This is a genomic window from Dyella silvatica, from assembly GCF_026283955.1.
GTDB classification, from domain to species: domain Bacteria; phylum Pseudomonadota; class Gammaproteobacteria; order Xanthomonadales; family Rhodanobacteraceae; genus Dyella_C; species Dyella_C silvatica.
Genome location: NZ_JAPDPE010000007.1, coordinates 1 through 55,806, shown reverse-complemented (window position 1 = coordinate 55,806; position 55,806 = coordinate 1). Strand labels below are relative to the sequence as shown.

At 58.2% G+C, this 55,806-nt stretch carries 59 protein-coding genes, 6 tRNA genes and 1 pseudogene (1 of these 66 only partly in view); 30 read left to right on the top strand and 36 right to left on the bottom strand.

What is annotated here, in order from left to right:
- The 3 genes from OUZ52_RS02765 to OUZ52_RS02755 all read right to left on the bottom strand — a co-directional run.
- Positions 1-36: the beginning of a hypothetical protein gene (locus tag OUZ52_RS02765; RefSeq protein ID WP_266156771.1), read on the bottom strand. It extends 93 nt beyond the left edge of the window; only the first 36 of its 129 coding nucleotides appear in the window; the start codon lies at positions 34-36; its stop codon lies beyond the left edge, outside the window.
- Positions 17-1,594, bottom strand: a complete 1,578-nt coding sequence (locus tag OUZ52_RS02760; RefSeq protein ID WP_266156798.1) for a portal protein — start codon at positions 1,592-1,594, stop codon at positions 17-19. The genes OUZ52_RS02765 and OUZ52_RS02760 overlap by 20 nt, the downstream gene beginning before the upstream one ends.
- Positions 1,595-1,756: 162 nt before the next feature.
- Positions 1,757-1,948, bottom strand: a complete 192-nt coding sequence (locus OUZ52_RS02755; RefSeq protein ID WP_266156770.1) for a hypothetical protein — start codon at positions 1,946-1,948, stop codon at positions 1,757-1,759.
- A gap of 218 nt (positions 1,949-2,166) precedes the next feature.
- On the opposite strand from OUZ52_RS02755, the gene OUZ52_RS02750 reads away from it, so the two are divergent.
- Positions 2,167-2,466, top strand: a complete 300-nt coding sequence (locus OUZ52_RS02750; RefSeq protein WP_266156769.1) for a hypothetical protein — start codon at positions 2,167-2,169, stop codon at positions 2,464-2,466.
- A 4-nt stretch (positions 2,467-2,470) separates the two neighbouring features.
- Here the strand turns inward: OUZ52_RS02750 and OUZ52_RS02745 are convergent, their stop codons facing one another.
- The 22 genes from OUZ52_RS02745 to OUZ52_RS02640 form a co-directional block, all read right to left on the bottom strand.
- Positions 2,471-2,989: a dATP/dGTP diphosphohydrolase domain-containing protein gene (locus OUZ52_RS02745; RefSeq protein WP_266156768.1), complete on the bottom strand. Its 519-nt coding sequence runs from the start codon at positions 2,987-2,989 to the stop codon at positions 2,471-2,473.
- Complete coding sequence (locus tag OUZ52_RS02740; protein ID WP_266156767.1) at positions 2,974-3,774, bottom strand: phage exonuclease; 801 nt, start codon at positions 3,772-3,774, stop codon at positions 2,974-2,976. The genes OUZ52_RS02745 and OUZ52_RS02740 overlap by 16 nt, the downstream gene beginning before the upstream one ends.
- Positions 3,765-3,983, bottom strand: coding sequence for a hypothetical protein (locus OUZ52_RS02735; protein WP_266156766.1), 219 nt, complete (start codon positions 3,981-3,983; stop codon positions 3,765-3,767). The genes OUZ52_RS02740 and OUZ52_RS02735 overlap by 10 nt, the downstream gene beginning before the upstream one ends.
- Positions 3,968-4,216 carry a hypothetical protein gene (locus OUZ52_RS02730; RefSeq protein WP_266156765.1) on the bottom strand — a complete coding sequence of 83 codons (249 nt, stop codon included), beginning with the start codon at positions 4,214-4,216 and terminating at the stop codon, positions 3,968-3,970. Before OUZ52_RS02730 ends, OUZ52_RS02735 begins: the two co-directional genes overlap by 16 nt.
- Before the next feature lie 138 nt (positions 4,217-4,354).
- Positions 4,355-4,717: a hypothetical protein gene (locus OUZ52_RS02725; protein WP_266156764.1), complete on the bottom strand. Its 363-nt coding sequence runs from the start codon at positions 4,715-4,717 to the stop codon at positions 4,355-4,357.
- The gene (locus tag OUZ52_RS02720) at positions 4,714-4,944 is read right to left on the bottom strand and encodes a hypothetical protein (protein ID WP_266156763.1); all 231 of its coding nucleotides are present in this window, start codon (positions 4,942-4,944) and stop codon (positions 4,714-4,716) included. Before OUZ52_RS02720 ends, OUZ52_RS02725 begins: the two co-directional genes overlap by 4 nt.
- A complete protein-coding gene (locus OUZ52_RS02715) occupies positions 4,941-5,174 on the bottom strand; it encodes a hypothetical protein (RefSeq protein WP_266156762.1) in 234 nt (77 codons plus the stop codon). Before OUZ52_RS02715 ends, OUZ52_RS02720 begins: the two co-directional genes overlap by 4 nt.
- Positions 5,171-5,392: a hypothetical protein gene (locus tag OUZ52_RS02710; RefSeq protein ID WP_266156761.1), complete on the bottom strand. Its 222-nt coding sequence runs from the start codon at positions 5,390-5,392 to the stop codon at positions 5,171-5,173. The genes OUZ52_RS02715 and OUZ52_RS02710 overlap by 4 nt, the downstream gene beginning before the upstream one ends.
- A 95-nt stretch (positions 5,393-5,487) precedes the next feature.
- Positions 5,488-7,158: a DNA polymerase gene (locus OUZ52_RS02705; protein ID WP_266156760.1), complete on the bottom strand. Its 1,671-nt coding sequence runs from the start codon at positions 7,156-7,158 to the stop codon at positions 5,488-5,490.
- 147 nt (positions 7,159-7,305) lie between these two features.
- On the bottom strand, positions 7,306-7,869 hold the full coding sequence (locus tag OUZ52_RS02700) for a Gabija anti-defense Gad2 family protein (RefSeq protein WP_266156758.1): 564 nt from the start codon (positions 7,867-7,869) through the stop codon (positions 7,306-7,308).
- 4 nt (positions 7,870-7,873) lie between these two features.
- Positions 7,874-8,116 carry a hypothetical protein gene (locus OUZ52_RS02695; RefSeq protein ID WP_266156757.1) on the bottom strand — a complete coding sequence of 81 codons (243 nt, stop codon included), beginning with the start codon at positions 8,114-8,116 and terminating at the stop codon, positions 7,874-7,876.
- A 166-nt stretch (positions 8,117-8,282) separates the two neighbouring features.
- Positions 8,283-9,746 carry a toprim domain-containing protein gene (locus tag OUZ52_RS02690; RefSeq protein ID WP_266156756.1) on the bottom strand — a complete coding sequence of 488 codons (1,464 nt, stop codon included), beginning with the start codon at positions 9,744-9,746 and terminating at the stop codon, positions 8,283-8,285.
- A gap of 145 nt (positions 9,747-9,891) precedes the next feature.
- A complete protein-coding gene (locus OUZ52_RS02685) occupies positions 9,892-10,065 on the bottom strand; it encodes a hypothetical protein (protein ID WP_266156755.1) in 174 nt (57 codons plus the stop codon).
- The gene (locus OUZ52_RS02680; RefSeq protein ID WP_266156754.1) at positions 10,062-10,415 is read right to left on the bottom strand and encodes a helix-turn-helix domain-containing protein; all 354 of its coding nucleotides are present in this window, start codon (positions 10,413-10,415) and stop codon (positions 10,062-10,064) included. Before OUZ52_RS02680 ends, OUZ52_RS02685 begins: the two co-directional genes overlap by 4 nt.
- Positions 10,416-10,423: 8 nt before the next feature.
- Entirely contained in the window at positions 10,424-10,765 is a 342-nt protein-coding gene (locus OUZ52_RS02675; RefSeq protein WP_266156753.1) for an N-acetylmuramoyl-L-alanine amidase, read from the bottom strand.
- A 47-nt stretch (positions 10,766-10,812) separates the two neighbouring features.
- Entirely contained in the window at positions 10,813-11,280 is a 468-nt protein-coding gene (locus OUZ52_RS02670) for a RusA family crossover junction endodeoxyribonuclease (RefSeq protein ID WP_266156752.1), read from the bottom strand.
- Positions 11,240-11,929, bottom strand: coding sequence for a hypothetical protein (locus OUZ52_RS02665; protein WP_266156751.1), 690 nt, complete (start codon positions 11,927-11,929; stop codon positions 11,240-11,242). Before OUZ52_RS02665 ends, OUZ52_RS02670 begins: the two co-directional genes overlap by 41 nt.
- Positions 11,922-12,083, bottom strand: coding sequence for a hypothetical protein (locus OUZ52_RS02660; protein WP_266156750.1), 162 nt, complete (start codon positions 12,081-12,083; stop codon positions 11,922-11,924). Before OUZ52_RS02660 ends, OUZ52_RS02665 begins: the two co-directional genes overlap by 8 nt.
- Positions 12,080-12,358 carry a hypothetical protein gene (locus tag OUZ52_RS02655; protein WP_266156749.1) on the bottom strand — a complete coding sequence of 93 codons (279 nt, stop codon included), beginning with the start codon at positions 12,356-12,358 and terminating at the stop codon, positions 12,080-12,082. Before OUZ52_RS02655 ends, OUZ52_RS02660 begins: the two co-directional genes overlap by 4 nt.
- On the bottom strand, positions 12,351-12,497 hold the full coding sequence (locus tag OUZ52_RS02650) for a hypothetical protein (RefSeq protein ID WP_266156748.1): 147 nt from the start codon (positions 12,495-12,497) through the stop codon (positions 12,351-12,353). Before OUZ52_RS02650 ends, OUZ52_RS02655 begins: the two co-directional genes overlap by 8 nt.
- Positions 12,490-12,645 (bottom strand): hypothetical protein, encoded by a 156-nt coding sequence (locus OUZ52_RS02645; RefSeq protein ID WP_266156747.1) that lies wholly within the window; start codon positions 12,643-12,645, stop codon positions 12,490-12,492. The genes OUZ52_RS02650 and OUZ52_RS02645 overlap by 8 nt, the downstream gene beginning before the upstream one ends.
- 179 nt (positions 12,646-12,824) lie before the next feature.
- Positions 12,825-15,254, bottom strand: coding sequence for a DNA-directed RNA polymerase (locus OUZ52_RS02640; RefSeq protein ID WP_266156746.1), 2,430 nt, complete (start codon positions 15,252-15,254; stop codon positions 12,825-12,827).
- Positions 15,255-15,761: 507 nt separating this feature from the next.
- Here OUZ52_RS02640 and tig point away from each other — a divergent pair.
- From tig to OUZ52_RS02600, 8 genes are all read left to right on the top strand, one after another.
- Positions 15,762-17,054, top strand: a complete 1,293-nt coding sequence (gene tig, locus OUZ52_RS02635) for a trigger factor (RefSeq protein WP_266156745.1) — start codon at positions 15,762-15,764, stop codon at positions 17,052-17,054.
- Between the two features lie 67 nt (positions 17,055-17,121).
- Positions 17,122-17,751, top strand: coding sequence for an ATP-dependent Clp endopeptidase proteolytic subunit ClpP (clpP, locus tag OUZ52_RS02630; protein ID WP_266156744.1), 630 nt, complete (start codon positions 17,122-17,124; stop codon positions 17,749-17,751).
- Between the two features lie 106 nt (positions 17,752-17,857).
- Positions 17,858-19,153: an ATP-dependent Clp protease ATP-binding subunit ClpX gene (gene clpX / locus OUZ52_RS02625; RefSeq protein WP_266156743.1), complete on the top strand. Its 1,296-nt coding sequence runs from the start codon at positions 17,858-17,860 to the stop codon at positions 19,151-19,153.
- Positions 19,154-19,328: 175 nt separating this feature from the next.
- Entirely contained in the window at positions 19,329-21,839 is a 2,511-nt protein-coding gene (gene lon, locus OUZ52_RS02620) for an endopeptidase La (protein ID WP_266156742.1), read from the top strand.
- A 339-nt stretch (positions 21,840-22,178) separates the two neighbouring features.
- Positions 22,179-22,451 (top strand): HU family DNA-binding protein, encoded by a 273-nt coding sequence (locus tag OUZ52_RS02615; RefSeq protein ID WP_114843696.1) that lies wholly within the window; start codon positions 22,179-22,181, stop codon positions 22,449-22,451.
- A gap of 18 nt (positions 22,452-22,469) precedes the next feature.
- Positions 22,470-22,544, top strand: a tRNA-Val gene (locus tag OUZ52_RS02610).
- Between the two features lie 8 nt (positions 22,545-22,552).
- Positions 22,553-22,629: transfer RNA gene (locus tag OUZ52_RS02605), tRNA-Asp, on the top strand.
- A gap of 84 nt (positions 22,630-22,713) precedes the next feature.
- Positions 22,714-24,615, top strand: coding sequence for a SurA N-terminal domain-containing protein (locus tag OUZ52_RS02600; RefSeq protein ID WP_266156741.1), 1,902 nt, complete (start codon positions 22,714-22,716; stop codon positions 24,613-24,615).
- A gap of 63 nt (positions 24,616-24,678) precedes the next feature.
- On the opposite strand, the gene OUZ52_RS02595 is transcribed toward OUZ52_RS02600, so the two are convergent.
- The 3 genes from OUZ52_RS02595 to gloB form a co-directional block, all read right to left on the bottom strand.
- Positions 24,679-25,461, bottom strand: coding sequence for an enoyl-ACP reductase FabI (locus OUZ52_RS02595; protein WP_266156740.1), 783 nt, complete (start codon positions 25,459-25,461; stop codon positions 24,679-24,681).
- Positions 25,462-25,596: 135 nt separating this feature from the next.
- Positions 25,597-26,835 carry a LysM peptidoglycan-binding domain-containing protein gene (locus OUZ52_RS02590; RefSeq protein ID WP_323135308.1) on the bottom strand — a complete coding sequence of 413 codons (1,239 nt, stop codon included), beginning with the start codon at positions 26,833-26,835 and terminating at the stop codon, positions 25,597-25,599.
- Positions 26,832-27,596 carry a hydroxyacylglutathione hydrolase gene (gene gloB / locus OUZ52_RS02585; protein ID WP_266156739.1) on the bottom strand — a complete coding sequence of 255 codons (765 nt, stop codon included), beginning with the start codon at positions 27,594-27,596 and terminating at the stop codon, positions 26,832-26,834. Before gloB ends, OUZ52_RS02590 begins: the two co-directional genes overlap by 4 nt.
- 174 nt (positions 27,597-27,770) lie before the next feature.
- Between gloB and OUZ52_RS02580 the strand changes: the two genes are divergently transcribed.
- Genes OUZ52_RS02580 through dnaQ form a run of 3 tightly spaced genes read left to right on the top strand, consistent with a single transcriptional unit; the run spans position 27,771 to position 29,629 of the window.
- Positions 27,771-28,439: a class I SAM-dependent methyltransferase gene (locus OUZ52_RS02580; protein ID WP_266156738.1), complete on the top strand. Its 669-nt coding sequence runs from the start codon at positions 27,771-27,773 to the stop codon at positions 28,437-28,439.
- A gap of 27 nt (positions 28,440-28,466) precedes the next feature.
- Positions 28,467-28,925 (top strand): ribonuclease HI, encoded by a 459-nt coding sequence (gene rnhA, locus OUZ52_RS02575; RefSeq protein ID WP_266156737.1) that lies wholly within the window; start codon positions 28,467-28,469, stop codon positions 28,923-28,925.
- Complete coding sequence (gene dnaQ / locus OUZ52_RS02570) at positions 28,922-29,629, top strand: DNA polymerase III subunit epsilon (RefSeq protein ID WP_266156736.1); 708 nt, start codon at positions 28,922-28,924, stop codon at positions 29,627-29,629. The genes rnhA and dnaQ overlap by 4 nt, the downstream gene beginning before the upstream one ends.
- Before the next feature lie 29 nt (positions 29,630-29,658).
- Here dnaQ and OUZ52_RS02565 read toward each other — a convergent pair whose 3' ends face one another.
- The 4 genes from OUZ52_RS02565 to ppsA form a co-directional block, all read right to left on the bottom strand.
- Positions 29,659-30,375: a PP2C family protein-serine/threonine phosphatase gene (locus OUZ52_RS02565; protein WP_266156735.1), complete on the bottom strand. Its 717-nt coding sequence runs from the start codon at positions 30,373-30,375 to the stop codon at positions 29,659-29,661.
- Positions 30,376-30,449: 74 nt separating this feature from the next.
- Positions 30,450-30,539, bottom strand: a tRNA-Ser gene (locus OUZ52_RS02560).
- Positions 30,540-30,654: 115 nt separating this feature from the next.
- Positions 30,655-31,338 (bottom strand): signal peptidase I, encoded by a 684-nt coding sequence (lepB, locus tag OUZ52_RS02555; protein WP_266156734.1) that lies wholly within the window; start codon positions 31,336-31,338, stop codon positions 30,655-30,657.
- Between the two features lie 195 nt (positions 31,339-31,533).
- Positions 31,534-33,921 carry a phosphoenolpyruvate synthase gene (ppsA, locus tag OUZ52_RS02550; RefSeq protein ID WP_266156733.1) on the bottom strand — a complete coding sequence of 796 codons (2,388 nt, stop codon included), beginning with the start codon at positions 33,919-33,921 and terminating at the stop codon, positions 31,534-31,536.
- A gap of 226 nt (positions 33,922-34,147) precedes the next feature.
- Here ppsA and ppsR point away from each other — a divergent pair, with 226 nt between their 5' ends.
- A complete protein-coding gene (ppsR, locus tag OUZ52_RS02545) occupies positions 34,148-34,930 on the top strand; it encodes a posphoenolpyruvate synthetase regulatory kinase/phosphorylase PpsR (RefSeq protein WP_266156732.1) in 783 nt (260 codons plus the stop codon).
- 39 nt (positions 34,931-34,969) lie between these two features.
- Positions 34,970-35,443, top strand: coding sequence for a DUF1249 domain-containing protein (locus tag OUZ52_RS02540; RefSeq protein ID WP_266156731.1), 474 nt, complete (start codon positions 34,970-34,972; stop codon positions 35,441-35,443).
- A gap of 107 nt (positions 35,444-35,550) precedes the next feature.
- Here the strand turns inward: OUZ52_RS02540 and OUZ52_RS02535 are convergent.
- From OUZ52_RS02535 to OUZ52_RS02525, 3 genes are all read right to left on the bottom strand, one after another.
- A tRNA-Asp gene (locus OUZ52_RS02535) sits at positions 35,551-35,627 on the bottom strand.
- Positions 35,628-35,689: 62 nt separating this feature from the next.
- Positions 35,690-35,765, bottom strand: a tRNA-Glu gene (locus OUZ52_RS02530).
- 9 nt (positions 35,766-35,774) lie between these two features.
- Positions 35,775-35,850: transfer RNA gene (locus OUZ52_RS02525), tRNA-Ala, on the bottom strand.
- 178 nt (positions 35,851-36,028) lie between these two features.
- Here OUZ52_RS02525 and OUZ52_RS02520 point away from each other — a divergent pair.
- The 5 genes from OUZ52_RS02520 (at position 36,029) to OUZ52_RS02500 (ending at position 41,113) form a co-directional block, all read left to right on the top strand.
- Positions 36,029-37,795, top strand: a complete 1,767-nt coding sequence (locus tag OUZ52_RS02520; RefSeq protein ID WP_266156730.1) for a cation:proton antiporter — start codon at positions 36,029-36,031, stop codon at positions 37,793-37,795.
- A 181-nt stretch (positions 37,796-37,976) separates the two neighbouring features.
- The gene (locus OUZ52_RS02515; RefSeq protein WP_266156729.1) at positions 37,977-38,756 is read left to right on the top strand and encodes an FKBP-type peptidyl-prolyl cis-trans isomerase; all 780 of its coding nucleotides are present in this window, start codon (positions 37,977-37,979) and stop codon (positions 38,754-38,756) included.
- Between the two features lie 165 nt (positions 38,757-38,921).
- Positions 38,922-40,259, top strand: a complete 1,338-nt coding sequence (locus tag OUZ52_RS02510; RefSeq protein WP_266156796.1) for a UDP-glucose dehydrogenase family protein — start codon at positions 38,922-38,924, stop codon at positions 40,257-40,259.
- Positions 40,256-40,480 (top strand): SlyX family protein, encoded by a 225-nt coding sequence (locus tag OUZ52_RS02505; RefSeq protein ID WP_425493770.1) that lies wholly within the window; start codon positions 40,256-40,258, stop codon positions 40,478-40,480. Before OUZ52_RS02510 ends, OUZ52_RS02505 begins: the two co-directional genes overlap by 4 nt.
- 42 nt (positions 40,481-40,522) lie before the next feature.
- Complete coding sequence (locus OUZ52_RS02500; RefSeq protein ID WP_266156728.1) at positions 40,523-41,113, top strand: DUF2058 domain-containing protein; 591 nt, start codon at positions 40,523-40,525, stop codon at positions 41,111-41,113.
- A gap of 79 nt (positions 41,114-41,192) precedes the next feature.
- Here the strand turns inward: OUZ52_RS02500 and OUZ52_RS02495 are convergent, their stop codons facing one another.
- Entirely contained in the window at positions 41,193-43,289 is a 2,097-nt protein-coding gene (locus OUZ52_RS02495) for a 3-hydroxyacyl-CoA dehydrogenase NAD-binding domain-containing protein (RefSeq protein WP_266156794.1), read from the bottom strand.
- 265 nt (positions 43,290-43,554) lie between these two features.
- Between OUZ52_RS02495 and OUZ52_RS02490 the strand changes: the two genes are divergently transcribed.
- The 11 genes and pseudogenes from OUZ52_RS02490 (at position 43,555) to recO (ending at position 55,690) form a co-directional block, all read left to right on the top strand.
- Entirely contained in the window at positions 43,555-44,043 is a 489-nt protein-coding gene (locus tag OUZ52_RS02490) for a hypothetical protein (protein WP_266156727.1), read from the top strand.
- 8 nt (positions 44,044-44,051) lie between these two features.
- Positions 44,052-46,598 (top strand): putative bifunctional diguanylate cyclase/phosphodiesterase, encoded by a 2,547-nt coding sequence (locus tag OUZ52_RS02485; RefSeq protein WP_266156726.1) that lies wholly within the window; start codon positions 44,052-44,054, stop codon positions 46,596-46,598.
- 231 nt (positions 46,599-46,829) lie between these two features.
- Positions 46,830-47,426 (top strand): RNA polymerase sigma factor RpoE, encoded by a 597-nt coding sequence (gene rpoE, locus OUZ52_RS02480; RefSeq protein WP_266156725.1) that lies wholly within the window; start codon positions 46,830-46,832, stop codon positions 47,424-47,426.
- Positions 47,423-48,100: a sigma-E factor negative regulatory protein gene (locus OUZ52_RS02475; protein ID WP_266156724.1), complete on the top strand. Its 678-nt coding sequence runs from the start codon at positions 47,423-47,425 to the stop codon at positions 48,098-48,100. The genes rpoE and OUZ52_RS02475 overlap by 4 nt, the downstream gene beginning before the upstream one ends.
- Before the next feature lie 205 nt (positions 48,101-48,305).
- Positions 48,306-49,790: a Do family serine endopeptidase gene (locus OUZ52_RS02470; RefSeq protein WP_266156723.1), complete on the top strand. Its 1,485-nt coding sequence runs from the start codon at positions 48,306-48,308 to the stop codon at positions 49,788-49,790.
- Positions 49,791-49,967: 177 nt separating this feature from the next.
- Positions 49,968-51,758, top strand: a complete 1,791-nt coding sequence (gene lepA / locus OUZ52_RS02465; protein ID WP_266156722.1) for a translation elongation factor 4 — start codon at positions 49,968-49,970, stop codon at positions 51,756-51,758.
- 114 nt (positions 51,759-51,872) lie between these two features.
- A complete protein-coding gene (gene lepB, locus OUZ52_RS02460) occupies positions 51,873-52,760 on the top strand; it encodes a signal peptidase I (RefSeq protein ID WP_266156721.1) in 888 nt (295 codons plus the stop codon).
- A 187-nt stretch (positions 52,761-52,947) separates the two neighbouring features.
- A complete protein-coding gene (locus tag OUZ52_RS02455; RefSeq protein WP_266156720.1) occupies positions 52,948-53,325 on the top strand; it encodes a DUF4845 domain-containing protein in 378 nt (125 codons plus the stop codon).
- Between the two features lie 15 nt (positions 53,326-53,340).
- Positions 53,341-53,997 (top strand): ribonuclease III, encoded by a 657-nt coding sequence (rnc, locus tag OUZ52_RS02450; protein ID WP_266156719.1) that lies wholly within the window; start codon positions 53,341-53,343, stop codon positions 53,995-53,997.
- Positions 53,994-54,838 (top strand): annotated as a pseudogene (era, locus tag OUZ52_RS02445) (GTPase Era). Before rnc ends, era begins: the two are co-directional and overlap by 4 nt.
- 99 nt (positions 54,839-54,937) lie before the next feature.
- On the top strand, positions 54,938-55,690 hold the full coding sequence (gene recO / locus OUZ52_RS02440) for a DNA repair protein RecO (protein ID WP_266156718.1): 753 nt from the start codon (positions 54,938-54,940) through the stop codon (positions 55,688-55,690).
- Positions 55,691-55,806 lie beyond the last annotated feature (116 nt).

Here is a 55,806-nt window from a genome sequence, read left to right as displayed (position 1 = left end):
AGTGGTTGCGGGTTTTTCATCCGGCTTGGTTGCCACTCGGTTCTCCTTGGGGTGCCATGGCGGCTTGGGCGAGGTTGGGTGCAGCGCGGATGGCCGCTTGCTGCATGGTTTGGTCTTGCTGTTCTTGCTGGAGCGTCTCATCGGACTTGATGAGGCCCTTCATCGATAGGTCGGAAGCCGCGCCGAGTCGGTACATCAGCTCGCCGGCATCGACACGTTGAGCAAACACCTGGTCGCCGAGCGATTGCTTGGCCGCGGTGGCCCATTCGGTGAGCTTGCGCATGTCCTGACCTCGACCCAGGGCCGCTACGCCGACAACGATGCGAGGCTTGACGATGCCTTGGGGAAGCTCGGGGAGTCGATGGGTGCGCTGTAGCCGATCCATGATGCGTCGCACGAGCGGCAGCAGAAGATCTTCAGCGAGGATCGAGTAGATACCACCGAGGACTTCCTCCAGCTCTTGAGCGAGATAGCGGATCTCTTCGGCGGTAACTCGTTCTCCGTTGCGCTGAATCGACGTGCGGACACCGAAGGCGGTCTCCAGGCGTTTGATGAGCGACTCGATATACTCGGTGACGAAACGGAAGTCCGCGTACTTGTCTTGCGTGATCGACTTCAGGTGATCCGCCTTGAAGCGTAGGACGTCACCAGATTCGGCCTTGGTAATGTCAGTGGGGCGGATCTCGGCATTCTGGTCGAGTGCCCACAGCACCTTGGCTGCTGCCGCCGCACCTTTGAGCATGGCTTTGGTCAGCTTCTCCAGGGCATCAAAGTCGCCGAAGTAGTCGAAGATCAGGCCCGCGCCATAGGATTGCGCGTCTTCCTCAGGAATCCGTAGGGGAATCCAAGGACAGGCATCAATGGGGTAGGTGCCTTCCGAGCCGGGAACGATGACGTCGTTCACCTCCTGATAGACCTGCCATAGCTCGGCTTCGCGGTAGATGCGGGTGTAAAGCTCGACATTGACCTCGGCGCTATCGTCCTTGCTGTTGCCTTCTTTCTTCTTGTCCAGGCCAAGGGCCGACTGAAGCTTCGGGTCGAGGGTCGAAGGGGCCACACTATCGAGCGTGATGATTTCCAGGACGCTGCCCATGCCGTCCCGATTGACGACATAGCGCGTCAATGGATAGAACTTGGCGTTCCCTTCATCAGGGATGTAGACCATCCCATTGCCGGTGCCGCACAGGTGCTTGAGGCAGAGTGCAAGGCGTCCGCGCATCCCGGAAGTCTCGATATCGTTGATGACAGTGCGTTCGATCTCGGCAAGGCCGATTTCTAGTTCGCCCTGTTGAATGCCGGCCTGTTCTGCCAGGGCGGACATATCGACGCCATCCGGTGACAGCTTGAAAAAGTTGGCGTTGGCCGGGAACAAGGCCAATAGCAGGCGGGACGACAGGGAATTCACACAACGCGCGCCGGTGCCTTGATAGGGCGTCGTGCGCGTAGAGCTGGATTTGCCCTTGGTGACTTCTTTGAACAGCGTCGGCAGAGTGAGTGCAGCGCATTTCTTGGCGCGGGACTCAGCTTCGTTACGGTCGGACTTGAGCTTTTGGTAACGAGCGGCTGCGGGGACGAGCTGTGTATTGCTGCTCAGGTGGGTATGACTAGGCTGCTGCCGTAGGGGGTTGTGGCGTTGTTGAGGTCCATCCGCATCTTGCGTCGGCCTTGTGCGCCTACTTCAGAATCCGAGATGCCGTCGCGGGCAGTCAGGAGAACGGCAGGTCGCTCTTGTGGACCTGCCGGAGGTGCCTTCGGCTTACTGCCGCACATGCTGCTCCTCTTGTTCACGCGCCATCTTGCGGCGCAGGGTGAGCACCAGGCGCCGTTCACCGGATCGCATCAGGAACTCGTCGTGGTTTTCTTTGGCGTCGTAGACGACCTCGGGGTACGACCTGTTGAGCTGGTCGATCAGGTCATAGGCGTGCAGGGGGATAGCTTCAGAGGTCAAGGGAAACCCTAGGCGTCGTGGGGAGACCTAAGGGAATCCTTAGGGGGGAAACTACGTTTCCTCCTATGCTTGCCACTTAACTCAGGCGCAGGCTGGATGCTGTTTCGTCCTATGCTCCGGGTTTTATTTGGCGGGTATTAGTTGCTTTGTGGACGTATTGTCGCCTTGGTGACTTTTACTCGGTATATTATTTACCTGTTCAAAACCTGGGGGTGCGAATGAGCAAGATAACCGACCAAGTAGTAAAATATCGCTGGCTCCGAGTGAATCAGTACTACGAAGGTTCCAAGTGGAGTCTGTGCAATCGAGTAATTCAACTATCTGATATTGAATACATTAGTACAGTGGTGGTGCACCCTATGGAGGCTGGCGAGGAGACCACGTATCTGCTTCAGGCTGGCGTTAAAAATACTACTTATCGTATTGCTGCCGGTCTGAATAAAACAGAGGCATCCGAGGCAGAGGGTGAACTTATAGAGCTAATCGACACCGTTACAGGGCGATTAAATGCAAAGTGAGTTTTTATGAGTTCGCAGCTTTAAGCCACCTAACGGGCCTATCATCGCCCTCGGGATACGTCCCGGTAAACGTCAGAAGCATCAGCAGATTGCATTTGACATGTGCGAGATGAGGTAAGCCAGATTCCGGGTCATTCTCCTCACCATCGAGAATGGCAAGGCAGTGTCGGATGGCGCAGGCCATCGGGGCAGACCAGGGCATACCCTTGGCCCAATTCCACTCTGCGTACTTCTTGCGGCCATAGTCGAAAACCTTGGCGGCGTCTGCGAGGTTGGGCAGGTCCATAACGCCATAACATGCTTCAAGCATTGCAACTCTTAGCTGGTTATCTTCCCCAGTCTGCCATGCTGCGAGTGCTTCCATGATACGTTCCGGCATGCTGCGGGTTGGGAATGCACGGGCCTTGAAGAATGCTTTTAGCGGCAGCAACTCATACGGCACTTTGCCGGTATTGAAGCGGGCACCTGAGCCACGAGCATCGCTCGTGACATCACCTATACCAGTGTTTACAGGGGTTTCCAAAGATTCACCTCGTTGGTGTTGTAGTTGTAATCGCCATGGCGAAGAATGCGCGCGAGGCGTGCTTGGGTCAGGGCGTCGGCGTCGGAGAATCCCTTGGCCATGAAGGCATCCACGACGGCCAACCAGAGGGCCGAGAGGTGCGTTTCAGCGTCGCCGTCGAGACATGCCTCGTGGATCGGATTGAGCAGCTCATCAGCTTTCTTAGGTCCAATGCCTTTGCAGCCGGGATAGTTGTCCGTCGCGTCGCCCATCAGCGTCTGCTTCATCCAGAACAGGTTCGCGTCGTGAATGCCGATGGTGCGGGTGCCCAGGTCGGGCTTCTGTGGGTTGTATAGGCGACTAGGAATCGTCTGCATGTCTTTATCGATGGACACGATGATCCGCTTGCCGGGGCACCGCTTGGGCTTCGGATGTGTTGCCAAGAGCCCGAGGATGTCATCGCCTTCGAGGCAATCACGGGTGATGATTTTGTCGGCGTACATTTCGTGCAGGAATCCATCTACGGCGGACCATAGGGACGGCTTGGGCTTACCCGCGCGATTGTCTTTGTAGGCCGGATAGAGGTCTTTGCGAAAGTTGGTGGAGACCGACAGGGGCAGCAGAAAGTCGGTAGCACCGAGTGTGTCCACGAGGTCTTCGATGTAGCCCTCAAGGTCCGCCTTGGCCTTCTCTGGATTCGTGATCTCCGTTGCGGAGTCATCGTCGTCGAATTGGAACGACTTGGTGTTGGAGAAGGCGAGTTGGTAGCGGAGAACGTCGGCGTCAATTAAGAGCGTCAGCTCCAACGACGCTGCCAGATTCCCACGAAGACATCGCGGTCAACTTGTCGAATCATGTAGGTATGCGTATTGACCACCGCTGTGTAGTCAGCGAAAGGCGCATGGTAGATCGCAGGGTTATCGAGAACGGCTACCTGGTAGCGGCTCAACTGTGAATCAATGCTATGACGCTGAAGGTCGGCGGGGCCACCCAGCAGGGTTACTTGGATTTGCACTTGGTAGTCCTTTGTTCGATGAATGTCTCGATGACTTCGTTGTAGTCACGCCTTGTGATGGAGGGCACGTCACCGACTCGGCGAGCAATGGCACTTGGGTTGTTCTCGACCCAACAGGTCTTCCATCCGTCATCAGAGAAGACCTCATAATCACCGTTGAATACCCAGCCGCCTGCAACCCATATGAGGACGTTGGAGCCTTCGGGACCGAACTCGTAGATGCCAGCTTTCACTTGCTCTCCTTCGTCGCGCTCGTCTTGTCCGCGTTGCAGCGGATCACGGCGTCCTCGGCGTTACCGGCAAAGTCGAGAAGGTCGCCGCCTGTGCTCCGCTTGTCAGCCATCAGGGCATCCAGGGAGCCGTAGCGGCCTTCAATGGTTGTTGGTTGAAACCACACGCTGTTCGGTGTGGGCTTTGAGGTATGCGTTGCGCAGCCCGTCAGGTAGAGGAGTAGCAAGAAAGTCAGCAGTAGCTTGGTCAGCATGGCTTGCCTCCTGGATGGCTTTGGTGGTGTTGGCCCGCTTGTCGCGGATGGACTGGTCAGACGTCCGGCGCGCAATGACCTCGGCCTGGAGAGACTCGACGGACTTTCTGAGCCCGTCGTATTCCTTGGCCGTCACCTCCAGGGTTTCCACACGGGATGCCATGTGGCGATAGGAGATGATGGCGGAGGTTCCGAGGAGGCCCGCCACGACCAGCAGGGCCGCGTAGACGTGGTAGCGGGTGAAGGTCACTTGTCGTGCCGCGTGACGATGAGCTGATGAATCGTTCGGTTGGTCTGGGCGTCGTAATGCCGCTGCATGTCGGCCTCTAGGCTTCCCACGGCGCCGTCGATGGCCTTGCCCATCGCTGGTCGGATGGCGGCAAGGATTTCTTTTTCGAGCAGCTCTCGGACACGGCGCTTGAACAGCTCAAGCAGAAGGCGATTCTCAGCCTCGGGTGGTGGATTGCTGAAGCTCATTTCGAATCCTCGGGCTTGAAGTGACGACCCTTGGAACCGCAGCGCCAGGGAAGAATGGAGCCGCGCTCGTCTTCGCAATTGCGGTAAGAGCTTAACGGTGTGGTGTTGATCTCTTTGGTACCGCCACGCACCGGGTCAGGAACGGTAGCGAACGTGTGGAGACGTTCGCATCTGTGATTGTCGTAGACATAGATGTAGCGGCTGAATTTGCAATCGATGCAGCGCTTCATTGGTTCTCCTGGAAATATGCGGCAACCCGAAGAAGCTCTTCAGGTGTCGCGTTGGACTTGATGGCATTCGCTCGGGCCGAGATGACCTTCACGTTTTCTTTGACGTAGCCCTTGTCGGGATCAAGACGATCCACGGTGGGCGAGTTGGGGCCTTGGGCACGGCCACCGGAGTTGCGATACAGCGGCAGTCCAAGCACCGGACAGAAACGTGGGATCACGATGTCCTCGATAGAGAGGTCAAAGGGAATCCCACGTTTCTGTGCACGGTACTTGGTGAGTGACAGAAGACGACTAGCCGGTGTGGCGGGCGTCCTCAGTGACACTCTTTCCAGTTGTTGCCGATCTTGTACTCACCATCGAGCGGACAGCGGAAACCAAAGTGGTCACCAGCAGCACGGATCGACTCCACCGCCGTCTTGCCGACGATCTCTGCAATGTCCTCATCACACTCGATCTGAAACTCATCGTGGATGTTGGCGATGAACTCGTAGTTCACACCGGGGACGTAGCCGAGTTCCTGAAGGCGACGGTCGAGGATCACCAGGGCTTTCTTCATCACGACGGCACCTGCGGATTGGAGGAGCGTGTTAAGCGCAGCGTGGTCGGATCGGATATGCAGCTTTCGGCCATCAAGTCCAATCAAATACCCACGCTTGTTCGCAGCGACCTTTACCGCTTGTAGGAGACTGTTGAGGGCAGGGAGTCCGCTCAGGAACTTCTTCTTGAGCGCTGTGCCTGCTAGACGACCCTTACCTACGATGGAGCCGATCTTCGCATCGCCTGCGCCGTACAAGAAGGCGTAGATGAAGGTCTTCGCGTTGTTGCGAGTGGGAAGACCTGCGGCACACTGGTTAACTGTGTGGATGTCGCCTTCGAGGATGACCTTGGCGTACTCGCCTCCGTCCCATTTCGCCATGAAGTGCGCGAGGTTCCGCAGTTCGAGGCCGGAGGCGTCAGCGCCTACCTGTTTCTTCCCCTTCGGTACGCAGAACAACTCACGGCAGTCTTCGCCGTAGGGCGTGCCACAGCTCGGCACTTGCGCCAAGTTGGGGCTGCTGTGAGTCATACGACCCGTGACCGCGCCGTTCTGCGTGACGCGTCCGTGGATACGGCCCGTCCTCTTCTTGATAGACTTGAACCACGCCTGCTTGCCTTCGGAGAGCTGGCCGATCCGCTTCTCAACCATCAGGTACTCCGTAAGCAGCTCCGCTTCCGGGTACTTCAGACCTTCGAGAGTCGTTTCATCGACCTTGGGTTTGCCACTGTCGGTGAACTGCACTGGCTTCCAGCCGTACAGAGTCGTGAGCCGGTTGGCGATGTGATCGCGAGAAGCCGGGTTGAACACGACGGTCTTGTACTTCTGGATGGGGACACCCTTGATGTACCCCTTGGCCTTGTTGTCCCGCTTGGGGACCAGCAGTGCACCCTTTGCTTCCCAGGGTGGGAAGGCTTCGCGCAACTTGTCGGCCAGCTCAGTACGTCGCGTGACGAGAATCTCCTCCAGCTTCCGCGCCTTCTCGACGTCAAAGAGGAAGCCGTAGCGGGTCTGCCGTTCGATGATCGGAGCGACATCGTGTTCGAGCTGTATGGACTCCTCCCCGAAGCCTTTGGATAGAAGTTTCTCCCACAGCTTCCAGGTGACAACGACGTCCTGAAGGCAGTAGTCGTCCATCTCCTGATTCCAGCGCGCCCAGGGATCAATGCCGTTGGCCTTACACTCTTTCGCGTAGTCGCCCTTCCACTCGCCCAGGCGGATGCCCCAGGCTTCAAGTGCGTGAGAACCAATCAGGTTCTTGCCGAACGTTGGGGTCTTCTTGGCGAAGTTGAAGTCGCGCTCCACGAGGTCCGTGAAGATCAGGCGGGACATGATGAGCGTGTCGCGGATCAGACCCTTCGGCTTGAACCAGGGGTAGACCTTTTGGATGGCCGGGATATCGAAGCCGATGATGTTGTGGCCGCCGATGGCGTCAGCTTCCATCAGCATGCGAAGGACTTGCTCGACTGTGAATGCTGCTCCGTGGTTGTTTCCACGGATCGTTTTGCCCGTCAATGTGTCAACGAAGGCGATGCAGTGGATTACGGTTAGTTCGTCGAGGAGTCCATCGGTTTCACAGTCGAATAACTTCAAAGGTTAGTAATCACCGCCCGAAGCCTCACGAGGAATCGCCGCACACTTGGGGAGACTTGCCGTGAACTCAGGTGTTTCCTTGTAGCCATAGCCCATGTAGCGCGCCTTGCGGCGTTCAACGCGGTCGATGTGCTGTAAGTTCTGGAACGACAGAAGCTTGTGGCTTGCGTGATACGGAGCGAGTGGGTGTTGGGTGACGGTCACTACGTCAGGCTCGACGATCTCTGCCACCAGAGCGACACAGGTGAAGTCGAAGGAATTGCAGAGGGCCTCCGCACCCTTGTGGAAGCGGAAGCCGATCAGGTTGAACGGCGGCTCGCCTTCACGCTGGAAGCTTGGATAGGTCTGTTCTCCCTCCAAGGTGGTTTCGACGAAGGACGTGTCGGCTCGGAACCACTGACAAGCAAATAGCCAGTCGTGGTAACTGGCGAAGAACAGATCGTAGTCTTTGACAGGCGTGCCGTCGTAGAACGAACGGAGGCAACCACCGCCCAGGTAGGCCAAGACATCGATTCCAGCCGGTGCCTTCCTGAAGATGTTGAGTGCGTATTGTTGGATCGATGTCATGGCATCAGTCCAGAAGGGACTTCATGCGGCTGGCGATGCGATCAGCCTTGGCGGCTTCATCGGCGTGGTCGCGCGCCTCTGCCAGTAGATCTTGCGCGGCAGTGACCTGCGCCTCGGCGGCAGCTCGGCGGTTGTCGGCGACTTTCTGAAGACGCGTGATATCTCGCTCGTGGCGGGCCAGCACGGTGTCCACCGAATACGGCGAAACTTTGTCGAGCAAGTACGTGAGTAGGTTGACGAGGATCATTCGATCTCCTGGACAGTGATGGTTACGCGCACACGCCGAGCCCCCTCACGAAATTCGGAGGAGGCTGCGGTGGCGGACTTGGGGAGGTAAGGGAAGCAGGCGGATACGGCGTAGCCTGCGGGTGCGTCTTTGGGGATGTAGACGATGTGCTCGACAGGCTCCGACATCAGAAGTCGGGGCGGCCTTCGACTTTCGACTCATCGGCGCACATGTCGTCCTGCTTCAGCTCTTTCTCGTACAGACGCCCGGTGTTCACGTCGTAGCCCATCGGGATCACCTTGCCGGTTGCTTGGCCGGTGAAGCGATCCTTCAGTACGCGGAAGATGGTGGTCTGCCGGACCTCTTCGTCTTCGGCCTGCTGGTCTCGCTCCAGGCCAAACATGAAGTGACTCCAGAAGCCGATAGCACGGGAGCCCTTGAAGTGCCGAATCATGACGCGCCCGCCTTCCTCGTGAGGTTTGCCCTCAGGGGTGGCTAAGTGGGAGATGCCGTAGAAGCAGACGTTGTGCGCTTGGGCGAACGATGCGATCTCTTCCATGATCTTTTCCAGTGCTTTCCTCTCATCTTCCTCGGCGGCCACGACAGCCGTGAGATGGTCGAAGAAGATGTGCTTCACACCCTCGCTGACCACGAGGTACTTCATCTTCGCAAGGATCGTGGGCCACTCAGTAGACCCAAACGAGTCGTACATGAAGACGTTGCCGCTGGCCTCGATACGCTCGAAGGAGGCCGTCAGTTCTTCTTCGGTCCACGAACCGTCAGGTACATGGAACCGCTTGCCAGAGTGTTTGCCAGCAACACGCTTTGCGGTCTCGACGGGCGGCTGCTCCAGATAGAACAGGCCGCACTTCTCATTGAGCGTGATGGCGGTGTGCTCGATCTCCTGCGTGAACCAGTCGGTCTTGCCGACGCCTGTACCAGCACCGAAGAAGTACACCTCGCCGTACCTGCGGCCATAGGTGAGGTCGTTGAGAGATGGCAGGAACCAGGGGAGCCCACGAACGACCTTAGCCAGTGCTTTCTCGCGCACGTCACCAAAGGTCACAATGCCGTCCGGTCGATAGACCTTGGCGTTCCAGATGGCCGTGATGATCTCTCGGCCTCGGCCAGCCTGAAGAAGCTCGTTCGGGTCTTTCGCTGGAAGGTGTGCGATCTTGCACTTGCCAGGCGTGAATAGTTCGCTGCTTTCCTTGGCTGCGTCCTGACCGGGCTTGTCCATATCGAACATGAGGACTATTTCCTCGAACTGTTCGAGCCACTCCAACTCACGAGCCAGCGCCTTCTTGGCTCCGTCAGCGCCGTTTGGGACTGACACCACGGGCCACTTATTTTCTTGTACTTGGCTTACGCTAAGGCAGTCAATCTCGCCCTCAGTGACAACTACACGACGGCCTGGGCTCCAGAGGTGCTGACCGTAAAGTCCGGCCTTCTTCTGGTTGCCAACGACAAAGAACTCCTTGTCAGCGTCTCTTACTTTTTGTGCAACGATCTCGCCGTCGCGGCGGTAGTTAGCGATCTGTACTTTCTTACCACGCGCTTCGCCTACTGTGTAGCCGAACTTTCGACAGGTTTCTTCAGTGATGCCGCGCTTACCAAGAGCTGTGACTTCACCGTGGATGAAGTCGCTCATGCGCTTTCCTCTGGATGTTGAAGGGACGGCCTCGCCGTCTCCCTTCTCGTAGTAGCCACAGCCGAAGCAGTGGCCGTGACCGTCGCTGTAACGTCCCAGGTTGTCTTTGCTGCCACAGGACGGGCAGGGCTCCTTGCGGAGAAACTCAGACTCGATTCTTTCCACGCTGCACGGACCACATGGTCTGTCGCTTGGTCACGCCGACCTTGCGTTTGAGTGCCGACAGGATCAGTTCTGCGGAGCCTTCGATCTTCTGACCTTTCGCAACGGATACGGTCGCGAAGGCTTCGCGCATAGCGGTGTTCACGGTTTGGGTCATGCTTTCTCCTTGAGGGTGGCAATCAGTTCTTTGATGTCTTCCTGCTCGAACTCCATCTCGTCCATCACGTTGCGGATGAGAGCGAAGCTCACGCGGGGTTCTCGGATACGTTTGGGATGCAGCGGGACATCGGCAACACGCTGGCGTTCGCTGAAGGCGTAGCGGATGTAGCGCTGGCCGGTCGCGTCCTGTTGTTCTTCCTTGAGAACCTCGAAGCCGTCCGCAACAAGTTCATCAATGCGAGAGGCGAGGCGGCGGATGCGGTAGACACCCTCGGCTTGCCATGAGGTGATGTGTTTCTCTGCGGCCAGGTGATCGCGCACGGTGCGCGCTTGTCGGGACAGCTTCATAGGTGCTCCTATCGGATGGTCTTGAGGGGGGCTTCAGGGCCGTAGTGAATCGCCAGCACGTCACTCCCTGCGATCTCCAGCGACTCGTGTACGTCCCGCAGGGCTTCGAGCTGGGCAGCAGTGAAAGAGCCGTAGGGCTCTAAAAGATCGGTGAGGCCGCCGATGAGGCAGACCTGGATGGCGCGGTGATTCATGTCGTGCGACATGGCGCCAGGGAGACTGGTCGGGCGTCCTGTTTCAACCACGCCGTTGCGGCGGATGACATAGTGGACACCGATCTGAGAGTAACCCTGGCGACGATGCGCAGCGGCCAACTCAACGGCCCCGATGTCCTCGCTGTCGCGGGTCATGGAGCACGTCACATAGAGCCGGTCCACTGCGGTGAGTGGTTTTAGCTTCAAGGGAGTGTGTAGATATGAATTTCGGTGCGCGCGTCTTCGCCTTTTACTGCGAAGCGCTTGCCCGTCACGAGCCATGTCACTTGCTTATCGTCGTGCCAGTAGCCGGAGGCTTTGGTAATGACGTCGAGTGGTCCCTTTGCGGTGTTGTCTACATCGGGCGTCGGGAAGGTGAGCTTGGAGGTACGAGCTTTGGTAAAGATGGACTCAACAACGACAAACAGCGGCGTTGTCTTCGTCATGTTGAGGGTGCCAGGAGCGCAGTGTTTCTCGGCGAGCTGTTTCCAGGTTCGGTAGGTCTTCGCGTAGAAGACGCCCCAGCGCGTCACGCGCGGACGAGATGCGGGTACAGGTTCAAAAGGGAAGACGAGGGAGGCGACATGTGCCGCCCCCTTCGCCCGTTCGATCAGTCCCGATAAGGCGGGATCAGAAATCGTCGTTCCCTGCGTCAGCCGCATCGCTTTCATCCGATGCTGCCTCGGACTGCTGCATTGTCGAACTCAGCTCGGATTCGTCGGCTTCGTAGCCTTCTTCTTCGTCGCCCAGGCCCAACGCGTCTGCGCTGTAACCACCCCGGCTGACCAGTTCCAACACCTTGACGGCCAACAGGCGACACGAGATGTAGAACTTCTTTGCCGAGGGGACAGGACCGTCGGATGTTTCGAAGCCAATGCGCAACACTGAGCCGCCAAAGATATCCGGTGGGTTTGCCATCTTTGCACCACGTGCATCGAGGATGGTCGGCCTCTGTGTCCAAGGCTTGCCGGTCTTCTTGTTGGTGCCGCTGGCCTTCATCTTGAAGTTGATCGTGATGCGGCCAGTTTCATCACCTTCTTTATCTACTTCTTCGGTGAATACCGGAGCCTTGGAGTAGACCTTCTCGAACTGTTTGCGCTTACCGGCGTCGAGGGTCTGGAGATGCTCGTCCCAAGCGAGGTCGCGCCGACGCTCTAGTTCGGTAACAAGGGCCTGCACATCGGCGGCATTCGGGTCGAAGGCGAGGCGAGCCGTGTACTCACCTTCGGGTTTGAACTTGGTGTCTGGCACATTCAGTGCCGGGAAGACGGCCACGCCGCGTGGAGTGTTGAGCGGCGGGAGCTTCTTCGGTTTACTCATAGATGTCTTCAGGTTCCTTGCTTGCGTTATCGGCGACCTCGATCACTGCCGAATCGAATCCGGCGAACGTGAGGGCATAGTGGGTGTTGCGGGACAGAGAGCCGGTTTCATCAAGCTCTCGATAGGCGTCCCGGAGGAGGGACGTGGGGGTCACAAGAACTTCCTTTCGATTTCGCCACGTGCGTAATCACGGACTACGTTGAATGTGTCCTCGTCGGCATAGGCGCAGTCACAGTCCATCCTCCACAACGTGTGCAACGCTTGGGATCGATCGACATTGAGTGCATCTGTGACGAGGTAGAAGGCCGCCGTCAGTGCGATGACTTGATCGGCTGGAGGGAGGTCTTGCAGAGCGTTGATGACTTGGAATGCACCAGTAGCGGCGTCCACCGGGTGACGGAAGCCGATCTGCTGGCCGATATCAGGCACTCATACGTTCTCGGCGGACGTCTTCAATCACTTCGAGGGCGGCCTGTGCATGTTTGATGTTGGGCTCTTGGCGAGCGACCTGTTCAAGTCGCTGCATGGCCTTTGTGTAGTAAGGGCGGACTGTGCGTTTCTTAGCCATGCAGTCGGCTCCAGAGCTTTTTGAATTGGCGCCGAATCGCGGCATTAGCTTTCGCTACAAGAGCGATGAGGCAGGCAACGAGGAAGGCGAGGGTGGCAAGCGCGAGAAGCACGAGGCCGATCACGCCGTGGGTAGTCCAAATGAACATGTGCTCAACCCTTCACTAGATCGCGGGATGTAGCGCGGAAATTTGCGAGGGTTCCGTGGATATCAGGGTCATAGATCGCGAGGACCACTCCGTAGCGATCAACTGCGGTGTGGGTGTCGAGGGCGGAGTTATATTGAATTCTCATGTCGTCTACTCAACTATCAAAAGGAATCAAGTAATTAGGCAAAGAAATACGCAGACTGCACGACGAGGTTGATGTCCAAGTCGCCGCATGGTGGCAGCGGGGGGAGCTGTGCTGCGATCTCTGGTGGAAGTTGTTCTGCAAGTTCATCCCGAAAATCCGTGAGGACTTCGCGTGTGTACTGCTCAACGAAGGAGGCCCTGAGGGATGCCGCAAGCAGGCTCGTTTCAGAAGCGTGGGTGCCATAGGAATCATGGATCATTGCGAAGCTGCTGATTCCGTTCTCCAGCGCGGTGGAAACGGTGAGCATCATGTGAGAGGCATCACATGAATGAACGAAGTTTGGGGAGATGCCCAATGCCTGCCTGCGACTGTCGAGTTTTGTTCCTTCTACGCTCGCCACTAAACTCATCGAACGCCCGGAAACCACGACTCTGACTCGTTTTCCAAGGCTTTCTCGATACTCTTGAAGGACGGGGAACCCCGCCGGGGTTGTCCAGCTCACAGGCATGTCACCCTGCGCTGCAACTTTTGCTGCGGCTTTCAGCCAATCCATAGCCTCCCGTGCCGCAATCACGACCTGACCGATGCAATCCCACAGGATGTCGGCTAGGTACTGCGCGGACTCCCAAGAGTCATCCTGGCCCTGTTTCTTCATCTGCTCGACGATCTGGTTTCTCATTCCAGCCTTCGTGACACCGTATGGAAGCGTCATCACTGGTCGCTTCACTAGGTCTCTATTGAGCCTCCCGTCCCAAACGGTAGCGAACGGATTACCGCTTTCGGCCTCCTTCTTTACGCGGGCTGCGGCCACGTTCATGACCTGCGTATAGATATCGGCAGGCTTCTCGCGTGGTACTAGGTTGGTCGCTGCTCCGCCGATGGGGTCTCGAAGCATCGCGGAGAAGTTTTGGAGACCGTTGCACGAACCATCGAGCGCGATGGGGAGGTGCGAGATATAGCTTTCGCCCTCAAGGCGGTATCCAGCCCACTCAAAACAGGCAGCCAAAGCCGACCAGGGGGAGTCCGCTGTGGTCCAGAAGCGGTGGCCGTCGAGCGGATCTAGAGCTGAGTCGAGGATCGCCTCCTCATTGTCATGTACCCATTTGACGCGTTCAGCAAACGGAACCTTATCGACCCCGAAGACGTTGGCGAGGTGAATGGCAAGCCATCTGGCTCCGTCCTTACCCAGCGGCTTGCCTTCAGCAAACGTTAATAATGATTTTGTCTGATCGTCGCCTTGTGGATTCAGGATGCCGGGAACCGGATAGACACGGCCACGGAAATCCAGAGAGTGAGGGAAGTAAATCGCCGACTCCGAGGCAAAGCGGCTCGCGAGCCCAATCTTGTCGGACGCCGCCTTGCGCTGTGACACACCACGTGCATTCGCTTCCCACACCTCGGCCCGTTTTCGCTTCCAGTCCTTGAACTCAGTCGGGTGCTCTTCTTTCCAGGCATCCATGAGTTCGGAATCGACAGGCAATCCAGGGAGAGGCTCAAGCTCACGAGAGGGTAGGCCGCCAATGTTCCCGTTTGCATCCCATGCTTCCCGCATGACAGATAGGACGGACGTGTTGATCTTCCAGGCTGTGTCTTGGATCGCGTTGAGGGCCTCAAAGACATTGGGCATGTCCGCGTTGTCCAGTTCACGCAGGTACGCCTTGTTGCGCGTGCGGACGAGCGGAACTAGGCCCCCAGCGTCCGTCAGATATCCGCCGCCCTTTGATGCTGCCCAGGGACGGGGCCTTACGAGCATGGGTAGACGAACAGGCGCGAAATGGGCCGCCGCATCATGGGCTTTATCGAGCCAAGTGAGGATCTGCTCGCTCCCGCGTAGGAGTACTCGCTCTCGGGTCTTCCCGTGGGAGCTATCGTTATAGAGATAGGCAAGGCCCGTTGACGTCATAAACAGTTCGACCAGCTTCATGCCGAGGGTCGGGCCGTCGTTGTCCGGGAAGCTGAATGTCTCAAGCGCTGTGCGACGCATAGCCGCCGAGACTACATTGCGTGAGTGGCGTACTGAGGTGCTCTTCTTCAGGACGTTTTGGAGGTGCTTATATAGACCAGGGGATTCCTCGCGGAAGCGCGAGTAGTTAATTGAGTCCTCGACGGATGTAGCGATGGCCTCTGCCACGGTCTGAACGCGGGTTTCTCCAGAGGAGACCGCATTGAGGCAATGGCGAATCGTGAGGTAGGCCAGTTCGGAGGATGGAAACTCCTCAACCCAACGGACAGATGTGTGCTTCTTTCCGGGCTTCCCGTTGCGGGCAGCGGCTACAAAGGCATCAATGGCTTGGGAGACGGGGAGGATGGTGTCGCGAAGGAGGCGACGGCCAGGGCCACTATCAGCCTCATCCTGCCGGTTTCGTTCTTTCTTGTAACGATCAATCCCGAGGGTCAGGGATTCTTCTTCTAGGGCTACCTGTCTAGCTCTGAGGTCATGCTCGGTTTGTTGCACGGTATCCATGCGGGGTCTCCAGAAACGAAAAAAGCCCCTTGCGGGGCTTTGGTGGCTTGTTCAGGTTGTTCAGGTAGGGATCAGGGCAAGGGGAGGGCTGACCCCAAATAAAAACGCCCCAGCTCCGTGAGGAACCAGGGCGTTCAGGTTGTAATCTTTGGACTCCTTAGGGGTGCCCTTAGGAAGTCTTTAGGGAGGGAACTATCGTTCCCCCTAGGCTCGCCATTTTATTCACTCTGGCACCCAGCCCCGGCACCACCCCGGCACCGTGGCACCAGAGATGTGGTGCCTGTCGTGGCTCCCTTGCGGCGAAACAGTGCCAGACCTTACTATTAACGGTTCCACGCAAGGGTTCCTCTTGGTCGGCGCAGAAAGTTTAGGTTCTGGCGGTTAATCCCGTGGGGGTTCGAGTCCCCCCTTTCGCACCACGTTGATTCCTTTGTTTTTGTTTTATGGGCGGCAAGGGCTGCCATGGCGTCTGTGACGGACGCGCTATCAGGTACTTCAGGAGACGTCATGCAGGTTTCGGTTGAGAACGTCGGCAAGCTTGAGCGCAAGCTCACGGTGAAGTTTCCCGCAGAGCGATTTGAGTCGCAGGTGACTGCGCGGATCGCGGAGATGGGTCGTACCGTTCGCCTTAAGGGCTTTCGCCCGGGCAAGGTGCCCACCACGGTGATTCAGCAGCGCTTTGGTGCTCAGGTGCGCGGCGAGGTGTTGTCGGACTTGATTGGCAGCACGTTGCGTGAAGCTGTGGAGCAGGAGCAACTGCGTCCCATCGCCAACCCGTCGATCGATACCACGGGCCGCCCTGAGAATGGCGAAATTGCCTACACGGCGACGTTTGAAGTGCTGCCGGAGTTTCCGGAAGTCGATGTCGCCGCGCTGGAGATTACCCGCCCGGTAGCAGAAGTGACCGACGCTGATATCGACAAAATGATCGAAACCCTGCGCCAGCAGCGTCGCAGTTTCGATGCGGTTGATCGTGCTTCGGCGGAAGGTGATTTCGTGATGTTCGAATACACCGCGACGGCTGGCGATTACCGTTTCCCGGCCGAGGGCATGGAGCGCGCTGGTAGCGTGTTGGGTTCGGGCAATCTGTTTAAGGCGCTGGACGAAGCATTGACCGGTCACAAGACCGACGACGCTTATGAGGCCGATATTGCATTCCCAGCCGATTTCCGCAACGAGCACCTGGCTGGGCAGACGGCCAAGGTCAGCTTCAAGATCATCAAGGTGCAAGAGCCGAAGTTGCCGGCGGTTGACGCTGAGTTTGTCCAGCTATTCGGTGTTGCCGATGGCGACCTGGAGGATTTTCGCAAAGAAGTGCGCGCCAATTTGGAGCGCGAGCTGAAAGCTACGCTGATGGCGCGGTTGAAGTCTGAAGTGGCGGAGAAGCTGGCTGAATCCAATTTGACCTTGGATGTGCCTAACCTGATGGTGCAGTCCGAGGCGCAAAACCTTGCTGCTGGCAACGTGCCGCGTGGGCAGCAGCCCCCGCCGCAGCTCATCGAAGCGGCCATGCCGATGGCGCGGAAACGGGTTATTGCCGGGCTTCTCATGGGTGAAATCGCGCGTAAGCAGTCGTTGACGATTGACCGTAAGCGCATTGCCGAACAGCTGGCTGCGATTGCTTCGACTTATGAAGAGCCGGAAAAAGTCATTGAACTCTATAACAGTGACCCCCAATTGATGTCCGGGCTGCAAAATCGCGTCATGGAAGATCAGGTGGCAGAGTGGGTGGCAGAACACGCCAAGACCACTGTCCAGAACCTGGGTTTTGATGAAGTGATGCGCCCAGTTAGTGCCTGAGTCGGGTTCGCAAGAGCTGATTCCATCAGGTCGTTCGTCAGGCCCATCAACCCGGAGAGCCGCAAGCATGGCCATGGATCAAATCCAGAACCTCAACTTGGTGCCTATCGTCGTCGAGCAGACTGCTCGTGGCGAGCGGTCATATGACATTTACTCGCGCTTGTTGAAGGAGCGGGTGATTTTTCTGGTCGGTGAAGTGAACGACCAGGTCGCCAATATCCTCGTGGCGCAGATGTTGTTCCTGGAGTCCGAAAATCCGGACAAGGACATCAATCTGTACATCAATAGCCCGGGCGGGGCGGTTACTGCCGGGCTAGCCATCTACGACACCATGCAGTTCATCAAGCCGGACGTCAGCACGATGTGCATCGGTCAAGCTTGCAGTGCAGCATCGCTGCTGCTGATGGCTGGCGCCAAGGGTAAGCGTTATTCCTTGCCCAATTCGCGCGTGATGATTCATCAGCCATCGGGTGGCGCTCGTGGTCAGGCTACTGACATCGAGATCCAGGCACAGGAAATTCTCTACCTGCGTCGTCGTTTGAACCAGATTTATGTTGATCATACCGGCCAGCCGCTGGACAAGATCGAAAAGGACATGGAGCGTGACCGTTTCATGAGTGCTGAAGCCGCCCGTGAGTACGGTTTGATCGATTCGGTGCTGGATAAGCGCGCCGTAGAGACGGTCAAATCGGCCTGATACGGCCCTTCCTGGCTAGTAAAGCCATGGGCTTCGCGTCTGAATGCAGACGCGAAGCCCTGTGCTATTCTCGCCTCGCAATGGATTTACCAGCAGGATCAAAAGCATGAGCGACGAGCGGCAGGGCCGTTCCAACGACAGCGGCAAGATTCTCTACTGCTCTTTCTGCGGCAAGAGCCAGCATGAAGTGCGCAAGCTGATCGCGGGTCCATCCGTGTTCATCTGCGACGAGTGCGTAGAGCTTTGCAACGACATCATCCGTGAAGAGCTTGAGGAGAAGGCTGCCTCAGGGCGTACCCAGCTGCCCAAGCCCAAAGAAATCATGGAAACGCTTGACCAGTACGTAGTCGGCCAGACTCGTGCCAAGAAAGCGTTGGCGGTAGCGGTGTACAACCACTACAAGCGGATCGAGTCACGGCAGAAAAGTGACGATATCGAGTTGGGTAAATCCAACATCCTCCTGATTGGTCCCACCGGTTCGGGCAAGACCTTGCTGGCGGAAACGCTGGCACGCCTGCTCAATGTGCCGTTCACTATCGCTGACGCCACGACGCTTACCGAAGCGGGTTATGTGGGCGAGGACGTAGAGAACATTATCCAAAAGCTGTTGCAGAAGTGCGACTACGATGTGGATAAGGCGCAGTCCGGTATCGTCTACATCGACGAGATCGACAAGATCTCGCGCAAGAGCGAAAACCCGTCAATCACCCGCGATGTTTCAGGCGAGGGTGTACAGCAGGCCCTGCTCAAGCTCATCGAAGGCACGCTGGCCTCGGTGCCGCCTCAGGGGGGGCGCAAGCATCCGCAGCAGGAATTCCTGCAGGTGGACACTAAGAACATCTTGTTCATGTGCGGTGGTGCATTTGCCGGACTGGAAAAGGTTATTCAGCAGCGCTCGGAGAACACCAGCATTGGATTCTCGGCGGAGGTGCGCAGCAAAGAGCGTACGGAGAATCTCGGTAAGGTGCTTGCTGATGTGGAGCCTTCCGACTTGGTGCGCTATGGCCTGATTCCCGAGTTCGTGGGTCGTTTGCCGGTGGTAGCGACGCTGGACGAGTTGGATGAGGCGGCTTTGGTGAAGATTCTTACCGAGCCGAGAAACGCAGTCACCAAGCAGTTTAAAAAACTGTTCGAGATGGAAGGCGTAGAGCTCGAATTCCGTCCAGAGGCGCTGCAGGCCATTGCCCGCAAGGCGCTTAAGCGCAAGACGGGTGCTCGTGGCCTACGCACCATTCTGGAGCAGGTGTTGCTTGAAACCATGTACGAGCTGCCTTCGCTGGAGCATGTCAGCAAGGTCGTTGTGGACGATGCGGTGATCGACGGCCAGGCTGAGCCTTATCTGATCTACCGCGGCAATCTGCAGCAGCAACGCATTGCGGCTGACGGCGGCGACGCCGCCTGAACTCAGGTTAAAGTTCTGCCGAACTCAAGACGGCCCCGGCGTAAGCGTCGGGGCCGTTTTTTTTATCGCCGTCGCTTGCACTTGTGTGCAGGGGCCGGCGCCTCCACTTGACGTATCAGTGCCTCCGGCGCAGTGTCGAGGCGAAACCGATTCACTCCTTTGAGGGAAATTTTTCATGGCAAAAAACGCCTCCCTTCCCGTAGCAGCCGGCGCCACGCTGGATGCTTTGCCCGTGCTGCCGTTGCGTGACGTGGTTGTCTACCCGCACATGGTGATACCGCTCTTCGTTGGCCGCGATAAATCGATGCGTGCGCTGGAGCGCGCCATGGAGGGTGAACGACAGATTCTGTTGGTGGCGCAAAAGAGTCCGGATATCGATGATCCGGAGATCGGCGATTTGCACCAGATTGGTACCCTCGCAAGTGTCCTGCAATTGCTTAAGTTGCCCGATGGCACGGTCAAGGTGCTGGTTGAGGGCCAGTCGCGTGTCACCATCGAGAATTATCACGAAGACGGCGGCATGCTGACGGCCAGCTCGCATGTCATCGAGTCGGTTTACAGCACCAAAGAGCGCGAGCTGGACGTTGTTTCGCGCACGCTGATTTCGCTGTTCGAACAATTGGTCAAACAGAGCCGCAAGTTGCCGCCCGAAGTGTTGGCGACCTTGTCCGGTATTGATGATCCGTCGCGCTTGGCCGATTCCATCGCCGCGCATTTGTCGGTGCGTATGGCGGACAAGCAGAAGGTGTTGGAGACCGCCGACGTTGGGCAGCGCCTGGAGCTGCTTATCGGCTTGGTCGATGGCGAGATGGATTTGCAGCAGGTGGAAAAGCGCATCCGCGGTCGTGTCAAGTCGCAGATGGAAAAGAGCCAGCGCGAGTACTACCTCAACGAGCAGATGAAGGCGATCCAGAAAGAGCTTGGTGAGAGCGAGGATGGCCCGAATGAGATCGAGGAGCTGCAAAAGAAGATCGAATCTTCTGGTATGCCCAAGGCGGTGTTGACGAAGGCGCGCCAGGAGTTTGGCAAGCTTCGTCAGATGTCGCCGATGTCAGCTGAAGCCACGGTCGTGCGCAACTATCTGGATTGGTTGATCGGCGTGCCGTGGAAAAAGCGTAGCAAGGTACGTAAGGATTTACAGCTCGCGCAAGAAGTGCTCGATGCAGATCACTTTGGCCTGGAAAAGGTCAAGGACCGCATTCTTGAGTATCTCGCTGTACAGCAGCGCGTGAGTGTGATGAAAGGGCCGATCTTGTGCTTGGTTGGGCCGCCGGGCGTGGGCAAGACCTCGCTGGGGCAGTCGATTGCCAAGGCGACCAATCGCAAATTTGTCCGCATGAGTCTAGGTGGCGTGCGTGACGAGGCGGAAATTCGCGGCCATCGACGCACCTATATCGGGTCGATGCCGGGCCGCATCGTGCAAAACATGAACAAGATCGGCACCAAGAATCCACTGTTCGTGCTCGATGAGATCGACAAGATGTCGATGGATTTCCGTGGCGATCCGTCTTCAGCATTGCTGGAGGTGTTGGATCCTGAGCAAAACCATGCATTCAACGATCACTACCTGGAGGTCGACCTGGACCTGTCCGAAGTGATGTGGGTGGCAACCGCCAACTCGTTGAATATTCCAGGGCCCTTGCTTGATCGTATGGAGGTTATCCGTATTCCCGGATACACCGAGGACGAGAAGCTGGCGATTGCGTTGCGTTATTTGCTGCCTAAGCAGCTGAAGGCAAACGGCCTTAAGCCGGAAGAGCTGAGCGTTGCTGAAGAGGCGGTTAGGGACATCGTGCGTTATTACTCGCGTGAGTCCGGCGTGCGCAACCTGGAGCGCGAAATCTCCAAGATTTGCCGCAAAGTGGTCAAGGAATTGATGCTAGGCGAAGTCAAAAAGGCCAAGGGCAAGGCTGCTTCTGCAGCCGTAAAGACGGCTAAATCGGCCAAGTCAAAGGCGACTCCTGGCCGGGTTGTTGTTGACTCTGGCAACCTCGAGCATTACCTGGGTGTACGTCGTTTCGATTTTGGCCGCAAAGAGCTGCAGAACGAGGTTGGCCTGGTAACCGGTTTGGCCTGGACCCAGGTCGGCGGCGAGTTGCTCAGTATTGAGGCTTCGGTGGTTGCAGGTAAGGGACGGCTGGTCAATACCGGTCAGCTTGGCGATGTCATGAAAGAGTCGATCCAGGCAGCGTTATCGGTAGTCCGTGCACGTGCCGAGCAGCTGGGTATTGATCCAAGTTTTCACGAAAAGCTTGATCTGCATATCCACGTGCCGGAAGGTGCCACGCCAAAAGACGGCCCGAGTGCCGGTATTGCGATGTGCACCGCTTTGGTTTCTGCGCTGACCAAGGTTCCAGTGCGTTCCGAGGTGGCGATGACCGGTGAGATAACGCTGCGTGGCCGTGTGCTGCCTATTGGTGGTCTCAAAGAGAAATTGTTGGCGGCGCATCGCGGTGGCATTACCACGGTCATCATTCCCGACGAAAACAAGAAAGATCTGGCGGACATACCGAAAAACATCACCGATTCGCTTGAGATCCATCCGGTGCGATGGATTGATGAGGTCCTGGGTATTGCACTGGAGCGCCCGCTACAGCCGCTGCAGGCGACAGAGGGTGAAGTCGTGGCCGCTGCTGTCGATGCACCGACAGAAGATTCGCCCGAGGCGCATACTCGGCCGCACTGAACGGCTTGATTGACGCATGGTGAGTGACGGGAGGCGTGGTGTTCATGCCTCCCGTTTTGCTCTGGCTGTTTAGTGTGCGTGAATACTTGGCGTAACGGTTCGCGTTCCCTAATGCAAGTCACTGAGCTAACCTGCATGGGCCTGAAAGCCTTGGTATAGCTTGTATTGCGGACCCTCGGGGGCACTGGTATAAAGGCGACACCGCAATCCTAGCGCCGCTTTTAGAAGCGCAGAGATGCGGGGTCGCGAGGCGGTGCTACTGGTAACCATCATCCATGGCAGCGCTGTCTTGTCCCAACTGACTGCGCGGGCCGCATAACCGTTTAAGGGAGTGTCTCAATGAATAAAACCGATCTGATCAATGCCATTGCCGAAAAAGCCGAACTCACCAAGGCTGATGCCGGCCGTGCGCTCGAAGCTTTCTTCGAGACCGTGCAGAAGTCCTTGAAGAAGGGTGAGGACGTCTCGGTCGTTGGTTTCGGTACCTTCACTGTGCGCAAGCGCGCCGCTCGTACCGGTCGTAATCCGCGTACCAACGAAGTGATCAAGATCAAGGCTTCAAAGGTTCCGGCCTTTAAGGCTGGCAAGACCTTGAAGGATGCCCTAAACTAAGCGGCTTACGCTTAGTTTGGATGCTTAGCTCAGCGGTAGAGCGTCGCCCTTACAAGGCGAGGGTCGTAGGTTCGATCCCTACAGCATCCACCAAAAACTGCGGAGCGGTAGTTCAGTCGGTTAGAATGCTGGCCTGTCACGCCGGAGGTCGCGGGTTCGAGTCCCGTCCGCTCCGCCACAGTTCGCAAGGGCGCCCGTGTGGCGCCCTTGTCATTTATGGTCGGCGCATTGAGCGCCGGATAACGATCGCGAGAAGACTCTCATGTTGCAGGCATTGCGTAACAAGCTACACGGATGGCCGTCTATCGTCGTTCTTGGCATTTGCGTCTTTGCCGTTGCATTTTTCGGCATCGAGTCGTACTTCATGGCGCAAACCGACACCTTTGTAGCCAAGGTCGGCAAGCAAGAAATTACCCAGAAAGAGTTTCAAGATCGCTTGAATCAGCTTCGCCAGCAGGCTGGCGAGCAGCAAGCCGATACGACGATTTTCGACCGCCCGGAAATGAAGCAGCGTGTGCTTGATTCGATGATCGATCAGCAAGTATTGCTCAAGGCCAATGATGATTTGGGCATGAAAGTGTCTGATTTGGCCATCCGCGACATGATTGCCTCTATCCCGGCTTTTCAGGTCAACGGGCAATTCAACTTGAACACCTATCGCGCAACCCTGGCAGCTCAGGGCAAGACGCCGGCGATGTTCGAGAACGAAGTGCGCTCTCAGTTGGCGATACAGCTGTTGCCGGATGCTTTGACTGGCAGCACGATTGTCACTGACGCAGATATGGATCGCTTCCTCAATCTACGTTTACAGCGTCGCGACCTGCGTTTTGCTGTGCTTCCGCGGCCAGCGCTTACGGATAGCAATGTCACTGATGCGCAGATTGATGCGTTCTACAAAGCACATCAAGCTGACTTCATGAGCCCCGAGCAGGTTTCGGTGAAGTATCTCGAAGTCAACGGCGCCGATCTCAAAGTCGATACACAGCCGGGCGATGCCGAGCTGAAGAAGCGCTACGAGGCAGAGAAGCAGCGTTTCGTGCAGCCAGAGCAGCGTTTGGTTTCGCACATTCTTATCAATGTGCCGAAGAACGCTACGCCGGAACAGCAGAAGGCCGCTTTAGCCAAAGCAGAGAAAATTGCCGCAGAGGCGAATGCAGAAAATTTTGCCAAGTTGGCCGAACAGAATTCGGACGACTTAGGCTCCAAGCGTCAAGGCGGTGATTTGGGCTGGCTCGAAAAGGGCGTGGCAAATCAGGCTTTCGACGAGGCGTTGTTCACCATGCAGAAAGGCCAGGTGTCCAAGCCGGTGTTATCGCCTGATGAGGGCTATCACATCCTTTGGTTGCGCGACGAGCGCAGCGGGCAGGCCAAGCCGTTCGAGGATGTGCGCGAGCAGATTGCCAAGGAAGTCGCGGCGACTGAGTACGACCGCGTGTACAACGAGGTCGCTGGTCATCTGGCCGATAAGACCTATCAGAACCCGCTTTCGCTAGAGACCGCCTCGCAAGAGCTGAAATTGCCGATCAAAACGACCGGGCTGTTCGCGCGCCAGGGCGGCGAAGGCATTGCTGCTAATCCCAAAGTGGTGGCTGCGGCATTCTCCGATGAAGTGCTTGCCCAGGGTAATAATTCGGCTTTGATCGATCTGGGTACCAATCACGCGGTAGTGATCCATGTCGACAAACATGTTCCAGCCGCGGCTCGCCCGTTGGCCGAAGTGCGTGACACGATTCGCCAGAAAATCCTCGATGAACGTGTCGCTACCGCTGCCAAGCAACGTGCCGATGATTTGTTGGCAAAGCTCAACAAGGGCGATGACATGAAAGCGGTGACCGCTGCCGTCAATGCCAGCGTGCAGAGCGTAAGCGAGGCGACTCGTATCCAGCAGCAAGCGGTTCCGCCTGAAGTGCTTGAGAAGGCCTTCTTGTTGCCGCACCCAGCGGCAGGTAAGCCTCAGTATGCTGTTGCTGCAACGCGTGATGGTAATTATGCGTTGCTGGCCGTGGATAAAGTGCAGGATGGCGATTTGTCGAAGATCACACCCGCCGAACGAGATAAGTTGCGCGGAGATATGGCGCAGGCTTATGGGACGCTGGCGACGCGCGAATACATCAGCGCGCTGAAAGCCAACATCACCATCAAGATTGCGAAAGATCGCATGTAGCGGCTCTTTCATAGAAGAAAAAAGGCGGCCATGGGCCGCCTTTTTTTGTGCGCGCTATACCGCTTAAATGCCTGTCATCCCGAGGATGTTGTAGCCGGCGTCGACGTGGGTGATTTCGCCGGTGATGCCGGATGCGAGATCGGAGCAAAGAAAGGCGCCGACATTACCGACTTCATCGATGGTGACGCTGCGACGCAGTGGCGCGTTCTCGTCGACGTGTTCGAGCATCTTGCGGAAGTTTGCAATGCCGGCAGCCGCCAGGGTTTTGATCGGACCGGCGGAAATGGCATTCACGCGGGTGCCTTCCGGCCCAAGGTTGAAGGCCAGATAGCGTACGTTGGCTTCGAGGCTGGCCTTGGCAAGACCCATGACGTTATAGCCCGATAGCGCGCGTTCCGCGCCAAGATAGCTAAGCGTGAGAATGGCGCCACCACGGCCCGACATCATCGAGCGCCCGGCCTTGGCCAGCGCGGCAAGGCTACAGCTGGAAATGTCGTGGGCGATGTTGAAGCTTTCGCGAGTGAGGTTGTCGAGGTATCCACCTTGCAGGGCTTCGCGGGGCGCAAAGCCGACGGAATGGATGAGGATATCGAAACCATCCCAGTGCTTGCGCAGCTCGGTATACATCGCTTCGATCTGCGCATCTTCGGCGACATCACACGGCAGCACGATGTTTGAGCCAAACGTGTTGGCGGCTTCCTCGACGCGATCCTTGAGCCTATCGTTTTGATACGTAAAGGCCAGCTGCGCACCTTCTCGATGCATGGCATTGGCTATGCCCCAGGCGATGGAGCGCTGACTGGCGATGCCGACCACAAGAGCACGTTTGCCGTGCAGGAATCCCATGGCGTCCTCCCGGGCTGACGGCGCGCCTCAATGGCGCGGCGTTCGGGAGTCTAGCAGGCAAAGACTAATGCGGCCGGTTACTTTTGCCGTATGGAGGCGGATAAAAGCTGGCTATCTAGGCATCGCTTGAAGTGATCAGCTCGAGCCGCTTGATTCGCTGACTTGCAACACTTGCCCGAGTTTGAGCTTCTGGCCGTGCAGGTTGTTCCAGTGCTCCAACTGTTTGACGTCGACCGAATAGGTGCGAGCGATATTCCAAAGCGTCTCGCCGGATTTCACCGTGTGGGTTTGCTTCTTGGCCTTGCGCGTTGGTTTAGTCGTGGCGGCGGTCGTGCTCTGGTCAACCATAGGGGCTGACGAGATCAATGCCGTGTCTTCCTGCGCGCCGTCGCTCTTGTCGATGGGCTGCAGCAAGGCCAGGCGAAACTTTTCCGCCTGGCTATTAGGCAGCAATAAATAGGATGCTGCCTGCGGGTCCACCACGCCGTTGCGGAACGCCGCATTGAGATTCTTCAATTGATCCACCGGCATGCCTGCATGATCGGCAGCCTGGGCGATAGGCATGGTCCGATTCACATCGACGGAGACCAGGCGCTGATCCGAGGGTAGCGAGGGCAGGCTTACGTGGAAGCGCTCGGGCTGGCGCACTACGCAAGCCATGGCCAATAGTTTGATCAGGTGTTCTTTGGTGATCCGCTTGACTGGCAGGCGCGGTATGGCGGGTTCACTCGCCGGCATGCCGTGCTGGTCGACCATTTTGCGGATACCGAACTCACCAGCGTTGTAGGCGTAGTCGGTCAGCCGCCAATCTTGTAAATCATCTTGGTAGCGCCGCAGCAGGGCCATGACGGCATCGGTGGCGGCAGGTACATCGAGGCGACCGTCATAGCGCTTATCTACACGCATACCCATGGCATTCGCGGTAACGGGCATGATTTGCCACATACCCGCTGGATTGTTTTTGCTACCGGGGATGGAACGGTAGTGGCTTTCAACCCAGGGCAGCAGGGCAAACTCGCCTGCAACACCGTGTTTGGCGGCTATCTGCTGCACATAAACGAGATGCGGCATGATTTCGCGAACTTGCGCCTCGAACCGTTGCGGCTGCGCGGTATAGCGGTGTGCCCAGTCCATGATGGCGGGATCGGCGTCGCAATCGTTCATGGCGAAACTGCCGCGCAACTGCTCCCAGACATCGGCCTGTGGTTTGGGCACCGCAGGGCTGTTGATCGTGCCGACGTTGTGCGCAATGTCAGCGACGACGGGCTGCGGTGCCTGGATCGCCGGAGTTTGAGGTGATTGAGTCGGATTGCTGGCACATGCAGCCAGCAATATCGACATCGCCAAAGGTAACGGGCGTAGGTGTGTTTTCATCCGCGGAATGCGTCCTTGGCAGCGCGTAGGGCCGCAAAGCGGCTGACGCGGTCATGGTGAGCGCCGTGTTGCCTGCACCAGGCGATGATGGCGTCTTGATCGATGCGCAGAAATGGATTACTGGCCCGCTCGTCGGCAATGGATGTCGGCACACTGGGGCGGCCCTGCGCACGTAACGTGGTGACCTGCTGTACACGTATCGCCAGGTCAGGATTATGTGGTTCAACCGTTTGGGCAAAGCGGGCATTGGCTGCGGTGTACTCGTGGCCACAGCAAACTTGGGTTTCCGGCGCTAGCGCGGCAAGACGGTCAAGCGCGCTTAACATTTGTGCTGGTGTGCCTTCGAACAGTCGCCCGCAGCCTAGGCTGAACAGGGTGTCGCCGCAAAACACCACGCCTTCACCGACATAGGCAATGTGACTGCGGGTATGGCCCGAGATCGCGAGGATCTGAAAGCGCACCCTGGGTGCATCCAGTGTGATCACGTCACCCTCGTCGACACGCTGGGTGGCTTCGCTGATGCGTTCATCATAGGGCGCGAATACCGGCACCTGGTGCCGCGCGCGTAGCGCTTGCGCGCCACCGATATGGTCGTTGTGGTGGTGGGTTAACAGGACCGCGCGCAAGGTCAGCCTGCGCTCGGCAAGCGCCGCCTCGACTGGGGCCGCTTCACTGGGATCGACGACGATCGCCTGGTTAGCGTCGTCGTATAGCATCCAGATGTAGTTGTCGGCGAGCGCCGGTAACGGTACGACGTGCAAGGAAGGCTCCGCTGCGGTTTCGTATCGACTGGCGCAGGCATCGGGCATGCGCAAGGCGCTCGACTATAAAGCGGCGATGTTGTCTTCTCGTTAGTGCAATGTTAATTGCTTGAATGGTCATTCAGGCCGGGACAAATCGGAGACTTTCATCACTTTTGTCCTCAGGTTCCTGCGATGAGCGGTATCTATGACGCGATTGCCATGGGCTGCCAGTACACTGTGAGGCTTGCAATAACGGGCGTCGACGCATGCATCAGCGCGCATGCGCTATGGCTAACGGCGGCCGCCCGCGACATGCCGCCGGTGCTGCCTTTGCTTGGTCATTGGGCTCAGCTAAAACTTGCGAATGGGCGTTTTGATGGCGATGTGCGTGCGCGTGTGGACGAGCCGCTGCCTTTTATCGACGATGCCTTTGACCTAGTGCTTCTGCGTCATGTGCTCGAAGTGGCGCCAGCGTCGCAGTCATTGCTGCAGGAAGCGGTCCGGGTGTTGGCCCCAGGCGGCATGCTGGTCATCACCGGGATTCACCCACTGAGTGGCTGGCTGCCGTGGGCCTATTGGCGTGGGCGTGGTAAGGCCTGGTCGTTGACGTCGCCGTTAAAGCTCGAGCATTGGCTGCGCCGAGCAGAGTTGGACATCGAAGGTGTGCGGCGGGTGGGGCGATGGTGGCCAGGCAGCGAGACCCGTTTATACGGTGAGCGGGCAATGGGCGGTGGCTATTTACTGATAGCCCGCAAGCGCCGACGCATGGCGATACCTATACGTTTGCGGCCGAAAGCGGTGCCGACACGTGTGCATACGGGCCTGGCTCCTGGTACACGGCGTAGTACCGTCGGCGAATGATTTGGATCCTTTGAAGTGCGAGTAGCGATGATTGATGTACAAGCTTTTACCGATGGCGCTTGCCTGGGCAATCCGGGGCCGGGTGGCTGGGCTGCGTTGTTGCGGGCCAAGGACAGTGAACGGATGCTCGCCGGTGGCGAGCCCGATAGCACCAATAACCGTATGGAGCTCATGGCGGCGATTGCGGCGTTAGAGGCATTGACGCGGCCGTGCAAGGTTTCGCTCACTACCGATTCTAAATACGTGATGCAAGGTATTGAGCAATGGGTGCCCAAATGGCGTCTCAACGGCTGGCTTACCGCAGATAAAAAGCCGGTGAAGAATCAGGACTTATGGCAACGTTTGTCGGCCGCGGTTGCCGGGCATCAGGTGCAATGGCATTGGGTGCGCGGACATAACGGCCACGCCGAGAATGAGCGCGTCGATCAGGCCGCGCGCGAACAGGCCGAACAGTTCCGGGATCAGGCTCTACGAGGTGTAGCGTGAGGCAGGTCGTTCTAGATACCGAAACCACCGGCTTGGAAGTTCGTCAGGGCCATCGGCTGATCGAAATCGCCTGCGTCGAGATGATCGAGCGACGGCCAAGTGGGCGTCACTATCAGACTTATCTCAATCCGGATCGCGCAATTGACGAAGGCGCCAGGCAGGTCACCGGTATCGAAGACGAGTTTTTGCTCGATAAACCGCATTTCATTGATGTGGTCGATGAATTTCTCGCCTTTATCGATGGCGCCGAGCTGATCATTCACAACGCCAAGTTCGACGTCGGCTTTCTCGACGCCGAGCTGGCTCGCGCGGGCGAGCAATATGGCCGCATCAGCGATCGTTGCCCGGTGCTCGATACCCTGGTGATGGCACGCGAGCGTTATCCCGGGCAGCGCAATAGCCTGGATGCGTTATGTAAGCGCCTGGGCGTGGACAATTCGGCGCGTGATTTGCACGGCGGCTTGATCGACGCGCAGCTGCTTGCCGAAGTCTATCTGTCGATGACGTCCGGCCAGGTCGGGCTGGATCTGGGTTTTGAAGGTGCCGCCGAGCAGAGCACGACGACGATTGCCATCCCGCTAGTGCTTGACCGCCGGCCGCAGGTGCGTCGCGCCGTTGGCGACGAGCTAGCGGCTCACGAGCGGCGCCTGGATGCGCTGGATAAGAGTTCGGGTGGTGGCAGCATCTGGCGTCGTCAGCATTAGCACCCTGCCGCTTGCAGCGGCTGGGTGGGTTAGTCGACGCGAGCGAGAATCGCCGTGATATTGTCGCTACCGCCACCATCCAGCGCGGCCAGCAGCAGGTGATCGACGCATTCCTGCGCAGCGAGATCCCGGCGCTCGACGATCCGGGAAATCGCGTTGTCGCCGACCTCTTCGGTAAGTCCGTCACTGCACAATAAAAAACACATGCCTGGCTGCAAACGACCACGGGCCATGCCGATATGCAATTGCGCGGTGGCGGTAATGCCCAGGGCCTGGGTGATCACGTTACGTTGCGGGTGCCTGGCGGCCTGTGTGGGGGCCAGCGTGCCGGCCGTAACCAGTTCTTGCACCAGGGAATGGTCGTGACTGATTTGGCGCAGTCCGTCTTGCCATAGGTATACCCGGCTGTCGCCCACCCAGGCCACTTCATAGCTGTTCGCATCGAGCCGCAGGGCAGCAATGGTGGTGCCCATGGGCAGCATGTGATTGCCAATCCGATCTTGCTGGAGACGGGCCTGTTGAATCAGTCGCTCATCTGCGCCGCGCACAGCTTCGACCAGGCTGTGTCCGCGGATGACCAGGTCGGCAATGGCGTCACGTACCAGGGCAGAGGCCACTTCGCCGTGTTGGTGGCCGCCCATGCCATCGGCGACCATGAAGAGGCCGAGCGCTGCGTCGGCGTAGTAGGTGTCCTCGTTGCGCATACGGCGCAAGCCGACATGTGTTCCGTGTCCGAACTCGATCATGAGATGCCAGAAAAACGTATGCGCGCAGAATGCCAGAAATACAAAAGCCCCGCATAACTGCAGGGCTTTGTATTTGGCGGAGAGGGTGGGATTCGAACCCACGGTACGCTTACACGTACGCCTGATTTCGAGTCAGGTACATTCGACCACTCTGCCACCTCTCCAAAGGGGTACACACGGTGGTCCGCGCGAGCCGGAAATAATACGCGGCAAAAGTTATTCTGACAACTGTCCAGTGCAGATCCGCCTGGATCCGCAGCGCCATGGGCTGGCTTGTCGCTAATGGGCCGAATCCAATGGAGCTCCAAACCGGTGCGCTCGCGGTAAATAGTGGTTTTCGGGGTCGAGGGAGACCGCGACATATCGCGTACGGCCGATAATTTCCCGGCGTGGAAAAAAGCCCAGATAGCGTGAATCTTCACTGTTGTCGCGATTGTCGCCAAGCATCAGATACTGTGCTTCGGGCACTTTGATGGGGCCGAAGCTGCGTGCCGGGCTGGGGCGATCCAGCGACAGGCGCACCCGGTGACGCATGGCACCATAGTTTTCGATGACATAGCGGGCGGCGCCTAGCTGGTCATCATGGATACCTGTCTCGGTGGTGTCGGTGTATTCGGCGCGTTGCCCATTGATATAGAGCCGGTTGTCCCGCATGGCCACTTGGTCCCCGGGCAACCCGATAACGCGCTTTACCAGGCGTTCGTGCGCGGCTGCCGAGTCCAGCACGACAATGTCGCCACGCTGCGGATCGGCCAGGTGCAGCAACGACACATGGGTGAAGGGGAGGCGGACGTCGTAGGCTGCTTTATCTACGAAGATGCGGTCACCGATGCGAATGGTCGGTTGCATCGAGCCGGTTGGAACCACGTTCCAGTCGGCTACTGCGCTACGAAACACGATCATGCAAAGCATAAACGTGAAAAACCCTTTATTTCTTGCCAGAAATGCAGTGATGGCGCGCATGAAGTACCCCGTTATCCAGAGCTGGATGATCCGGCTGCCAACAGTACGCTTGCGCTGCCTGGTTCGATAGAGCGGGCTCGGCGCCACGAGCAACAGGTTTGTGATACCGCTGGTCGCTAGGTGTTCTTTAAGGGGCTTTCAAAAACAGCGGGGCGGTGTTGCCACCGCCCCGTTGGGTTTTGCTTAACTGGCTATTCAGCCGGCTTTTTTCTTGGCCAGCCGCAACCAGGTATCGACGACGGTGTCCGGGTTCAGCGAGACCGATTCGATGCCTTGATCCATGAGCCATTCCGCCAGATCGGGATGATCTGACGGCCCCTGGCCGCAGATACCCACGTATTTGCCTTTTTCACGGGCGGTTTGAATGGCCATGGACAACAGCTTTTTCACCGCGGGATCGCGCTCGTCGAACAAGCTGGCAACGATGCTGGAATCGCGATCCAGGCCCAGGGTGAGCTGGGTAAGGTCGTTGGAGCCGATGGAGAAGCCATCGAAGATCTCCAGGAACTCGGCCGCTAGCAGGGCGTTGGAGGGCACTTCGCACATCATGATGATCTTCAGTGCTTGCTCACCTTGCGCGCTGGCACCTTGCTTAAGACCATTCTTGGCCAGCACGTCGATCACCTTGTGACCTTCGCCCAGCGTGCGCACAAACGGGATCATCACCCAGACATTGTCCAGGCCCATGCTTTCGCGCACTTTCTTCACGGCTTTGCATTCCAGTGCAAAAGCCTCGGCGAAGCCGGCGTCGACATAACGGCTGGCGCCGCGATAGCCGATCATCGGGTTTTCTTCATGTGGCTCATAACGAGCGCCGCCGACCAGATTGGCGTACTCGTTCGATTTGAAGTCCGACAGGCGCACGATCACCGTTTTCGGATAGACCGAGGCGGCGATGGTGGCGACGCCTTCGGCGAGACGATCGATATAAAAGCTCACCGGATCGGCATAGCCAGCCCTGCGCTCATCGATCTTGGCCTTGGTTTCGGCGTCTTGCTTGGCATATTCCAGCAGCGCCTTGGGATGCACGCCGATGTGGCTGGCGATGATCATTTCCAGGCGGGCCAGGCCGATGCCGGCGTTCGGCAGCATGCCGAAATCGAATGCGCGTTCCGGATTGGCCACGTTCATCATGATTTTCAGCGGCGCTTCGGGCATATCGCCCAGATCGGCGGTTACGCGATCGAACTTGAGTTGTCCTTCGTAAATGCTGCCGGTGTCGCCTTCCGCGCAGGACACGGTGACGTCGGCGCCATCGGGAATCAGGCTCAGCGCATTGCCTGTGCCGACCACCGCCGGAACGCCCAGCTCGCGCGCAATGATGGCGGCGTGGCAGGTGCGGCCGCCGCGATTCGTGACGATGGCCGCGGCGCGCTTCATCACCGGCTCCCAATCGGGATCGGTCATGTCAGCGATCAGCACGTCACCCGGTTGAACCTTGGCCATATCCGCCAGGGTGCGCACGACGCGTGCTTTGCCGGCGCCGATTTTCTGCCCGATAGCCCGGCCTTCGGCCAGCACCTTGCCGCGCTCGAGCAAGTGGAAGCGCTCGAGCTGAGTCGTGTGTGCGCGTGACTTCACCGTCTCGGGGCGGGCCTGCACGATGTAAAGCTTGCCGGTGTTGCCATCCTTTGCCCACTCGATGTCCATGGGGCGACCGTAGTGCTGTTCGATGATCAGCGCCTGGCGCGAAAGCTCTTCGACGTCGGTGTCGGTGATGCAGAAGCGGTTGCGCAGTTCGACCGGGGTGTCTTCGATCTTGACGCGCTCGCCCGGTGCGCTGGAATAAATCATGCGCAGCTGCTTGGCCCCCAGCTGGCGGCGTAGGACGGCCGGTTTTCCTTGCTTAAGGGTGGGTTTGAAGACGTAGAACTCGTCAGGATTGACGGCGCCCTGCACGACCATTTCGCCAAGGCCGTAGCTGCCGGTGACGAACACCACATCGCGAAAGCCCGACTCGGTATCCAGGGTAAACAGCACCCCGGACGCGCCGATGTCGGAACGCACCATCAGTTGTACGCCGGCGGACAGAAAGACGTCTTCGTGCTTGAAGCCTTGGTGTACGCGATAGGCGATGGCGCGATCGTTGTACAGCGAGGCGAAAACCTCCTTCACCTTGTGCAGTACATCCTCAATGCCCACGACATTGAGAAAGGTCTCTTGCTGGCCGGCAAAAGAGGCATCGGGCAAGTCTTCGGCGGTGGCCGACGATCGCACCGCAACGGCGATGTTTTCGGCGCCGGCGTCCTTGCACAGCTTGATGTAAGCGTCACGGATGGCGTTGTCGAGTTCCGTCGGCAGGGGCGTTTCGGTGACCCATTCACGGATCTCCTTGCCGGCCGCGGTCAGTGCTTCGACGTCGTCTACGTTGAGATCGGCAAGGCGGGCTTGAATGCGCTTGGCCACGCCGCTTTTATCCAGGTATTGCTGAAACGCATCGGCGGTGGTGGCAAAGCCACCAGGAACCGAGACGCCAAGCTTTGCCAGGTTGCCAATCATCTCGCCAAGCGACGCATTTTTACCGCCGACCTTGCCCAGGTCAGTCATGCGAAGCGTGTCGAGCCAAAGCACCAGTTCGTTCAAGGGTGTCTCCTCAGGAGCTCTCAGGGTGTGCGGATGAGTGGCGGGCAAGCAGGGCGAGCCGCAAAGGACTGGTATTGTCCGCTGCCAATGGTGCGCGGCACAAGAAGACCATTGCAGATAAGGGCCACGCCAACTGCATACCAGTCAGGCGAGAGTCAAGCAAAGACAGGTCTGTGCGCTTGCGCTAAGGTGCCGCAGAAGCCGCCACTGCCTTGATGGACGATCTATGCCGCGAACCGTTTTCTTTATCTCTGACTCCACTGGTATTACGGCGGAGACGATTGGCAATAGCATCCTGGCCCAGTTTGAGGGGGTCGAGTTCGACAAGCACCGCTTGCCCTTTATTGATGATGCGAAGAAGGCTGAGGCGGCCGCTTTGCGCATCAAGACGCGCTACGCCCAGAGCGGTGACCGCCCGATCGTGGTCAATACCATGGCAGATCGTTCGTTATGCGAGATCGTTGCGGGCAGTGGGGCGCTGATGCTCGATGTGTTTGCACCGTTCATTGGCCCGCTGGAAGACGAGTTGGGCACCAAGCACTCCGGTGCGGTGAATCGTTCCCATGGTTTGGTCGATTTTGCCAAGTATGAGGCGCGCATCAATGCCACCAATTACGCCCTGTCGCATGATGATGGCATTGATGTGGACTATGCCAAGGCGGACCTGATCCTGATTGGCGTATCCCGTTCGGGGAAAACCCCGACCTGTTTGTATATGGCCTTGCATTACGGAGTAAGCGCCGCCAATTACCCGCTGACCGATGACGATCTCGATAAGTTGGAGTTGCCGGCACGTTTGCGTCCCTACAAGGATCGTTTGTTCGGGCTCACCATTGATCCGCAGCGGTTGGCGCAGATTCGCGAGCAGCGGCGGGCCAATAGTCGTTATGCGACCTTGCAGCAGTGCCGGTGGGAGTTGGAGCAGGCTGAGAAGTTAATGCATGTGTCGATCGAGGAGATTGCCAGCAAGATCTTTGACCGCTTCGGTATCGAGCGGACCATGTTCTGATTCATTAGGTTTGATTGCCGCGAGGAATCTTTGCGATCTATGAGCGCTGTACTGGACAACCGTAACGCCTTACTGCCCAGTCGCTTTGGCTTTTTGATGGGGCTGTATGCAGAGAATTATCACCGTCTCGCGAAACTGTTTGCGCCACAGACGCTGAGTCCTGGGTGCTATCGTTCGGTGGTGGATGATGGCCTCAATGTGCGTCTGCAGGTGCAGGAGCGTCATCCGTATACGCTGGAACTTGAGCTGACCTACGACTTTGTCGATGCGCAGACTGGGCAGCCATCGCCCTCGGCGCAGTTGCGGATGTACACCGACGCCCATGTTGCGGAGGCCTTGCATTGCCATCCCGGGCGTCATTTATGGCAAGTGCTGGGTCCATTCCCGCCAGCGCACACTGTGTTTCAGCATCGCTTGCGCATGAACGGGTTCCTCTCGCGCTGGTTGGAATACCTGGCCGAGCAGGGGCATTCCATCGGCACGCTGGAGCGTGAGCAAGATCCTTCGCTGTAACGACGGCTTTGGGAGCCTCGGTTTTCTTGTGCAGCGTTGATTAAATGGCTTGAGCGCTGCTAAATAACAGGCAACAAAAAACCCGCGCTAGGCGGGCTTTCCGTTAGTGGCGGAGCGGACGGGACTCGAACCCGCGACCTCCGGCGTGACAGGCCAGCATTCTAACCGACTGAACTACCGCTCCACATTTTTTTCCAGCTTCTCGAATCTTCCAATACTATGGCCGCGTTGCCTTGGCTGCAGTGTTGGCGTCCCCACGGGGATTCGAACCCCGGTCGCTACCGTGAAAGGGTAATGTCCTAGGCCTCTAGACGATGGGGACGTATTTTGTTGGTGGAGCCAGGCGGGATCGAACCGCCGACCTCCTGCATGCCATGCAGGCGCTCTCCCAGCTGAGCTATGGCCCCGCCTGCTGGAAGTCCGAAAGAATAAGAGGGGATCGCGATTCCGTCAAGCGTTCGTGACAAAAAATTTTCAAAAAAGTGTCGGGGCGCGATGCTGATCGGTGACTCTTTGCTGCGTTGAATGTCTGCGTTGGTGCGTAAGTGGCTGTTAGTCTTGCGATGCTCCCCGTTGGAATGCCTTATGCACGAGCTGCAATTTATCCAGGACCTTGCCACGGTCATGCTGGTGGCTGGTTTGACCACGGTCATTTTTCAGCGCCTGCGACAGCCGGTCGTGTTGGGCTACATCATCGCTGGCGTGTTGGTGGGGCCTTACACCCTGCCGGTGGTGTTCATCCATAACGAAATGACTATTCGCACCTTGTCCGAACTGGGCATGATCTTGCTGCTGTTCGCGCTAGGCCTGGAATTCAGCCTGAAAAAATTGCGCGAAGTGGGTGGTGCGGCACTCGTGGCCGCCATCTGCGAAATCGTGTTGATGTTATGGATTGGCTACGAAATCGGCCGCTTCTTCGGCTGGAAATCGATGGATGCCTTGTTTCTGGGCGCCATGCTGTCAATTTCCTCGACCACCATCATTCTCAAGGCCTTGAGTGATTTGAATCTCAAGCGCGAGCGCTTCGCGCAGGTGATGTTCGGTATTTTGATCATCGAGGATGTACTGGCCATCGTCTTGATGGCTTTGTTGACCGGTATTGCCAGCACCGGCGATCTAGAGGCTGGCGAGGCGATGAAGGTGATTGGCCGGCTGGCGCTGTTCATGGCCGTGTCGATGGTGGTCGGGCTGCTGCTGGTGCCGCGGGTGGTTGACTACATCGCTCGGGTCAGTCGTGATGACGTGCTGCTGGTTGCCGTGCTCGGTTTGTGTTTTGGCTTCTGCCTGCTTGTCACCGAAATGGGCTACAGCATTGCGCTGGGCGCCTTCATGATTGGCGCGATCGTTGGTGAGTCGGGGAGTGTCAAACGTATCGAGCGAATCATTGGCCCGCTGCGCGATATGTTCAGCGCAGTGTTCTTTGTGTCCATCGGCATGCTGATCGATCCTGGCGTGCTGCTGCAGTACGCGTGGCCGATTACCGTGGTAACCATCGCGGTGGTGCTGGGCAAAATAGTGACCTGCAGTTTCGGCATTTTCGTCGCCGGAAATGACGGGCGTACCTCGTTGCGGGTGGGCATGGGGCTGGCGCAGATCGGTGAGTTTTCATTCGTCATCGCCTCGCTGGGCCTGAGCCTGAAAGTGACCAGCGGCTTTCTCTATCCGGTGGCCGTGGCGGTGTCGGCGATCACCACCTTTCTTACCCCGTACTTGATCCGCTCGGCCGATCCACTGGCCGAAATGCTCGCTCGGCGCCTGCCCAGTGGTCTTACCGGCACGTTTGCGGCCTATACCGACTGGATGGGCAGCATCAGCTTCAAAGGGCAGGGGGCGGTGGTGATGAAGATGATCCGTCGCCTGGTTTGGCATGTCATCGTCAACATGATGCTGGTGGTGGCGGTCTTTCTCATCATGGCCTACGTGTATCGCCGCGGTTTTTTCCGCTGGGATGTCCTGGATGGTTATCCACTGGTTGCGCGAAGCGTAGCCTGGTCGCTCGCTGCACTTTTTTCGCTGCCGATGATCGTGGCGGCGTATCGCAAAGCGGCCGCCCTGGGCATGTTATTGGCCGAATTAAGCATACCTGGGCACATCGGCGGTTCACATAACGTTCGTATTCGTGGCGTTTTGGCACGGATTATTCCGTTGGCGGCGATGGCCGTGCTCGGGCTGCTGGTGGCGGCTTTGGCCTCAACCATCCTGCCGCCCAGAGAGGTTGCGGTCGTGTTGGTGATGATTGGCCTGGTGCTGACATGGCTGCTATGGCGAGTGCTGGTGCAGGTTCACGCGCGGCTGCAGGCTGCGTTGCGGGACACCCTGGACAAGGTCGAGCATCCGGATGGTCCGTATTGATTTTCACGGGCCAATCGTAAAAATCAGCGATTCTCGATTTCGTCACGAACCTTTGATATGAGTTCATGTCGAAGCGCTTGCTCGTTGCTAAGACAGGAAAGGCGCCGCACAATGCGCGTGCTGCCTCCATCGGGGAGGCCCGTCCGGTGGCACCGGGACATTCAATATGAGGGAGTTTCACATGAAGCATTTTCTGCGTCCCACGCTAACGGCGGCCGCATTGGCTGTGGCGCTGGGTATGACTGTTGGCGTGCACGCTCAGGCTGCCAAGGCCGGTGGCGCTGCTGCTGCAGGCACGGTTGACAAGAACAAAGCCAGCTATGTCGTTGGTTGGGATTTGGCCAGCTCGTTGCCGCCGATCGTGCGCGACGAAGTGGATCCGGCCATCGTTGGCAAGGCAGTGCAGTCTGCTCTCTCCGGCCAAAAGCCGACCATGAGCGAAGCCGAATACAAGTCGACGAAAGAAGCTTTCGTGTCCCAGCTGCAGGCCAAGGCCAAGGCTGAGTACACCCAGGTCTCCAGCAAGAACAAGAGCGAAGGCGACGCTTACCTGGCCAAGAACAAGTCCGCAGCGGGCGTGAAGACCACGGCTTCGGGCCTGCAGTACCAGGTGATCAGCCAGGGCACCGGCGCACGTCCGGGTCCGAACGACACGGTCCAGATCAACTACGTCGGTAGCTTCGTCAATGGCGAAGAGTTCGACAATTCGGCCAAGCACGAAGGTGGTGGTCCGGCTTCGATCCCGCTCGCTGGCGTGATCCCGGGTTTCCGTGAAGGCCTGCAGTTGATGCAGACCGGCGGCCACTACAAGTTGGTCATCCCGTCGAATATTGCTTACGGTGCCCAGCCGCAGAACGGCTTTCCGCCGAATGCGACGATCATTTTCGACGTGACCTTGGTCAAGACCGGCCCGACGCCAGCTGGCGGCGACCAGGCTGGTGCTGCAGGCGCCGGCAAGTAAGCCCATTCGGCTTAACGCTGGTCAGCTTCACTGTATAGGTATAGCGACGGGGCGCGAAGCGATTCGCGCCCCGTTTGTTTTGCAAGCGACACATACAAGCGCGATGCTTGCCGGCGTCGCCTGCTAAAATCCCCGGTTCTTGCTCATGAGACATTCTCCTCGATGATGAATATCACCGTTTTCGGCACCGGCTATGTGGGGCTGGTTACTGGTGCGTGCATGGCTGAAATGGGCAATCACGTGGTCTGTGTCGATATCGACCAGGCGAAGATCGAGCGCTTGAAACGAGGCGAAATCCCGATCTACGAGCCGGGGCTGGAGGCGATCGTCAAGCGAAATCACGCTAGCGGTCAGCTCGATTTCACTACGGATCCATTGCCCGCCATTGCTCATGGGCAAATCATTTTCATTGCCGTTGGTACGCCACCTGATGAGGATGGCAGTGCTGATTTGCAGTATGTGCTCGGTGTAGCCAAAAGCATTGGCCAGCACCTGGACTGCTACGCCGTGGTGGTGAACAAATCCACCGTGCCGGTAGGGACCGCCGATCGCGTAAGGAATGCCGTGGCGGCCGAGCTGGCGGCGCGAAGCGCAACGGTTGAATTCGACGTCGTGTCGAACCCCGAGTTTTTGAAAGAAGGTGATGCGGTCGAGGATTGCCTGCGTCCGGATCGGATCATCATCGGTAGCTCGAGTGAGCGAGCAGTGGGTATGTTGCGCAAGCTATACGCACCGTTCAATCGTAACCATGAACGCACCGTGGTGATGGATGAGCGTTCGGCTGAGCTGACCAAGTACGCGGCAAACGCCATGCTGGCGACCAAGATCAGCTTTATGAATGAGATTGCCAACATCGCCGAGCGGGTAGGCGCCGATGTGGAGCTGGTGCGGCAAGGTATCGGTTCCGACCCACGTATCGGCTACCACTTTATTTATCCAGGCGCGGGTTACGGTGGCTCCTGTTTCCCCAAGGACGTGCAGGCGCTGGAGCGTACGGCACGTGATGTGGGCTACAACGCGCGTTTGCTCAATGCGGTTGAGTCGGTCAATCACGATCAAAAAAGCAAATTGTTCGAGCTTATCTCGCGTCACCTTGACGGCCATCTTGCCGGTAAGACCGTGGCGCTATGGGGGTTGGCGTTCAAGCCGAACACCGACGATATGCGTGAGGCCTCCAGCCGTTATCTGATGGCGGCACTATGGGAGGCGGGGGCCAAGGTACGTGCTTTTGATCCGCAGGCCGCCGAAGAAACCCGGCGCCTTTATGCAGGACAGCCAAATTTGCAGTTGTGCGATAGCGCCTATCAGGCGCTGGAAGGCGCGGATGTGCTGGCGATCGTCACCGAGTGGAAAGCGTTCCGCAGTCCCGATTTCAACCGTATCCGCGCCGCCCTGGCCACCCCGGCTATTTTCGATGGACGCAATCTGTACGACCCGGCTCAGGTGGAAGAGGCCGGTCTGGCGTACTACGGCATCGGCCGTGGCCGCAGTTTGAGGGCTTGATCGTGTCCGAGCTGTCATTGGATCAACGTCTGACCGAGCTGGAAGTGCGGCTCACTTTCATCGACGATACGGTGAGTGCCTTGGCTAACGCCGATGCCGATCAATCACAGCGTATCGCCATGTTGGAGCGTTTGATTCACGATTTGCGAAACGAGCTTTCGTCGATGCGTTTGTCTCACGGGGACGACCCGCATAATGAGCCGCCGCCTCCACATTATTGATCTTTGTTCAACGCTACTATTTAACGCTAACGAGTTCCGACCATGGCCGAATCCCTGCGCGATCAACTGCTAAAAAGCGGTATCGTCAAACAGGTCACCGAGCAAAAACGCCCGCCGCATCAAGGAGGCAAGCCGCCATACAAAGGCAGCAAACCTCAGGGCGGCAACGGCAAGTCGCAGGGTGCCCGACCGCCTAATAAGGACCACGCTCCACGCAAAAGCCAGGACGAGATCGACCTGGCCAAGGCCTATGCGATCCGTGCCCAGACCGAAGCTGGCGAGCGTAAGCGCGCAGAGCAAGAGGCCGCCGAGCTGGCGCGAATCAAACGCGAGCGCAAGCAGAAGATTCATCAGTTGTTGCTCGGCAATGCTCTGAACAAGGCGGATGCCGATCAGGTTCGTCATTTTGAGTACGGCGGAAAGATCCGCCGTATGCATGTCGATACCGCCCAGTTGGCAGCGTTGACTGCGGGCGAACTTGGCGTGGTGCAGCAGGCCGGGCGCTACATGCTGGTCAGCCGGGAAATCGCCGAGCAGGTGCGCGATATTGATGCGCAGCAATTGGCGTTATTGGTCGAACCGGGCGCTGCCGGGGTGGGTGACGACGGTGTGCCGGACGATTTGATGTGGTGACACGCCGTACGTGGTGCAGGGTATGGCGCTAACGAAAACGCCCGGTTTAGACCGGGCGTTTTGTTTGCTCAGGATGCCGTCAGTGACTGTCGGATGATGTCGGTGGACGGGCAGGTAAATCGAAGCCGCTTTGTGTGAGCGCAGGGTGGTCCCATCCGCTTTTTGGCGAGAAGCGTTCGCCGTATCGTTGGGCCAGAGTCTCTAATTTGCTCTTGATGACGCTAACGCCCTCGGCGCGCAAATACTGGATCGGGCCGCCGCGGAATGGTGCGAAGCCAGTGCCGAAGATCACCCCGGCATCCAGTAGCTCGGCGTCATCAACGACGCCTTCATTGAGGCAGGCCACGGCCTCATTCACCATGGGCAGAATCATTCGGTCCTGCAAGTCGGGCGGCGTGACGTAATCCGGATCCACTTCGGGTTTCAGCGGCTTGCCTTCTTGCCATATGTACAAGCCCTGGCCGTCTTTCTTGCCACGCTTGCCGTTTTGCAGTTTGTCCTCCAGCCCCGCAGGCAATTCCAGGCCGAGGAAGGGGGCCAGTTCTTTACCCACCGAGGCGCAGACATCCAGGCCAACCGTGTCGGCTAGTTCGATCGGTCCCATCGGCATGCCGAACTTCTTTGCTTCCTTGTCCAGCACCGGGCCAGGCACACCTTCGCTGTACAGGCGGATAGCCTCAAGCAGATACGGCATCAGAATGCGATTGACCAGAAACCCAGGCGTGCCTTTAACCGCCACCGGCAATTTGCCCAGTGCCTTGCAGAAGGCCAATGCCCGTTTCTCGATCGCCGGATCCAGCTGATCGTGGCGCACCACTTCAACCAGCGGCATCTGTGCGACGGGGTTGAAAAAGTGCAGGCCCAGAAAGCGCTGTGGTGATGTCAGGCCGTGGCGCAACTCGTCGAGCGGGATGCTGGAGGTGTTGCTGGCAAGGATTTCTGTCGCCTGAAACTGCGGCTCGATGATGGCGTAGAGCGCGTGCTTGGCTTCAGCGTTTTCGAAAATAGCCTCGATCGCCAGATCTGCCGAGCTCACGCCGTTGCCGTCGACGTCTGCGCGTAGTCGGGCGACCGCGGCCTCGACTTTTACGGGCGCCTTGAGCTTCTTTTCGTATAGCTGTTGTGCACGATCAAGAGCGGGCTGAATGTATTTCATCTCGCGATCTTGCAGGGTGACCTGAAAGCCTTTCAGGGCGATCCATGCCGCAATATCGCCACCCATGACACCGGCGCCGACGACATGCACATGTTCGATGCCGTGTTCTGCGCCACTGCCTTGACCCTTCAGGCGTTCTTGTAGAAAAAACACCCGGATCAGGTTCTGCGCCGTACTGGTTTCGGCCAGCTTGGCGACGGAGCGTGCCTCCAGTTTCAGCCTTTGCTGGATGCTGGAGCCGCCTCGCCGCCACAGCTCGATCATGGCGAAGGGCGCGGGATAATGTTCTTTGCGCACTTTGGCGGCGGTCTGCTTAAGCACCATTGGCGCCAGCAGTTGACGTACCGGCCACAGATTGGTGGCCCAGGCTTTGGCGCGCAAAGCCAACGGACGTACCTGCGGGCGACGCAACAGGCTGCGAGCTTCGGCCAGTAACTCATTGGCTGCCGCGAGCCGGTCAACCACGCCCAGGGCCAACGCCCGCTTGGCAGACAGCGCTTTACCGGTAAGCATGACCGGTAAAGCATCGGTGGCGCCAATCAGCCTTGGCAGGCGTGCCGTACCACCCCAGCCCGGGTGAATGCCCAGCATGACTTCGGGCAGACCAATTCGGGTGTTGTCGTCATCTACCGCAATGCGTTGACGGCAAGCCAGGATCAGCTCGGTACCGCCACCCATGCAGGCGCCGTGTATCGCTGCGATCGTAGGGCAGGGCAGGCGCGCCAGCGCTTCGTACACGCGTTGACCGTTCTCGATGTTTTCGAGCACCGTGCCGTGTTTGGCGTATTCGACGAACTCTTTGACGTCGGCGCCTACGGCAAACCCGAACGGCTTGGCCGAGTGGATAAGTACCCCGGCCGGCTTCTCGATAGCCAGTCGCTCGACGATCTGGCCCAATTCGTCGAGCACGGCGCGCGAGATGGCATTGACGTTGCTTTCGGCCCGGTCAAGGGACAGGGTGACAATGCCACTGTCATCCAGGCTCGTTTTCCAGTGATTGAAGCGCAATCCTTCGAACATAGGGATATAAAGCGTGGCTGAGAATCGTTGCACCATACCTTCCCGTAGCGATGATTGCGAGACACTGGGCACCGGCGGCCCACTCATGAAAATTCTGTAAAAGTGAGATGCTATCCAGGACCGGCCGTCGGGCACACCTTGCCGTGTGGGCCTAATCGTTTCAGCTCTTGTGCACTGACGCATGGAATTGAGCGGTGATTAGCCCGAGGCTTGCATGCCGCTATTGTGATTCCCTGGAGAGTGCGTACTTTACGTCGCGATGGACATGACCCTAACCACTGCACCCATCCAGACCGGCGCCGAGATTTTCGAGAGCATCCTTGCTGCCCCCGGTAGCTTGGTGGTGCTTGAAGGGGGCGACTCCGAGGTGCTGATCGATCAGCTCAGAACATTGGTGCGGCATTCCGGGCAATCGGTTTATCTGTGGCAGCCGGAGATCGGGCTCGATAGCCTGCGAGAGGCCCACGCACGTGTGCCCGGCAGCCAGCGGCTGGGTCAGGTTCTACGTTTGGTGCAACAAAGTATCCATTTTGGTGTGTATTTGTTGCAGGGGCTGCAGCAACCGTTGCTTCCGGTCGACCTTAATTTGCTACGCCAATTGGCGCGGGTACAAACGGGGCACGTGCGCCGGGTCGTCTTGCTGGATGCCCCCGCCGGGCTCATCAATAGCCTGAGTGATGTGATTGTGCGGCTCGATTGTGCGCTCAAGCCAGAGCTGCGGCCGCGCTTGCGCGACGGCCGCTGGCTGCTCTGACGTCCTTGATGACGACCCATGCAGGCATTCTCGTGGTCGCTGCCCAGCGTGAGCTGCGCCGGGCGCTGTTCGAGATCATGGATCGGGAGGGGCACCTCACGGTTCATCTGGCTAAAGATGCGGCTCACGCAAGCGTCTTGTTGGACGGGCGGCCGCCGCTTTCGCTTATCGTCGTGGTGTTTGCCGGGAATGGCCGCGACGCACTGGCCAGTGTCGAGTCATTGCGGCGCCTGTCGGCATGTGCCGACGCACCGTTGATCGCCGTGCTGACAGCAGATGCCACGGTAAAACCAGCCCAGCTGCCCGCAGGGGTATTCGATTGGCTTCACGCTTCGCAAATCGATAGCGAGCTCATTGCGCGCTGGCGCTGGCTGCAGCGCACCGAGCCGCAGGCTGGGCAAGCCTCAACATCCGCGGCTGAGACCTGGGATTATCGATTCGCTTTCGAAGACATCGATAACGAATGGTTGATTGCCGACCCTGTGCGTGACCGGGTGCTTGAGTTGAGTCCGGCCTTGATTCGGCATAGCGGCTTGCCCGCCGCAGGCTTACTTGAGCTGCCGCTGCACGAAGTACTGCCTATCGACGATGGGGTAGCTACGCAGTCCCTGGTTGAAAATCCCCGGCATTGGCATGTTTGTCGCCGGCGCTCGGTGCACGGTTTCGATAGCGGTGAGGTCAGTGCAAGGCGGATACGTCACAGCGGCCGCGAGGCCGTGGCGATGGTCTTTCGTAGCGATCGCGCTTATGTGCGAGCGGAGGTGGCGCTGCCGCTGGTTGCACGTATCTTCGGTTCCAGCAACGACAACGATGGTCTGGCGACGACCGCGCATTTGCTCTACGAGGAACTGGGCCTGGATTATCTGGCTGTCTGGTTTGCCCGACCCGAAGATAGTGGTGCGCCAGCTCAACTAGTGCAGCTGTGGCGCGGCGCTGAGTTGGCTTGGCCTGGCCCTGGCCTGCAAAGTTCCTTGCGCCTGGTGCTGGCTGGTCAGGCCATGCTGCACCAGAGTGATGCCGGGCGCCTGGCGGCGGTGGACCCATTACTCGATCAGCTCAAGCTGAGTGGTTTTGCCGGCATTCCTCTTTTGGACGAGCGGCGCAGCGTGCTGGGGGCATTATTGGCAGGCAGTCGCCGGCCCTTTGGTGAGCTAAAGATTCTCGAGCCGGTCCTGCGCTGCGCGGCTGCCCGTTTCGCGCATGCGCTGGAGCTGCGCCGCACGCGAGAGCAAGGGCGCGCGGAGGGCCTGATCGACGCGCTCACCGGGTTGCCAAACCGTTTGTTGTTCAACGACCGCCTGGACATGGTCATCCGTGAGGCCAATCGCACGGGTGAGTGCTTTGCCATGTTGTTCGTCGACCTGGACCGCTTCAAGACGATTAACGACACGCTTGGGCACAGTATTGGCGATCAGGTGTTGGTGACCACGACGCAGCGCTTGCGCGGAAGCGTTCGCGCCTCCGATACGGTCGCCAGGTATGCCGGGGACGAGTTCATCGTGATCCTGCGGCATATCGTGAAAAGCGAAGACGTGCTGCGCATTGCTGAGAAAATCGTTCAAGTGATGGAGGCGCCTTTACGTATCGATGACGGTACCGAACTGCAAATTACCGCGTCGATCGGCGTCAGTTTTTTCCCCGACGACGCCACTGATGCGGAAACCCTACTCAAGCACGCCGATGAGGCGATGTACGCAGCCAAGAGTCTGGGGCGTAACAACTTCCAGATTTACGAGGTAAGTACCGAGCAGGCCCAGCAGCAGAATCTGGCGTTGAAATCTCGCCTGCGCCACGCTGAGCATAACGGCGAGTTGCGCGTGTTCTACCAGCCGCAGGTTGATGCAGTAAGCGAAGACATCGTCGGGATGGAGGCCCTGGTGCGCTGGGAGCACCCAGAACTGGGTTTTATCGGCCCGGGTTTTTTCATCCCCCTGGCGGAGGAAACCGGCCTGATCATCTCGATTGGCGAATGGGTGCTGCGCACCGCCTGTCGCCAGGCCGAGGCATGGGAGCGTCAGTTTGGCTTGCGTCTGCGCCTGGGCGTGAACCTGTCGGCGGTGCAGCTGATGCAATCCAATCTGCTGGAAATAGTCTCCAGAGTGCTGGACGAGACCGGGCTGGACGCCAATTTGCTGGAAATGGAAGTTACCGAAAGCATCAGCATCAAGGCGGCCCCCAATCTGGTCGAGAACCTGCAGGGGCTGCGGCGATTGGGTTGCCGCATCGCCATCGACGACTTCGGTACCGGTGCGGCTTCGTTGGATTATCTGCGCAAATTGCCGGCCGATCGGATCAAGATCGACCAAAGTTTCGTGCGCAATATTGGGGTAGACCCGGACGATGAGGCGATTGTCCGTACCACGATCGAGATGGCGCACCGGCTTAAGCGCGGTGTGGTAGCTGAAGGCGTGGAGATCGAACAGCACCTGCGCTTTCTTCAGGCCAACCATTGCGATGAGCTGCAGGGTTACCTTTTCTGCAGGCCGCTGCCCCCCCCAGGCTTCGAAAAACTCCTGTTTGAGCGCCAACGCTTACTTACCTCGACAGCGCCTTAAAGCGATTAGCGGCCGGCTTGCATCGCCGGCCCATGCCCGCATTTCTGCCACTTCAGGGGCTATGCAGGTCATTTGAGGTGCTGCTATTCATCTCGCAAGAAGCCGGCATGCCTTGCTCGAGCCAATGCTGGCTATGATGCTGAACTTGGAAGCGAGATGCTTGTCTGAGCACATCGTTCCCATCCAGCGGCATCCAAGCGAGTGATAGAAGTTACGAAGGAGATGGCCCGGATGGGCGAGAACGAACTGGATCGCGCATTGGTCGAGCGTGTCCAAAACGGGGACAAACGGGCTTTTGATCTTTTGGTGCGCAAGTACCAGCACAAGATCATTGCCCTGATCTCGCGTTATGTGAACAGCTATGCGGAATGTGAAGACATCGCGCAAGAGGCCTTTGTGCGCGCCTGGCGGGCAATCGGCTCGTTCCGCGGCGAGAGTGCGTTCTATACCTGGATGTATAAGATCGCCGTGAACACGGCAAAAAATCACCTGGTGGCGATGGGGCGCCGCCCACCCACCGGCGACATCGATGTCGAAGATGCTGTTTTCGTGCCAGGTGCCGAGCGGATGTACGAAAGCGCCACCCCTGAACGTGAATTAATGCGGCAACAGATTGAACAAACCGTATTTGCCACTGTCCAAGCCCTGCCTGAAGAACTACGGACGGCAATTACGCTGCGCGAAGTGGACGGACTGAGTTACGAAGAGATCGCAGAAGCGATGTCTTGCCCTATAGGCACGGTGCGTTCACGTATTTTTCGCGCACGCGAGGCCATTGATGAGAAGCTGCGGCCGATGCTGTCGGACCGCGAGGATCGGACACCATGACTGAAGCCCATCGCGAAAACCTTTCCGCCGCTATGGACGGCGAACTATCCGCCGAGCAACTGCGTTTCCTCTTGCGCCGGTTGGACCACGACAAGCCGCAGCAGCAGGCCTGGGCTCGTTATCACGTGGCTCGTGACGGCTTGCGCCGGGAGCTGCCGCCGCTGGCTTCAGCTGGATTCGCCGCTAGCGTCATGGCTGCAATTGAACTAGAAAGCGGCGTTGCCCAGCCAGCCGCACGCAGGCATTGGCTGCGCTGGTCAGCCGGTGGCGCCATTGCCGCCAGTGTGGCGGTTGCCGCCCTGATGGTCGCTCAGCCGGCAGGGCCGGATGCAGATCGCTCCATGCCTTCGGTTGCAGCCAACAGTCAGGGGATGACCACGGCCTCTGGATCCGTTGTCCAACACAGCCCAGCTTCGGCGCCGCCCTGGTTGAGCAGCTATACCTCTTTGCCCTCGCAGCTCAGTCAGCCGGCCTCGGCTACCCTGGACGGCAGCGATGGCACGCAACTTTTCTCGCCCAATAATTTGTCGCCGTACCAGTTGTCGCCAAAATTTGGGCAGCGCCCTCGCACCATTAACAATGGCGATGGCAGCTACCTGTTGTTGATTCACCCGGATCAATCAACGGTGCCGAACCCCTCGCAACAACGGGTACCCGCTAGCGCCGCCCAATGACCTGAGTTTTGTATCAGGTGCTTTGAATGCGTACGGGCATCCTTGTGTACCAGCCAAGTTGACGCGTGCTTTTTGCGCAAACAGTTTCACTTGGAAAACATGCCTTGGATTCGATCCTTGGCTTCTTAGTCAAATACCTCATCGCGCCCGGTACTCATCGTGGGTCGGACGCGGTGTGTCCGATAACCCGAGGAGGAGATAAATCATGAGTCGACCCATGTTGCGTACCTTGGCTTGTTGCGCACTGGTGAGTCTTGCAGCCGCTGGTGGGGTGCAGGCGCAGAATGCTCCGGCCATGTCCGGCTTGCCAGATTTCACTGGTATTGTGCAGACGAATGCGCCTGCGGTAGTCCATGTCGAAGGCAAATACACTGGCAAGCCAGCACGCAAAAATCGTGCGACTACGCAAAGGTCGATGCCGGGCATGCCGGACGACGATGCGCAAATGGATATGTTTCGGCGCTTCTTCGGTATGCCGACGATGCCCTCGCCCGAGGAGCAGGCCCGGACCTCGCTGGGGTCGGGTTTTATCATCTCCAGCGATGGTTACATCCTGACCAATACACATGTGGTCGATGGCGCCGATACGGTAACGGTACGACTGCAAGACCGGCGCACACTGACGGCCAAGGTGGTCGGCAGCGACCCGCAATACGATATCGCGCTGCTCAAGGTGGACGCCGGCGGCAACCTGCCGGCGGTAAGCATTGGCGACTCCCGTGGGCTGAAGCCGGGGCAATGGGTGCTGGCCATTGGCTCGCCCTTCGGTTTCGACTACACCGTGACCCAGGGCATCGTGAGTGCGGTGGGACGCAACCTGGGTAGCCAGGATCAACCCTATACATCATTTATCCAGACCGACGTTCCGATCAATCGGGGCAATTCCGGTGGCCCGCTATTTGATTTGCAGGGCAAGGTGGTTGGCGTCAACTCACAGATTTACTCCAACACCGGCGGTTACCTCGGCGTGGCCTTTTCGATCCCCATCGATGTGGCCATGAACGTGGTCAAGCAAATCAAGGGTAAGGGCTATGTTTCGCGCGGCATGCTGGGTGTGTCCGTGCAGCCACTTACCGATGACGCGGTTAAGGCGCTCAAGTTAGGCGACAGCAATGGCGCTATTGTGGCCGAGGTGACTCCGGGTGGTGCGGCAGAAAAGGCCGGCATCAAACGCGGTGACATCATTCTTGCGTACAACGGGCAGAGCATTAATCAGTCCGTGGATCTGCCTCCACTGGTCGGCATAACCCCGCCAGGTAGCAAGGCCACTGTACAAATTTTGCGCGATGGCAAAAAGCAGGATGTTGGCGTCACGATCAGCGAGATGCCGCGCGATAAGAGTGCCTTGCTTGCCGACAGCGGCAGTGGGCAGCCCGCGGCCCATGGCGGTTCCAGCGCCTTAGGGATCACGGTGCAAGATCTAGACGGCGACGCGCGCCAGCAAGCGGGCCTGAAGCCAGGTGAGGGCGTGGGTATCGCCAATATCACCGGTGGGGTGGCAGCCAAGGCAGGGCTGCGCCCGGGCGATGTGATTCAGATGGTCAACCAGCGACCGGTAGGCAGTGCCTCTGCCTTTCACGATGCAACCAAGGGTCTGAAAGCTGGCGATACGGTGCTATTGCTCGTGCGCCGTGGCGATCAGAGCAGTTTTATCGGCCTGACCACCCCTGACGATAAGCAAGACAATTGATTCGGCGGCTGGTCGGAGGTCAGTTCCCGACGGGAGCTGACCTCCTCTGGCGGTAGCTTGGGTGACGCCATCCCCGAGCTTCAGCCTTTCCCTGCGATAATGCTCAGTTCGTATCGCCATCCCGGCGATACGCTGCCTGCGTACCGCGCATGGCGGTAAACGCAGCCAGCGTAGTCCATGGAACTGATCCGTAACTTCTCCATCATTGCCCATATCGATCACGGCAAGTCCACCTTGGCCGACCGCATCATCCAGATCTGCGGCGGTTTGAGCGAGCGCGAGATGGAGGCACAGGTGCTCGACAATAATCCGATCGAGCGCGAGCGTGGCATCACCATCAAAGCCCAGTCGGTATCGCTGCCGTATACGGCGCGTGACGGCAAAACCTATCAACTGAATTTCATCGACACCCCGGGCCATGTCGATTTTTCCTACGAAGTCAGCCGCTCGCTCGCTGCCTGTGAGGGCGCGTTGCTGGTAGTCGATGCCGCTCAGGGCGTTGAAGCCCAATCGGTCGCCAACTGCTACACCGCGGTAGAGCAGGGCCTGGAAGTGGTGCCGGTGCTTAACAAGATCGACTTGCCGACCGCTGATCCAGAGAAGGTCAAGGGCGAGATTGAGGCGGTCATTGGTATCGACGCCACTGATGCTGTGTCAGTCAGCGCCAAAACCGGGCTGAATGTAGTCGAGGTGCTGGAGGCCATCATTGCGCGCAGTCCGCCGCCCAAGCCGCGCGATACCGATCGTCTGCAAGCGCTGATTATCGACTCCTGGTTCGACAATTATCTCGGCGTGGTTTCGCTGGTACGCATCATGCAGGGCGAGATCAAGCCCGGCGACAAGCTGTTGGTGATGTCCACCGGACGCACCCATGAAGTCAGCGACGTCGGTGTATTCACGCCCAAGCGTAAAAAACTTGACCGGCTGGGGCCCGGCGAGGTGGGCTGGATCAACGCCTCGATCAAGGATGTTCATGGCGCGCCGGTGGGCGATACGCTGACCCAGGCCAGCAAGCCAGCCGATAAGCCGCTCCCCGGCTTTCAGCATATGCAGCCACGTGTCTTCGCCGGCTTGTTCCCGGTGTCCGCAGACGATTACCCAGCCTTGCGCGAGGCACTGGATAAGCTGCGCTTGAACGACGCGGCGTTGTTCTTCGAGCCGGAAAGCTCCGAGGCCATGGGTTTCGGCTTTCGCTGCGGCTTTCTCGGCATGCTGCATATGGAAATCGTGCAGGAGCGACTGGAGCGGGAATACGACCTCGATCTGATCACCACCGCCCCGACCGTGGTCTACGAAGTGCTGAAGACCGACGGCTCGATCCTGATGATGGATAACCCGGCCAAGTTGCCGACATCACCGCAAGTGCAGGAGATTCGCGAGCCGATCATCGTCGCCAACATCCTCACGCCGCCGGATTACATCGGCAACATCATCACCTTGTGTGAAGAAAAGCGTGGCGTACAGCGTTCGATCCAATACCTGGCGACCCAGGTGCAGATCAGCTACGAGATGCCCTTGGCCGAAGTGGTGCTCGATTTCTTCGATCGGTTGAAATCGGTTTCGCGTGGCTATGCCTCGATGGATTACCACTTCGAGCGGTTTGAAGCAGGTCCGTTCGTGCGTACCGATGTGCTTATCAATGGCGACCGTGTCGATGCCCTAAGCCTGATTGTGCATCGTAGTCACGCTGATCGCCGTGGCCGCGACCTGGTCGAGCGGATGAAAGATCTGATCCCGCGTCAGCAATTCGATGTGGCGATCCAGGCCGCTATCGGTGCCCAGGTCATCGCCCGCTCCACTGTGAAGGCGCTGCGCAAGAACGTGCTGGCCAAGTGCTATGGCGGCGATATCAGCCGTAAAAAGAAATTGCTAGAAAAGCAAAAAGAAGGCAAAAAGCGCATGAAGCAGGTCGGCCGTGTGGAGATCCCGCAGGAAGCCTTCCTTGCTGTGTTGAAAGTAGACAAATAAGGCAGGATCAAGGAAGAGAGCGTGGAGAATGGTTAAAGTAACCTTGCAGCGGGTTACTGGCTTTTTTCATTCTGTACTTTCCATTCGTCATTCCCTGCTTCACTAGGAGCAAGTATGGATTTCGATTTTTCGGCGATATTGCTCGGCCTCACCGTATTGTTCGGTGTGGTTTGGGCGTTGGATCGCCTGTTTTTTTACAAGGCGCGCAAGGCCAAGGCGGTAGCGGCTGGGCAAGAAGTCGGCGAACCCGTGGCGGTGGACTGGGCTCGTTCGCTGTTTCCGGTGATGTTGGCGGTACTGCTGTTGCGCTCTTTTGTCGCAGAGCCGTTTCGTATTCCATCCGGCTCGATGATGCCGACCCTGGACGTGGGCGATTTCATCCTGGTGAACAAGTTTGCCTATGGTTTGCGCGTGCCTGCGTTCAATAACAAGATCATCAGCCTGGGCGAGCCCAAGCGCGGTGACGTGGTGGTATTCCGCTTTCCGGGCTATATCTGCACGGATGGCGGCAAGCAGGTACGCAGCGGCGATCAAAGCTGCGCCGATCCCCATGCCCCCGTGCCGAACCAGAACTGGATCAAGCGAATCATCGGCTTGCCCGGTGACCACGTAGAAATGCACGGTGATCAGCTGCTTATCAATGGCGAGCCGGTGAATGCCGATGAGGTTGGCCCTTATGTGGGTAATCCGAAGCGTGACGAATCGCGTCTGATGCTGGATATGGGCGCCACCGTATGGAACGAGCACCTGGGCACGGTCAACCACCTGACCGCGCGCATGCCGGCCTACACCACGCCACCACCGATCCCCAATCAGCGGGTGCCCTCGGAGGTGCCGGCAGGCTGTTATCTGGTGATGGGTGATAACCGCTACAACAGCACCGACAGCCGCTGGTGGGGTTGCATGCCGGAAGAGAATCTTGCCGGTAAGGCGTTCCTGATCTGGATGAGCTTGAATGGCAGCGGGATTGCCTATGACCGTATTGGCCGGGTCATTCATTAAGGCAATAAAGCAGGTCACGGATGTTGCGATCCGTGACCTGGTGGATGGCAGTATCGATAGCCGCTAGGCAGAGTACGCGGCGGCGGTTGTGCTGGCCGGGGGAGCGTTGTTCCGGCGGTGCAACCAGCCATAGACAAAGACAGATAACGGGCGGTGAAACACCGCCTAGAACCATAGCGAGGGGACTATGAAAGCGAAGCAATCGGGCATCACGTTAATCGGTTTTTTGTTTGTGTTGGCGATTGCAGGCTTTTTTGCCTACATGGTCATGAAATTGCTGCCGCCCTACACTGAATTCATGGGCGTGAGCAAAGCCATGACCCAGCTGGCGACGGAAGGGGTGGAAGGTAAGTCACTGGAAGACGTCCGTCGCGATTTGATGCGCAAACTGGATTTCCAGTACGCCGACGGCGCCGTGCAACCCAAGGACATCACCATCAAGCGCGCCGGCAATGCCGCGCAGTTGAACGTGACTTACGAAAAGCGCGTACCGTTCCTCTACAACATCGATTTCCTGCTGCATTTTGAAAAGAGCGTGACGTTGCAAGGCAACTTGGCTCAATAGACTTAGGCTGACAGTTTGACGAGACTTACATACCGCTTTCGTGATGCATCACTGGCCCAGCTGGCGCTTACACACCGCAGTGCCGGCAAGCCAAATAACGAGCGGCTGGAATTCCTTGGCGACGCACTGCTTGGTGTAGTCGTCGCCGAATTGCTTTACGAAGTACATCCCAATGCCAGTGAGGGCGAGTTATCGCGACTGCGCGCGCAGCTGGTCAATGGTCAGGCCTTGGCGGTTATTGCTCGCGAACTAGAGCTGGGCGATGAGTTGAAATTAGGTCCTGGCGAGTTGAAAAGCGGTGGATTTCGCCGCGATTCGATTCTTGCGGACGCCTTCGAAGCGGTCGTCGCCGCGGTCTATATGGATGGTGGTTTCGCCGCTTGCCGCGAAACGGTGCGAAACTTGTTCGAGCCGCGCATTGCCGCGATACCTCGTTCGTCCAAGGACGCAAAAACCCGGTTGCAGGAGTGGTTGCAGGCGCGTGGATTGCCGTTGCCGCTTTACGAACTGAAAGATAGCCGTGGCGAAGATCACGCCAAGACCTTCGACGTCTCCTGCGAGATTGTCGAGCCGATGCCCATCCACGCCCAAGGCCATAGCGGCAGTCGCCGCGCCGCCGAACAAGACGCCGCTGAAATCGTGTTGCGTCAATTGCAGGAACTGAAAAAATGAATGACAACGACGACATCAGCCTGGAAGGCACCGGTGCGCTACCCTTGCCGCACGATGACTTCCGCTGTGGCCTGGTCGCCTTGGCCGGCCGCCCGAATGTAGGCAAGTCGACCTTGCTCAATGCATTGATCGGCTTCCGCTTATCCATCGTAAGCCCACGGCCGCAGACGACCCGCCACCGTATTCTCGGCATCGCCACCAATGAGGCTGGGCAGATTCTCTATGTCGACACGCCAGGCCTGCACCGAGGGGCCAAGCGGGCGATGAACCGCAGCCTCAACCGAGCGGCTCGTTCGGCGATCAGCGAAGTGGATCTGGCGGTGCAGGTGATCGAGTCCGGTCGTTGGACGGATGAAGACGAGGCACTTTACGATGCCTTGGTCGAGCAGAAAACGCCGCGCTTATTGGTAATCAACAAGGTTGATCTGACCAAGGACAAAACGGTAATGCTGCCGTTTGTCGCCGACCTGGTCGCCAAGCACAGTTTTGACGAGATCTACTACGTCAGCGCGCTTAAGCAAAAAGGCCTGAAAGAGCTGGAGAAGGGCATTCTCAGCCGCTTGCCGGTGCAGCCGCCGGTCTATGGCGATGATGAGGTAACCGATCGCAGCGAGCGATTCCTGGCCGCAGAAATGGTCCGCGAGCAATTGATGCTGCGGCTGGATCAGGAGTTGCCTTACGCCACCACCGTCGAAATCGAACAGTTCACCGATCGTGACGATGGCATCGCTGAAATCCATGCATGTTCGAACGCAAGGTTTTCTTGAAGCTGTGGGTCAAAGTACGCGAGGGCTGGGTCGACGACGAGTCCATGCTGAAGAAGTTTGGCTATACGGACTGAGTGCGCAGAATAGGGCGCGCGGAGAAGGCCACCCGTGGCTGTTAACGTGTAAGGCAGGCTCAGCGCCAACTTTCCTCACTCTGGTGTCTCCTCCACGACATGCGCCTCGAACAGCAACCTGCCTACGTGCTGCATGCGCGGCCTTACCGCGAAACCTCGCTGCTACTTGAATGCCTCACCCGCGATCATGGCCGCTTGGGTGTCGTGGCGCGTGGCGTACGCCGCGAGCGATCGCGGTTGCAGCGTTCGCAACTGGAACCGTTTCAGCCGCTGGCGCTGGATCTGCTCTTGCGTGGCGAGCTGGCCACGCTGCTAAGCGCAGAGACCATCGCGATGCCGCCGCGGCTTCTGGGTGATGCGGGCCTGGCCGGGCTTTATCTCAACGAACTGGTGGTGCGCCTGACTGGGCGCCAGGATCCGCATCCTGAGTTGTTCACTGCCTATGCGCAAACCCTGCCCAGGCTGGCCTCGCGTGAATCGCTGGCCTGGAGCCTGCGGCGGTTTGAGCGCGACTTGCTAGAGGCACTTGGCTACGGCCTGCAACTAGAGATCGAGGCCGAAACGGGTGACCCGCTGGCGCCGGGACAGTTTTATCGTTACCAGGTCGAGCAGGGCGCGGTGCCATGTGCTGCCAGTGCGCCGCCTGCCTCGCGCGGCAGCGACCTGCTTGCCCTGGCGCAGGATAGGATGCCGGACGCCGCTGGCCTTGCCGCGTTACGCAACATGATGCGCGAGGTGATTCGGTTTCATCTGGGTGGCGCCGAACTACGCGCTTGGCGCGTCCTGGCGGTCGCCATGTCATCCAGAAAAGGCAACGGTCAGAAGCCGGGCGGTGGGTCGCCTGCTGGCTGACCCCGCGCATCCGGGCATCGTTCTAGCTCTCTTTTCCCTTCAGTGCGTCGATGGTGGCGAGCAGTACGGATCGAAAACGCTGGATCGGGGCTTGAAGGTCCGCATGATCGCGCTTT

Bases quoted from the DNA above. Each gene is read 5' to 3' on its own strand.
- OUZ52_RS02750 (WP_266156769.1), top strand. From the start codon at position 2,167: ATGAGCAAGATAACCGACCAAGTAGTAAAATATCGCTGGCTCCGAGTG.
- OUZ52_RS02720 (WP_266156763.1), bottom strand. From the start codon at position 4,944: ATGAGCTTCAGCAATCCACCACCCGAGGCTGAGAATCGCCTTCTGCTT.
- OUZ52_RS02715 (WP_266156762.1), bottom strand. From the start codon at position 5,174: ATGAAGCGCTGCATCGATTGCAAATTCAGCCGCTACATCTATGTCTAC.
- OUZ52_RS02705 (WP_266156760.1), bottom strand. From the start codon at position 7,158: ATGCTGATGGAAGCTGACGCCATCGGCGGCCACAACATCATCGGCTTC.
- OUZ52_RS02700 (WP_266156758.1), bottom strand. From the start codon at position 7,869: ATGACATCGATCCAACAATACGCACTCAACATCTTCAGGAAGGCACCG.
- OUZ52_RS02695 (WP_266156757.1), bottom strand. From the start codon at position 8,116: ATGATCCTCGTCAACCTACTCACGTACTTGCTCGACAAAGTTTCGCCG.
- OUZ52_RS02690 (WP_266156756.1), bottom strand. From the start codon at position 9,746: ATGAGCGACTTCATCCACGGTGAAGTCACAGCTCTTGGTAAGCGCGGC.
- OUZ52_RS02685 (WP_266156755.1), bottom strand. From the start codon at position 10,065: ATGACCCAAACCGTGAACACCGCTATGCGCGAAGCCTTCGCGACCGTA.
- OUZ52_RS02680 (WP_266156754.1), bottom strand. From the start codon at position 10,415: ATGAAGCTGTCCCGACAAGCGCGCACCGTGCGCGATCACCTGGCCGCA.
- OUZ52_RS02675 (WP_266156753.1), bottom strand. From the start codon at position 10,765: ATGACCCGCGACAGCGAGGACATCGGGGCCGTTGAGTTGGCCGCTGCG.
- OUZ52_RS02670 (WP_266156752.1), bottom strand. From the start codon at position 11,280: ATGAAAGCGATGCGGCTGACGCAGGGAACGACGATTTCTGATCCCGCC.
- OUZ52_RS02665 (WP_266156751.1), bottom strand. From the start codon at position 11,929: ATGAGTAAACCGAAGAAGCTCCCGCCGCTCAACACTCCACGCGGCGTG.
- OUZ52_RS02650 (WP_266156748.1), bottom strand. From the start codon at position 12,497: ATGGCTAAGAAACGCACAGTCCGCCCTTACTACACAAAGGCCATGCAG.
- OUZ52_RS02645 (WP_266156747.1), bottom strand. From the start codon at position 12,645: ATGTTCATTTGGACTACCCACGGCGTGATCGGCCTCGTGCTTCTCGCG.
- OUZ52_RS02640 (WP_266156746.1), bottom strand. From the start codon at position 15,254: ATGGATACCGTGCAACAAACCGAGCATGACCTCAGAGCTAGACAGGTA.
- tig (WP_266156745.1), top strand. From the start codon at position 15,762: ATGCAGGTTTCGGTTGAGAACGTCGGCAAGCTTGAGCGCAAGCTCACG.
- clpP (WP_266156744.1), top strand. From the start codon at position 17,122: ATGGCCATGGATCAAATCCAGAACCTCAACTTGGTGCCTATCGTCGTC.
- clpX (WP_266156743.1), top strand. From the start codon at position 17,858: ATGAGCGACGAGCGGCAGGGCCGTTCCAACGACAGCGGCAAGATTCTC.
- lon (WP_266156742.1), top strand. From the start codon at position 19,329: ATGGCAAAAAACGCCTCCCTTCCCGTAGCAGCCGGCGCCACGCTGGAT.
- OUZ52_RS02615 (WP_114843696.1), top strand. From the start codon at position 22,179: ATGAATAAAACCGATCTGATCAATGCCATTGCCGAAAAAGCCGAACTC.
- OUZ52_RS02600 (WP_266156741.1), top strand. From the start codon at position 22,714: ATGTTGCAGGCATTGCGTAACAAGCTACACGGATGGCCGTCTATCGTC.
- OUZ52_RS02595 (WP_266156740.1), bottom strand. From the start codon at position 25,461: ATGGGATTCCTGCACGGCAAACGTGCTCTTGTGGTCGGCATCGCCAGT.
- OUZ52_RS02590 (WP_323135308.1), bottom strand. From the start codon at position 26,835: ATGAAAACACACCTACGCCCGTTACCTTTGGCGATGTCGATATTGCTG.
- OUZ52_RS02580 (WP_266156738.1), top strand. From the start codon at position 27,771: ATGAGCGGTATCTATGACGCGATTGCCATGGGCTGCCAGTACACTGTG.
- rnhA (WP_266156737.1), top strand. From the start codon at position 28,467: ATGATTGATGTACAAGCTTTTACCGATGGCGCTTGCCTGGGCAATCCG.
- OUZ52_RS02565 (WP_266156735.1), bottom strand. From the start codon at position 30,375: ATGATCGAGTTCGGACACGGAACACATGTCGGCTTGCGCCGTATGCGC.
- lepB (WP_266156734.1), bottom strand. From the start codon at position 31,338: ATGCGCGCCATCACTGCATTTCTGGCAAGAAATAAAGGGTTTTTCACG.
- ppsR (WP_266156732.1), top strand. From the start codon at position 34,148: ATGCCGCGAACCGTTTTCTTTATCTCTGACTCCACTGGTATTACGGCG.
- OUZ52_RS02540 (WP_266156731.1), top strand. From the start codon at position 34,970: ATGAGCGCTGTACTGGACAACCGTAACGCCTTACTGCCCAGTCGCTTT.
- OUZ52_RS02520 (WP_266156730.1), top strand. From the start codon at position 36,029: ATGCACGAGCTGCAATTTATCCAGGACCTTGCCACGGTCATGCTGGTG.
- OUZ52_RS02515 (WP_266156729.1), top strand. From the start codon at position 37,977: ATGAAGCATTTTCTGCGTCCCACGCTAACGGCGGCCGCATTGGCTGTG.
- OUZ52_RS02510 (WP_266156796.1), top strand. From the start codon at position 38,922: ATGAATATCACCGTTTTCGGCACCGGCTATGTGGGGCTGGTTACTGGT.
- OUZ52_RS02500 (WP_266156728.1), top strand. From the start codon at position 40,523: ATGGCCGAATCCCTGCGCGATCAACTGCTAAAAAGCGGTATCGTCAAA.
- OUZ52_RS02495 (WP_266156794.1), bottom strand. From the start codon at position 43,289: ATGTTCGAAGGATTGCGCTTCAATCACTGGAAAACGAGCCTGGATGAC.
- OUZ52_RS02490 (WP_266156727.1), top strand. From the start codon at position 43,555: ATGACCCTAACCACTGCACCCATCCAGACCGGCGCCGAGATTTTCGAG.
- OUZ52_RS02485 (WP_266156726.1), top strand. From the start codon at position 44,052: ATGACGACCCATGCAGGCATTCTCGTGGTCGCTGCCCAGCGTGAGCTG.
- rpoE (WP_266156725.1), top strand. From the start codon at position 46,830: ATGGGCGAGAACGAACTGGATCGCGCATTGGTCGAGCGTGTCCAAAAC.
- OUZ52_RS02475 (WP_266156724.1), top strand. From the start codon at position 47,423: ATGACTGAAGCCCATCGCGAAAACCTTTCCGCCGCTATGGACGGCGAA.
- OUZ52_RS02470 (WP_266156723.1), top strand. From the start codon at position 48,306: ATGAGTCGACCCATGTTGCGTACCTTGGCTTGTTGCGCACTGGTGAGT.
- lepA (WP_266156722.1), top strand. From the start codon at position 49,968: ATGGAACTGATCCGTAACTTCTCCATCATTGCCCATATCGATCACGGC.
- lepB (WP_266156721.1), top strand. From the start codon at position 51,873: ATGGATTTCGATTTTTCGGCGATATTGCTCGGCCTCACCGTATTGTTC.
- OUZ52_RS02455 (WP_266156720.1), top strand. From the start codon at position 52,948: ATGAAAGCGAAGCAATCGGGCATCACGTTAATCGGTTTTTTGTTTGTG.
- recO (WP_266156718.1), top strand. From the start codon at position 54,938: ATGCGCCTCGAACAGCAACCTGCCTACGTGCTGCATGCGCGGCCTTAC.